Consider the following 57,671-nt stretch of genomic DNA (forward strand, 5'->3'; position numbering starts at 1 on the left):
CGCCAGTCCCAGCAAGGCGCGCCAGTAGTCCGTCGCGCGGATCGCCATGTCCTGCAGCACCGTGTAGGCGGCGGCGCCGGCCAGCGGGCCGGCCAGGGTCTGCACGCCGCCCAGCAGCACCATCACCAGGGCGTCGACTGATTTGCCTATGCCTATCATGTCCGGCCCGATGCTGCCCTTGGAGAAGGCCGCCAGCGCGCCGGCCAGGCCGGCGTAGACGCCGGCCACCACGAAGGCCGCCCATTGCACGCGCTTGACCGCGATGCCGGCGGCTTCGGCGCGCAGCGGCGAGTCGCGGCCCGCGCGCATGGCCAGGCCGAAGGGCGAGAACAGGACGCGCCGCAGCAGCACGGTGCCGCCGGCCGCCAGGGCCAGCGCCAGGTAGTAGTAGCGGTCGCCCGACAGGACGTCGGCGGGCCAGATGCCGACGATGCCGTTGGACCCGCCCGTGTAGCCGTCCCACTGGAATACCACGGACCAGACGATCTGCGCGAAGGCCAGCGTCAGCATGGCCAGGTAGACGCCCGTCAGGCGCACGCAGAACCAGCCGCACAGCAGCGCCCCCACTCCGCCGGCCAGGGGCGCAAGGGCGAGCGCCAGCGGCATGGGCAGGGCAGCCGACTTCAGGAGCAGCGCCGCGCCATAGGCGCCCAGGCCGAAATAGGCGGCATGACCGAAGGAGTGCATTCCCGCCGGCCCCATGATGAAGTGCAGGCTCAGCGCGTAAAGGGCCGCGATCAGGACGTCCAGGGCCAGCACCGGCGCGTAGGGAAACCAGGGCGTGAGCCGCGGCAGCAGCGCCAAGGCCAGCAGGACGCCCAGGCCCAGCGCTTTAAGGGCGGGCGTGGCGGGTCGCAGGGGCGCCTCCGGCGGCGCCAGGTTGCGCGTGGCGGCCTGGGGACGGCCCAGCAGGCCCCAGGGCCGGAAGACGAGCACCAGCGCCATGACCGCGAACTCGGCAACCAGCGTCATCTTGGGAAAGGCCAGCTCCATGCCCGCCACCGTGACGGTGCCCAGGCCGATGCACATGGCCTTGATTTCCGCGATCAGGAGGGCCGCCGCGTAAGCGCCGGGTATCGAGCCCATGCCCCCGACCACCACGATGACGAAGGCCTCGCCGATCGCGCGCAGGTCCAGCCCCAGGCTGGCGGCCTCGCGCGGCAACTGCACCGCGCCGCCCAGTCCCGCCAGCATCGCGCCCAGCGCGAAAACGCCCGTGAAAAGCCAGGCCTGGTTGACGCCGAGCGCGCCCAGCATCTCGCGGTCCTGCGTAGCGGCGCGCACCAGCGTGCCCCAGCGCGTGCGGGTCAGCAACAGCCACATCAGCAGCAGGACCAGCGGACCCAGCGCGATCAGCACCAGGTTGTAGACGGGATAAAGGCGGCCCAGCAGCATGACCGCGCCCGTCAGGCCCGGCGCGCGGCGGCCCAGCAGGTCTTCCGGCCCCCATAGCCAGAGCGTGGCGTCGTTGATGATCAGCACCAGGGCGAAGGTGGCCAGCAGCTGGAACAACTCGGGCGCGCGGTAGATCCGCCGCAGCAGGACGATCTCCAGCAGTGCGCCCAGCGCCCCCACGGCCAGCGCGGCCAGCAGCACGCCGGCCCAGAAGCCGAGCGGCGTCGCGCCGATGCGTTCGACGATGGAATAGGCCACGTACAGGCCCAGCATATACAGCGAGCCATGCGCGAAGTTGACGATGCGCGTGACACCGAAGATCAACGAGAGTCCGGCGGCGACCAGGAAGAGCGATGAGGCTTCGGCCAGGCCGTTGAGCAGCTGTGCCAGGAATCCCGTCAGGTCCATGACCGGGCGATGAACATGATTTCCCCTTGCTTCTTATCGGCCACGAGTATACGGCCCCGGTCGCGGACAACCATGCCGTCAATCTGGTTAGTAATAGAAGTGATTATCGTTTGTATTAATATTTTTTGGCGATTCCCTTCCGCCACCCTATCGGAGATTTGCCATGTCGTACACCCTGCCCAAGCTGCCCTATGCCTACGACGCGCTGGAACCGAATATCGACGCGCAGACCATGGAGATCCACTACACCAGGCATCACCAGGCCTATATCAACAACGTGAATGCCGCGCTGGAGGGCGCGGGCCTGCCCTTTCCGCCGATCGACGAGTTGGTGGCCCGCCTCGATGAACTGCCCGAGGCCGTGCGCGGCGCGGTGCGCAACAACGGCGGCGGCCACGCCAATCACAGCCTGTTCTGGACGGTGATGTCGCCCCAGGGCGGCGGCCAGCCCGCCGGCAGGCTGGCCGCCGCCATCGCTGCCGACCTGGGCGGTTTCGACGCATTCAAGGAAGCCTTCACCAAGGCCGCCGTTTCCCGCTTCGGCAGCGGGTGGGCGTGGCTCAGCGTGACGCCGGCGCAAAAGCTGGCGGTCGAAAGCACGGGCAACCAGGACAGTCCCTTGATGACCGGCAACACGCCCATCCTGGGACTGGACGTGTGGGAGCATGCCTACTACCTGAAGTACCAGAACCGCCGTCCCGAATACATCGCCGCGTTCTACAACGTGGTGGATTGGAACGAGGTGGCGCGCCGCTACGAGGCGGCCCTTGCCTGACCGCCGCGCAATGAAAAACGCACCCTGGTGAGGGTGCGTTATCCGTTTCAGGCCGGCCGGGTCGTCAGAGCAGGGCCTGCAAGGCGCTCAACGCGTCGCCGGTCTGGGCGCTGGCCGCCGAGGCCTGCACGGGCGTGGCCGCCGCTGCCTGGCCCAAGCCCGCCGCCCCAGGCAGCTGGCCGGCGGCAGCGGCCTGCTTGAGGCGTTCCTGCAACTGCTGCGTGATCTGGGCCTGCTGTTGCGGCGTCATGGCCTCGAACTGCTCCTTGGTGATGCCCATGCTGGAAAGCATGGTGTAGAACATCTGCTGCGGCAGCGAGGACGACGTGTACTGGCGCAGCGCCTCCTCGGGCGTGCTGGCCGCCAGGCTGGAATCGCCCAGCGAGGACGCGTCGGCCGCGCCTGCCGAGAGGGTGCCGATACGGCCTGTCGAGGTCGAGGTGGCCACGCTGGCATCGGTGCCGGACGTGCTGTCGGCGCCGGACGTGGATTGCGACAGCGCGCTGACGCCCAGTGCCTGGGACAGCTGCTGCTGGAAGCTGTCGCTGCCCTGTGCATCGTCGGCGGCGGTAATGCCGTGCTTGTGGTTCGAGAACAGGTTGGTTTTGGGAATGATCAGGCCGAGATCGCTCATGGTGCCGCCTTGCGTGTCGCACCCCTGCGGGGGCTGGTTTGCCGTCAACGCGGGAATTATAGGGAGGGACGCCGCAAAAGTGGATGAGATTCGACAGCGCGTAAATTTTCGCTGGCTCACATTTCTGTAACGGCGATTTCTGTAACGGCGCACGCCTGGACTATTCTTGCAGCCAGTCCCACCTTTTCCCGTCGATCGCCATGCGCCTGCAACTGCTGTCCGACCTGCACCTCGAACACAACCACGACTTCGTGGCCACGCCCGCGCCCGACGCCGACCTGCTGGTGCTGGCCGGCGACATCGGTTCCTGTCGGGGCAATACGGCGGCGGACCTGGCCACGCACGATTTCGCGCTGCGCCGGTTTTCGCCCCGCCACGGCTGGCCCACGCCGGTCCTCTACCTGCCTGGCAACCACGAATACGACCGCGCCGACTTCGACGCGGTGCATGCGCGCCTGCGTGAACTCTGCGAGGCGCTGGACATCCAGTGGCTGGAGCGCGCCAGCCTCGTGATCGGCGGCGTGCGTTTCATCGGCACCACGTTATGGGCGGATTTCGACGCGCTGGCCACGCCGCGCGACAGCATGAAGCAGGTGCTGGACAAGCGCGGCAAGGCCTATCGGGCGGCCGACTTCTACCTGGCCAAGGCCGCCACCGTGCGCGACGGCCAGCCTTTCATGGCCGAGCAGATGCGCGCGCAGTCCCTGGCCTGCCAGGAATGGCTGCGCGCCGCGCTGGCCCAGCCGTACGACGGCCCCACCGTGGCCGTGACCCACTTCGCGCCCACGCTGGCCAGCGCGGACCCGCGCTACGGCGTGACGCCGGGCACCGCCGGCTTCTGCAACAGCCTGGATGAGCTGCTGCCCATGGCCGATTACTGGCTGCATGGCCATCTGCATTGCGCGTTCGACTATGTGAAGGACGGTTGCCGCGTAATCGCCAATCCGCTGGGTTACGAGGACAAGGGCGAACAGGTGGACTTCCAGCCGCATCGCCTGGTCGAGATCGCCAGCCAGGCGGGGGCTTAGCCCCGGGACCAGAAATTCGCAAGCATTGCCGTGGGCTTCGTGAGTTTTCCTGATGATGTGGTCAGAAGAACTCGTCCCCTCTCGTCGCGCGCTGCCGTTACGATATGCGGACTATTCGATTATCAGGAGACAAGAGCATGCGATCGTTCCTGCTCAACGGCGGCCGCGCCCTGCTGGCCGCCGTGGCGTTGACCACGGCCCACTCCGCGCTGGCGGAATTTCCCGACAAGCCCATCACGCTGATCGTCGGCAGCGCGCCGGGCGGCTCGAACGATGTGTTCGCGCGCATGCTGGCCAGGCGCCTGGGCGACTCCATGAAGGCCACCATCGTGGTCGAGAACAAGCCTTCCGGCGGCGGCATCCTGGCCAATGTGCTGGTGGCCAAGGCGCCGGCCGACGGCTACACGCTTGCGGTGGTCTCCTCGACCTTCACCACCGGCGCGGCCGTGCGCGACAACCTCAGCTACGATCCCGTCAAGAGCTTCACCCACGTCGCCATGCTCGCCAAGGGGCCGCTGCTGGTGACGGTGGGCAAGGACTCGCAGTTCAAGGACATCCAGTCGCTGGTCGCGTACGCCAAGCAGCACCCGGACCGGCTGAACTATGGCTCGTCGGGCACCGGCAGCATCAACCAGTTCGCCTCGGAAATTTTCTGCGAGGCGGCCGGCATCAAGATGACGCACGTGCCGTACAAGGGCATGGGACCGGCCACCAATGACCTGATGGGCGGCCAGATCCAGATGCTGATCGCCAGCGCGCCTTCCATCCTGGGCCAGGTCAAGGGCGGCGCGGTGCGCGCGCTGGGCGTGACGGCCGCCGAGAAGTCGGCCATCGCGCCGGACCTGCCCGCGCTGGAGCAGGTCGGCTACAAGGGCAGCGCCGTCGACCTGTGGTGGGGCGTGATCGGACCGGCCAACATGCCCAAGGCGGTGACCGAGAAGCTCAATACCGCGATCAACGACGCGCTCAAGTCCGAGGACATGAAGGCCTTCTTCCTCAAGGAGGGCGCCGAGCCCGCACCGGAGTCGCCCGCGCGGTTCGGGACCTTCGTCGCCGAGGAGTTGACGCGCTGGAAGCACATCGCCCAGGCCAAGAACATCAAGGCCGATTGATAGCGCCGCGCCTGACATGGACACCTCCCCGCCGCCCGCCGCCGCGGCCGTGACACCCAAGCCGGCGGCGCCGGCCGCGACACCGCGCCGCCTGCGCCGCATTCTTTCGCTGGATGACCTGGAGCGCGCGGCGCGCCGCCACCTGCCGCCGCCCATCTTCGCCTATGTGTCGGGGGGCTGCGAGACCAATCTCGCGCGCCATGACAACCGCGCGGTCTTCGACGAGTACCGTTTCGTCACCCGCATTCTCACCAGCACGTCCAAGCGCAGCCTGCGGACGCGATTGCTGGGGCAGGACTGGGCCGCGCCCTTCGGCATCGCGCCCATGGGGATGAGCGCCCTGTCCGCCTACCAGGGCGACCTGGTGCAGGCGCGCGCGGCGGCGCAGGCCGGCATCCCGATGATCATGAGCGGATCGTCGCTGATCCCGCTGGAGCAGATCGTCCAGGCGTACCCGCAAGCCTGGTTCCAGGCCTATGTGCCGGGTGAGCCGGCGCGCATCCTGGCGCTGCTGGACCGGGTGGAACGCGCCGGCTACGGCACGCTGGTCGTGACCGTCGATACGCCCGTCAGCGGCAACCGCGAAAACAATACCCGGGCCGGATTCTCGTCCCCGCTGCGGCCCAGCCTGCGCCTGGCCTGGGACGGCGTGACCCACCCGCGCTGGCTTTTCGGCACGGCGCTGAAAACGCTGTGGCGCCACGGCATGCCGCATTTCGAGAACTCGCAGGCCACGCGCGGCGCGCCCATTTTGTCGCGCAATGTCATGCGCGACTTCGGCGCGCGCGACCATCTCGACTGGAGCCACTTCGACCTGATACGCAATCGCTGGCGCGGCCGCCTGGTGCTCAAGGGCGTCCTGCACCCCCGCGACGCGGTGCTGGCGCGCGAGCATGGCGCCGACGCCATCATCGTGTCCAACCATGGTGGACGCCAGCTCGATGGCGCGGCGTCGCCCATGCGCGTGCTCCCCGCCATCGTCCAGGCGCTCGGGCCCGACTATCCGGTCATGCTGGACAGCGGCATCCGCCGCGGCACCGACGTGCTGAAGGCGCTGGCCCTGGGCGCCCACTTCGTCTTCGTCGGACGGCCCTTCAACTATGCGGGCGCCATCGCCGGGCAGGCGGGCGTCGCGCACGCCATCGACATCCTGCGCCAGGAAGTGCACCGGAACATGGCCTTGTTGGGGATGAACGCGCCGCGCGACCTGGACGCCGGTGAATTGCTGAAGGTGGCGCCGGCCGGCTCGCCCGCGAGCGGGCTTGAGTAGTTATTGCTCATGTCGCGGGTCGCTGGCGGCTCGCCGTTCTTGGCCTGCGGCCCGTGGCCGGCAATAATCCGCATTAATTTGCGTCATTACTACTTAATTTTTGCCCTTCCCGTGTCGTAATCGAAGCCGACCCCTTGGGAGTGCAAAATGTTCAAGAAACTCAGTGTCCGGGCCATCCTGACTTCGGCCCTGGCCATTTTTTTCGTGCTGTTCGTGGTGCTCGGCCTGGGCGCCTACCAACAGCTCAGCAGCAACCGGCAAGCCATCCGCGTGCTGCTCGATACCAACGTAGTACGGGCGGACGCGGCACGCCAGGTCGCTTCGGAACTGTTGCGCGGGCGCCTGGCGGTGACCATCGCGCTGACCCAGCTGAAGGACGGCGACAAGGCGGGCGCGCAGCAGACGGCGGGACGCAGCCAGGGCTATTCCAGGAATGCCGACAAATTGGCGGCAACGCTGCAGGGGCGGCCGGATACGTCCGAACAGGGCGGCCCGCTGTACCAGCAGATGATGTCGTCGTACCAGGCATACCGTACCCAGGCCTATGAGCCGCTGGTGGCCGCGGTCCTGGCGGGCGACCAGGACGCCGCGCTGCGCCTGACCGAGCAAAAGGTGACGCCCATGGGCACCACCTTCACGCAGGCCATCAATGCCTATGCGGACTATGCCGCCCAGGTGGGTTCGGCCATAGCCGGCGATGCTTCCGACCACATCGCCACCGCGCTGATGGTGGCCAGCATCGCCGGCGTTTTCGTGGTGCTGCTGATCGCCGCGCTGTTCGTCATCTTCACGCGCACCGTCTTCGACCCGCTGCGCGAGGCCGGGCTACTGTGCCATCGCATCGCCGAGGGCGACCTCACCAACCGCATCGACGTCGGCGCCGACACCGAGATCGGCGCCTTGCGGCGCGCCCTCAAGCACATGCAGGACAGTTTGTCGCGCACCGTGTCGACGGTGCGCCAGAGCGTCAACGAGATCCACGGCGGCGCGCGCGAGATCTCCGCGGGCAACCATGACCTGTCGGCCCGCACGGAAGAGCAGGCGGCGTCGCTCGAAGAAACCGCGGCCAGCATGGAGGAGCTGTCTTCCACCGTGCGCCAGAATGCCGATAACGCGCGCCAGGCCAACCAGATGGCGGTCGATGCCTCGGACGTGGCGCGGCGCGGCGGCGAGGCAGTCGGCCAGGTGGTGCACACCATGCGCGATATCTCCGAGAGCTCGCGACGCATCGCCGAGATCGTCAGCGTGATCGACGGCATCGCCTTCCAGACCAATATCCTGGCGTTGAACGCGGCGGTGGAAGCGGCTCGCGCCGGCGAGCAGGGCAAGGGCTTCGCCGTGGTGGCGAGCGAAGTGCGTTCGCTGGCCCAGCGCAGCGGCCAGGCGGCCAAGGAGATCAAGACCCTGATCGACGACTCCAGTCACAAGGTGTCGGTGGGATCGAGCCAGGTCGAGCACGCGGGCGCCACCATGCAGGAAATCGTCGGGTCCGTGCGACGTGTCAGCGATATCGTCGGCGAGATCTCGGCGGCGTCGGAGGAGCAGTCGGGCGGCATCCAGCAGGTCAACCAGGCCGTGACGCAGATGGACAGCACCACGCAGCAGAACGCGGCCCTGGTCGAGCAGGCGGCCGCCGCCGCCAATTCGCTGGAGGACCAGGCGCGCCGGCTGCAGGACGCGGTGGCCGTGTTCAAGCTGGCCACGCACGAGGTGATCGAGGTCTCGGCCGGCGTCCTGTCGGCCACCAGGACCGCGGCCCTGCCGGCCTGAGCGAGCCCCTGCGGTCCGAGCGAGTCTTGCATCCTTGCGGCCGCGGCCTGGAGCGCCTTGCGGCCGGGGCCGCGTCTTGGGTTGTTTTCATCACGCCCCACGGCGCCCGGCGAACGGCAGCGGATATGATGCGCAGTGCGCGACCGGCCGCGGGGCCGGCATGGGCCTGCGCCACCGTCCGGGGCGGCCCGCAGCATCAAACGAGGAGCCTTGCATGAAAAAAACCTTCCAACGCATCGCCGCCGGCATCGCCTTGCTGGCCGGGGCCTGCACGGCCGCTGGCGCAGCGCCGGCGAGCGACACGGGCGACTGGCCCTCGCGTCCGGTCACCATCGTGGTGCCCTACGCGCCCGGCGGTTTCGCGGATACGCGCGTGCGCGTCATCGCCCGCAAGCTGGAGCAGAAGCTGGGCCAGCCGGTGGTGGTGGAAAACAAGGCGGGCGCGGGGGGCGTGGTGGGGACCACCTTCATCGCGCGCGCCAAGCCCGACGGCTATACCCTGGGCACCGGCAACCTGGCGCCGCTCTCGGTCAATCCCAGCCTGATGCAGGACATTCCCTACGACGTCGCCAAGGACCTGGCGCCTGTCATCCTCATAGAAAACAGCCCGCTGGTCCTCAGCGTCGGCCCCACGGTCAAGGTTGACAGCGTGCAGCAGCTGATCGCGCTGGCGAAAAAAGAGCCGGGCAAGCTGACCTTCGGTTCTTCCGGCGTCGGCGGCGCGCATCACCTGTCCGGGGAAATGTTCCGCGAAGCCGCGCATATCGATATCGTCCACGTACCCTACAAGGGCGGCAGCCTGGCGGCCACCGACCTCATGGGCGGCCACATCACCATGATGTTCGAAATGGGCTATTCCGCGCTGCCGGCCATCCAGGGCAAGAAAATCCATCCGCTGGCGGTGACCTCGGCCAAGCGCCTGGCGGTCCTGCCGAACGTGCCTACGATGGCGGAAGCCGGCCTGCCCGGCTTCGAGTCCTATAACTGGCAAGGCATCATCGCGCCGGCCGGCACGCCCGCGCCCATCGTCGCGCGCCTGAACCGCGATCTCAATGACATCCTGCGCGACCCGGATATCGTCAAGGCCATCAATGACACCGGCAGCCAGGCCGGCGGCGGCACGCCGGAAGAATTCGGCGCCTTCATCCGCAGCGAAACCGCCAAGTGGGCCAAGGTGATCAAGGAAGGCAATATCACCTTGCAATGATGCGCCAGGGCTTTCCGGGCCGGCGCCGCCCAGGCACGAGGCGGATGGCCCGGCCGCTCGTCCGACCGGTCCTGCCGCGCCCGCAGCCTGGACGGGGATTGAGGGTTGGTAAACATTTTTCGCAATACGCTTACCCGATTTTTCCGGCTTCCCCTCGTATACTCGCCGCAGTCCGCGATTGCGCAAAGGAGGCGGCATGAATTCGACATGGATACGGGACTGCGACGGCACGGCCGCCAGGCGGCCGGCAGCCCGCGTTCGGGGCGGCCTGGGGGCGTGCGCGGCCGCGCTGGCCCTGTCCCTGCTGGCGGCGTGTTCCTCGACGGAGAACGTCAAGGACTCCTATGTGCCGCTGTATAGCGCATCGGCTGGTGCCCAAATACGGATCCATCGGCCCCTGTCCTATGACGTCGAAAAGGTGGGCAAGGTGCAGATCGGCGCCGATTCGGTGTGGCGCCAGGTCGGCGCGATTCCGCAGGGCGACGTGTTCCGCCAGACCGGGACGTCCCTGCTGGTGAACGGCACGCGGGAAGCCATGATGGTCGTCTCCGCCGACCGCATCCAGGGCTTTTTCTTCGATAACGGCATGTTCGTGCCGGTCGAGAAAGGCGCCGGCGTCACCGTGGTCCGTCGCTGACGGGTCTCGTCGCGGCGCGGCCGCCGGGAAGCGGCCGCATTCCAGGTTATCGTTGCATCAAGTCCCGTCTTCCGCATCGCCGGCGCCATTGCCGGCGATAGCCCTTTCCGATCGCGCATGACCCTATCGTCGCTGCCATCGCTGCCATCTGGCCTGATCGTCATCCACAGCAACTTGTCCGAGTCGCTGCGCGACGTGCTGGTCGGGTGGCTGGACCGCCACCCGCTGGGTCCGCTGGAACAGGAAGTGGTGCTGGTGCAAAGCAGCGGCATCGCCCAGTGGTTGAAGCTCGCCTTGGCGGCGGACGTGGCGGACGGCGGCAGTGGCATCGCGGCGGGCCTGGATTTCCTGCTGCCCTCGCGCTTTCTCTGGCGCGCCTACCGTATCGTGCTGGGCACGCAGGCCGTGCCCGAGGTCTCCCCTTACGACAAGTCGCGCCTGATGTGGCGCCTGCTGCGCCTGCTGCCGCAGGTGATGACACAGCCGGTCTATGCGCCCTTGCAGCGCTTCCTGCATCGCGACGACGATTGCCGCAAGCGCTATCAGCTGGCCGAGCGCCTGGCCGACCTGTTCGACCAGTACCAGGTCTACCGCGCGGACTGGTTGGATGCATGGGCGCGGGGACAGGATGTGTTGCCGCGAGACAGCGGTCCCGCGCGGCCGCTGCCGGATGCGCAGCGCTGGCAGGCCGCCCTGTGGCGGGCATTGCTGGACGACGTGGCGGCACAGGCCGAAGCGGGAACGGCATCGGGGCCCGCCGCGGCCGCCGCCTATGTCGCGCCTTCGTCCGACGGCCGTGCCGCCGTGCATGCGGCCTTCATGCGGCGCGCCGAGCAGCTGGGCGACGCGCCGCCGCCCGATCTCCCGCGCCGCATCGTGGTGTTCGGTATATCGACGCTGCCGCGCCAATCGTTGGAAGTCCTGGCGGTGCTGGCGCGCTGGACCCAGGTCCTGATGTGCGTGCACAACCCTTGCGAGCATTATTGGGCGGACATCATCGAAGGCAAGGACTTGCTGCGCGCCAGCCACGCGCGGCAGGCGCGGCGCGCGGGCGCGCCCGCCGTCATCGGCGAGGATGCCCTGCACCTGCACGCCCATCCGCTGCTGGCGGCCTGGGGCAAGCAGGGGCGCGATTTCATCGGCCTGCTGGACGAGCACGATGACCGCGATACGCGCGAGGCCTTCCTCGCCCGCTACGGCGACCATACCCAGCGGCTGGACCTGTTCCAGTCGCCGGTGGCCGCCGGCCCCACGCTGTTGCGGCAATTGCAGGACGACATCCTTGACCTGCGCCCCTTGCACGAGAGCCGTGCGCTGTGGCCGGCGGTCGACGCGGCGCGCGATACGTCCATCCGTTTCCACGTCGCGCACAGCCGCCAGCGCGAAGTGGAAATCCTGCACGACCAGCTGCTGGCCGCGTTCGACGACGACCCGGGCCTGCGGGCACGCGACGTCATCGTGATGGTGCCCGATATCGAGGCCTACGCGCCGCACGTGCAGGCCGTCTTCGGGCTGTATGCCGCCGACGACAAGCGCGCCATTCCCTATACCCTGGCAGACCGCGGCAAGCGCCATGTCGATCCGCTGCTGCATGCGCTGGAGCACCTGCTGCAGCTGCCGTATGCCCGCTTCGCCGTCAGCGACCTGATGGACCTGCTGGAGGTGCCGGCGCTGCGCCGCCGCTACGGCATCGCGGAGGACCAGCTGCCGCTGCTGCACAACTGGATGCGCGGCGCCAATATCCGTTGGGGCCTGCACGATGAACAGCGCCGGTCGCTGGGCTTGCCCGCGGCCGACACGGCGGCGGCGCCCAACACCTGGCTGTTCGGCATGCGCCGCGTGCTGCTGGGATATGCGGTGGGCGCGCGCGGCGGCGATTGGCAGGGCATCGAGCCGTATGGCGACGTGGGCGGCCTGGACGCCGCCTTGCTGGGCAACCTGGCGGAATTGGTGGCGGCGCTGGAGCACTGGTGGCGTGAACTGGCGGAACCCACGGCGCCGGAGCGCTGGGGCGAGCGCTTGCGCGGCCTGCTGGAGGCCTTCTTCGAGGAAGAGGCCAGCACCGACGGCCTGGTGCTGCGCCAATTGCGAGGGCAGTTGCAGGCCTGGCTGGAGATCTGCGCGCAAGCCAATGTGACCGAGCCCCTGCCGCTGGCGGTGGTCGGCGAGCACTGGTTGTCGGCGCTGGACGAAGGCGGATTGACGCAGCGCTTCTTCGGTGGCGCGGTGACGTTCGCCACGTTGATGCCGATGCGCGCGATACCGTTTCGTCACGTGTGCCTGCTGGGCATGAACGACGGCGATTATCCGCGTGTGCGCATTCCCATGGACTTCGACCTGATGGGCCGCGACTATCGGCCGGGCGACCGCTCGCGCCGCGAGGATGACCGCTATCTGTTCCTCGAGGCGCTGCTGTCGGCGCGCGACCGCCTGTACGTTTCGTGGATAGGCCGCAGCGTGCGTGACAATACGCCGCGGCCGCCGTCCGTCCTGGTGAGCCAGCTGCGCGATCATCTGGATGCGGGATGGCGACTGGCCGGCGCCGAAGCGAGCGTTGCGGGTACCTCGAACGGTGTGGCGGCGGCCTTGACCGTGGAGCATCGCTTGCAGCCGTTCAGCCCCGATTACTTCACCGCCGATCCCCGACGCTCGCCCCTGTTCACGTACGCGCGGGAATGGGCGCGCGCGCCGGGCACGGCGGCGGACGCCGCGCCACGCCCGGCGCCCTTGCCGCCTGTTGCGCGTGAGGAGCCGCTGTCCTTGCGCGAGCTGGCCGACTTCCTGAAGGCGCCCGTGGAAGCGTTCTTCCGCCAGCGCCTGCAGGTCAGTTTCTCCGCCGAGGATGTGGTGGCCGAGGACATCGAGCCCTTCGCGCCCGACGCGTTGGAGCAATGGCAGTTGCAGGACCGATTGATCAAGGCCCAGGCGCGTGCCTTGCAAGCGGGGGACGGGCCGGCGCCGGCGCGCGACGATGTCCTGGCCGCCTGCATGCGGGCCGGCGAGTTGCCGGCCGGGGCCTTCGGCGAACTGGCGGCGGCCGACCTTGCCGCGCCGCTCGACGAAATGATGGCGCGCTATGCCGCCGCCCTGGAGCGCTGGCCCACGCCGGTGGAGGGCGAACTGGCGGTGCGCTTTACTGTCGACCGCCATACCCTTGACGGCGTCGCCCCTGAGCGTTTTTCTCCTTCCCGCTTTTCTGCCGACACTACGCCGACCGATGCGGCAGCCTTGCGCGCGCCGGCCTGGACGGCGGGAGATGCGCCGGGGGGTGTCCTGGACTTGACCTCGGCGCCGACCCGGTTGGCGCTGGAAGACTACCTCGGCGGCCTGCGGCTGAGTGACGACGGCCAGCGGTGCCGGCTGGTCCTGGAAAGCAGCAGCCTGGTCCCCAAGGGTCGCTATCGCGCGGACAAGGTGGTGGGGCATTGGGTCGCGCACGTCGCGGCGCAATTGGGCGGCCAACCGGTCACCACGCTGGTGATCAGCAAGGCCGGCGATATCGAATTCGCCCCCGTGCCGCTTGAGCGCGCGCGGGCATGGCTGGGCCTCTGGCTGGCGGCGTGGGAAGCGGGGATGCGCCGTCCGCTGCCCCTTGCCGTGGGCGCGGCCTTCGAATGGTTGACCCGCCTGCCGGAGGACGCCGATCAGGGCGCCGTGGAAGCGGCAGGCGCCGAGCCTGGGGCGGGCATGATTCCAGGCATCGCGCGCGATGCGGACGACAGCCTGCCGCCGGGCGCGCTCACCGGCGCGCGCGCCGTCGCCTGGCAGCAGGCGCGCAAGGTGTATGAAGGCGCGCCCATGATGGAAGGGGAAGTCGACCGCAGCGCGTATCTGCGGGCGGTCTATCCGGATTTCACCGCGCTGACGCGCGGCGGCGAATTCCAGGCGCTGGCGCGGGCCCTGCTGCGTCCCATGCGGGCCGCGCTCTACGCGGACGCCAAGCCGGACAAGACTGCCTCGCGCGGCGACGCGCGGCCCGCCCGTTCCGGCAAGACCGACAAGGACGCAGGCAGGCAAGGCGCGGACGGCAAGGATGCCGCGGGCAATCCCACGGCGAAGCATTGCGCGGGAGCCAATGATGACCCCGTCTGACCGCGACGCTCCCGTCGACCTCGACGTCCTGCGCTTTCCGTTGCGCGGCAGCCGCCTGATCGAGGCCAGCGCCGGCACCGGCAAGACGTATACCATCGCCACGCTGTATGTGCGCCTGGTGCTGGGGCATGGAGACGACGCGGGACTGGGCCGGCCCCTGGTGCCGCCCGAAATCCTGGTGGTCACGTTCACCGATGCCGCCACGCAGGAGCTGCGCGACCGCATCCGCGCCCGCCTGGCCGACGCGGCGCGCGTCTTCCTGGCCGATCCGGCGGATGCCGATGCGGACCCGGTCGGCGGCGATGTCCTGCGCGACCTGCGCGCCGCGTATCCGCCCGATACGTGGGGAGCCTGCGCGCGCAAGTTGCAGCTGGCGGTGGAGTGGATGGACGAGGCCGCCGTGTCCACCATCCACGGCTGGTGCAACCGCATGCTGCGTGAGCACGCCTTCGATAGCGACAGCCTGTTCCAGCAGACGCTGGAGCAGAACAGCGCGCCCTTGCTGGCCGAAGCGGCGCGCGACTACTGGCGCGTCTTCATTGCGGGCCTGGACAGCGCCGGCGCGCGCGAACTGCGCGCCTGGTGGGCCAGTCCGGACGCCTTGCGGGAAGACGCCGCGCGCCTGTTCAGGTATGCGCCGCAGCTGGACGGCGGGCTGGACGGCGGCCTGGCCGCGCCGCGCGAGCTGCTGGCCACGGCGCGCGACGCGCGCACCCGCGAGCTGGCCGCGCTGAAAGACCCCTGGCCCGCGTGGCTGACCGCGCTACGGGAAATCTTCGACGCGGGTGTTGCCGCGAAGCGGGTGGACGGACGCAAGTTCCAGGCGCGCTACTACAACGGCTGGCTGGATGCCTTGCAGGCGTGGTGCGAGGCGCCGGACAGCCTGCTGCCCGAACTGTCCGACACCGCCTGGCAGCGCCTGTCGCCGGCTGGCATGGAAGAGGCGTGGAAAGGCGAGCCGCCCGACCATCCCGCCTGCGCGGCCCTGGCGGCGCTGCGCGAGCGGGTGCTGGCCCTGCCGGCCGCGCGCAACGATATCCTGAAGCACGCCGCCGCCTGGATGCGGCGCCGCTACGCGCAGGAGCAGGCACGGCGCGCGCAGATGGATTTCGACGACCTGCTGGGGCAGCTCGACCGCGCGCTGGCGGGCCCCAACGGCGCGGTGCTGGCGGCGGCCATGCGCCAGCAATTCCCGGTCGCGCTCATCGACGAATTCCAGGATACCGATCCCGTGCAGTACCGCATCTTCGATGCGGTCTACCGCCTGGCCGAGGATCCCGAGGATTGCGCCCTGATCCTGATCGGCGATCCCAAGCAGGCCATCTATGGTTTCCGTGGCGCGGATATCTACACGTACCTGCGTGCACGCGCGGCGGTGGACGGGCGGCTGTACGCGCTGAAGACCAATTACCGCTCGACCCAGGCGATGGTGTCGGCGGCCAACCATTGCTTCGAGGTGGCGGAGCGTCATCCGGAAGGCGACGGCGCTTTCCTGTTTCGCACGCCGCGCGGCAATCCCGTGCCCTTCACCGGCGCGTTGGCGCATGGTCGCGCGGACCGCCTGGTGATCGAGGACGAGGACGCACCGGCGCTGACAGCCTGGTGGCTGTCCGGGGGCGAGGACGGCGCGCCGGTGGGCATCGGCGCCTACCGCGAACAGATGGCCGCCGCCTGCGCGGGCGAGATCGCGCGCCTGATGGCCCTGGGCCGGCAAGGCCGCGCCGGCTTCGTCAGCGCGCATTTGCATGCGCCGGCCGGTACCGATGCCGATGCGGACGCGGACACGGATACGGACGCCGATACGGCTGCCGGGGCCCATGCCGCGCCGCGGCCGCTGCGCCCGGCGGACATGGCCGTGCTGGTCAACAGCGGCCGCGAGGCGCGCATCATCCGCCAGGCCCTGGCGCAGCGGGGCGTGCGCAGCGTTTACCTGTCGGAAAACCAGTCCGTCTACCTGAGTCCGCAGGCCGCCGACATCGAGCACTGGCTGCGCGCATGCGCCGAACCGGACGACCCGCGCCTGCTGCGCGCGGCGCTGGCCACGCCGACGCTGGGCCTGTCGTGGGAGGCGCTGGACAGCCTCAACAGCAACGAGTGGGAATGGGACCGCCGTGTGGACCAGTTCCGCGGCTATGGCCGCGACTGGCGCGTGCTGGGCGTGTTGCCCATGCTGCGACGCCTGCTGGACGACTTCGACGTGCCGGCGCGCCAACGCGCGGGCGGCGTGGCCGACGCCACCGCCGGCGAGCGCAGGCTGACGGACCTGCTGCACATCGCGGAACTGCTGCAACAGGCCAGCGTGCGGATCGAGGGCGAGCATGCATTGCTGCGTCACCTCGCGGAAATGCGCGCGGCCGCCGCGGAAGGCGAAGAGAATGATGCCCTGACCATAAGGCTGGAGAGCGATGCCGACCTACTGCGCATCGTGACGGTGCACAAATCCAAGGGCCTGGAATATCCCCTGGTGTTCCTGCCTTTCGCCATGGCCTTCCGGCCGGTGGACGTGGACGACCTGCCCCTTGCCTGGCATGACGCCGATGGCGACTTGCACGTGACGCTGGAACCGGACGAGGGCGCCCAGGCGCGCGCCGATCGCGAGCGCCTGGGCGAGGACCTGCGCAAGCTCTACGTCGCGCTCACCCGGGCGCGCTATGCCACCTGGCTGGGTTGCGCGCCCATCGCGAATGCGCAGGCCAGCGCGCTCGGCTATCTGCTGGGGCAGGGCCGGCCGCTGGATGCGACAGCATTCGACGCCGTGCTGGATCGCTGGCGCGGCGATCATCCGCATATCGCCGTGCGGCCCGCGCCGGTCACGTCCGATGCCGTCTATCGCGCCGCCGTCTCGACCGCGCGGGACGGGCGGGCCCGCGAGATGTCGCGCGGCGTGCGCGAGCATTGGTGGGTGGCCAGCTATTCGGCGCTGCGCACCGTCGAGGACGGCCCGTCGGAGGCGCCCGACACCGCGGCCGAGGACGTCTATGTGGAAGCCTCGGCCGGCCCCATGGCGGCGGACGGCGAGGCGTCGCCGGCCATCGCGATAGCGGTGGCGAACGCCGCGCCCGCGGCTTCCGCCATGCAGCTGAGCCTGGGCAATGCCGGTCCGCTGCATGCGTTCCCCGCGGGCGCCGAGGCCGGCACCTTCTTCCACGAATTGCTTGAATGGGCCGCGGCCCAGGGCTTCGGCCAGGCGGCCGCCGATGCCGGCGCGTTGCGGGACGCGGTGGCGCGCCGGTGCCAGGAACGCGGCTGGGACGACTGGGCCGGCCCGCTGTCCGATTGGCTGCGACATTTCCTCGGCTTGCCCCTTGCGCTGCCGGCCCAGCCCGCGGACGGCGCGGACGGCGCGGACGGGAGACACGCGTCTGCCGAGGCCACCGCGCCGGACCGCCGCGTCGCCGCGCCCGGGCCCGTGGCGCTGGCCGACCTCGATCCGCGCGCCTGCGTGTCGGAAATGGAATTCTGGTTTGCCGCGCATGATGTCGCGGCGACCCGTATCGACGGGCTGGTATGCGCGCATGTGCATCCGGGCCATCGACGCGCGGCGCTGGCGCCCGCCCGCTTGAACGGAATGCTCAAGGGCTTCATCGACTTGGTGTTCGAATACCAGGGGCGCTACTACGTGGCCGACTACAAATCCAACCGGCTTGGGCCGGACGATGCGGCGTACGACGCGCGCGCCATGCTGGGCGCCATCCTCGACCATCGCTATGAGTTGCAATACGTGCTTTATCTGCTGGCGCTGCATCGCCTGCTACGCGCGCGCCTGCCGGACTATGACTACGATCGCCATATCGGCGGCGCCGTCTATCTATTCCTGCGCGGCAGCCATGCGCCGGGCGGCGGCGTCTACATCGATCGCCCGTCCCGCGCGCTGATCGAGGCGCTGGACGCGCTCTTCGCCGGCCACGGCGACAGCGGATCGCAACCCGCCAGGGAGGCTGCATGAGTCGGCCGGGCCGCCCCAAGGGCGAATCCTCCCTCGGGGAGGGTGCCGCGCAGCGACAGGAGGGCTCCCGTCCGCCGGTCCATCGGCGCAGCGCGTCCGCGCCGCTGGACGATGCGGCCAGGTTGCGTTCGACCCTGGATGACTGGGTCGAACGGCGCTGGCTGCGCCGCCTGGATGTGGTGTTCGCCGATTTCCTCTGGCGCGAAATACCCGATGCTTCACCGCGCCTGATCCTGGCCGCCGTGCTGGCCAGCCATCAGCTGGGCCACGGGCATGCCTGCCTGGACCTGGCGGCGGCGCTGGACGATCCCGCCGTCACCCTGGCCCTGCCGCCGGAAGACGCGCCGGCGGCTTCGCGCGAGTCGCCGCCCGCTTTCTACCCGGCCCAGCTGCTGGAGCAACTGACGCTGCGGGACTGGCTGGCGGCGCTGGACGACCCGCGCCTGGTGGGCGCGGGACCCGGCCGCACGCCGCTGGTGCTCGCCGGTGGCGCGCGGCCGCGCCTCTACCTGCGGCGTTGCTGGCAGTACGAGCAGGACATCAAGCAGGGCATCACCCAGCGCCTGCAACGCAATGCCGCGCTACAGGCGGCATTGCCCACGGCGCGCCTGCGCGAATACCTGGACGCGCTGTTCGCCGGCGCGGACGCGGGCGATGACGGCGTCGACTGGCAGAAGGTGGCTTGCGCGATTGCCGCCGGCAGCGCCCTCACCATCATCACGGGCGGACCAGGGACGGGCAAGACCACGACCGTGGTCAAGGTGCTGGCCGTCCTGCAGGCGCTCGCGCTCGATGGCGCGGACGGTCCCCTGCGCATCCGCCTGGCCGCGCCGACCGGCAAGGCCGCGGCCCGGCTGAGCGAATCGATTTCCGGCGCCGTGCAGCGCCTGGCCGCTCTGGACGGTTTGCCGCGGGCCCAGGCGGTGCGCGCCGCCATCCCGACCAAGGTGGGCACGCTGCATCGGTTACTGGGCAGCCGTCCCGGCACGCGACGTTTTCGCCATGACCGCGACAACCGCCTGGCGCTGGACGTACTGGTCGTCGACGAGGCCTCCATGGTGGACCTGGAGACCATGGCCGCGGTGCTGGATGCCTTGCCGCCCGCGGGCCGCCTGATCCTGCTGGGCGACCAGGACCAGCTGGCCTCGGTGGAGGCCGGCGCGGTGCTGGCCGATCTTTGCGTGCATGCGCGCGAGGGCCGCTATACGCCGGCCACGCGCGATTGGCTGGCGCGGGTCAGCGGGCAGCGGTTGCCGCCGTCGCGCCTCGATGACCAGGGTGCGGCCCTGGACCAGGCCGTGATCATGCTGCGGCACAGCCACCGCTTCGCCGCCGACAGCGGCATCGGCCGTCTGGCCGCCGCGGTGAACGACGGCGATGTCGCCGCCGCGCGGATGTTCTGGCAAGTGCCGGCCGATGGCGTGCGCAAGCTGGTCGGCGCGGCATGCGAACGCGCGTTCGCGGCGCTGGTGCTGCACGGCCGCGACGAGCAGCCGCCGGCAGGGGCGGCGGAAGTGCTGACCGGCATGGCGATGCAGGACCTGGCGCCGTCGCAGGCCGCGCCCGGCGCACGAGCTTCCGAAGGCTATGCCGATTATCTGGCCATCCTGCGCCAGGGGCCCGCCGATACGGATCCAGGCACCCTGGACGCATGGGCGGCCGCCGTCCTCAGGCAGCACCAGCGCTTCCAGCTGCTGGCGACCCTGCGCAACGGCGAGTGGGGCGTCGAGGGCCTGAACCGGCGCGTGGCCCGCCTGCTGTTCGAACAAGGGCTGATCGCGCAAGCCGACGGCTGGTACGCCGGCAGGCCGGTCCTTGTCACGCACAACGACTACGCGCTGGGCCTGATGAACGGCGACATCGGCATTACCTTGCCGGTGCCCGGCGCGCAAGCAGAGGCCCTGGCCGCCATCGGACACGGCGAAGGCCTGCGGGAGCCCGCCACGACCTTGCGCGTGGCCTTCACCAGCAGCGATGGCAGCGGCCGCATCAAGTGGGTGCCTCCCAGCCGGCTGCAAGCGGTGGAGACCGTCTACGCGTTGACGGTGCACAAGTCCCAGGGGTCTGAATTCGAGCATGCCGTGGTGGTGTTGCCGGAGCGCCTTGGTCCCATCCTCACGCGCGAATTGCTCTACACCGGCATCACGCGCGCGCGGCGCCGCCTGACCCTGCTCAGTCCGGGCGGCGAGGCGGTTCTGGAACAGGGCATGGTGCGCCAGGTGCGGCGCGCCAGCGGCCTGTTCCCGGAACGCCTGGACGGCGCGGCCGATACGTAGCGCGGCCCGTCCGCCGCCAGCGTCACCGATCCGGCGCCAGGTACAGGCTTTCCTTGATTTCTTCCATCACCACGTAGCTGCGCGATTCGGCGGAATTGGGCAGGCGCCGCAGCATCTCCCCCAGCAGGTGGCGATACGCGGTCATTTCGCTAAGGCGCGCCTTGACCAGGTAATCGAAGTCGCCCGAGACCAGGTGGCACTCCATGACCTCGGGAATGTGCAGCAACTCCTCGCGCACTTTCTCGAAGACGTCGCCGGACTTGGCCGACAGCTTGATCTCCAGGAAAACCAGCAGACCCTTGCCCAGCGCTTGCGGACTGACCCGTGCGTAGTAGCCGGTGATCACGCCTTCGCGCTCCAGCCGCCGCACCCGCTCGGTGCAGGGCGTGGCCGACAGCCCCACCTGTTCGGCCAGTTCGGTCATGGACAGGCGGCCTGACCGCTGCAGGAGGTCGAGGATTTTGAGGTCGGTGCGGTCAAGCTCGCGCATTTCACTATCCCTGGCGTGAAAGTCGGGGTGGCATTCCGGATCTTACCTATTCGGCGGCCCAATTTCAGTGAAATTCACTCCCTGTCTGTGCTTAGACTATCTATTTCTCCCTGTCCCTTTTCCTCTTTTCATAACGGTTATCCGCGATGCGTGTCCTGGTCCTTGGTGGCGGTGTCATTGGCATTTCCACGGCTTACTATCTGTCGCGCCAGGGGGCGTCCGTGACCCTGGTCGACCGCCAGCCCGGGCCGGCCCGGGAAACCAGCTACGGCAACGCCGGCCAGGTCTCGCCCGGCTATTCGACCCCGTGGGCCGCGCCCGGCATCCCGCTCAAGGCCCTGAAGTGGATGTTCCAGCGCCACGCGCCGCTGGCCATCCGCCCTGACTGGACGCTGGACCAGCTGCGCTGGATGGGCGCCATGCTTTCCAATTGCTCGCCGGCGCGCTACGCCGTCAACAAGGAACGCATGCTGCGCTTGGCCGAATACAGCCGCGACTGCCTGCGCGCGCTGCGCCAGGACACCGGCGTCCAGTACGAACAGCGCACCGGCGGCACCTTGCAGCTATTCCGCGACCAGGCGCAGATGCAAGCCGCGCGGCGCGACATCGCCGTGCTGGAGGAAAACCGGGTGCCCTATGAACTGCTGACCGCGGCCGACCTGCATCGCGTCGAGCCGGCGCTGGCGGGCGCGGCATCCCGCCTGACGGGCGGCCTGCGCCTGCCCAACGACGAGACCGGCGATTGCCGCTTGTTCACGGTCCGGCTGGCGGAAATCGCCGCCCGCCAGGGCGTCCGGTTCCTCTACGACACCGAGATCCGCGCCATCGAGGCCCGGGACGGCCGCATCGTCGGTGTCCGGGCCGGCGGCGAAATGCTCGATGCGGACCGGTACGTGGTCGCCCTGGGCAGCTACAGCCCGCGCCTGCTCCAGCCGCTGGGCCTGCGCCTGCCCGTCTACCCGGTCAAGGGCTATTCGCTGACCGTTCCCATCACCGACCCCGGCAAGGCGCCGGTATCCACCGTGCTGGACGAAACCTACAAGGTGGCCGTGACGCGCTTCGACGACCGTATCCGGGTGGGCGGCATGGCCGAAATCGGCGGTTTCGACCTGCGTCTGAATCCCCGCCGGCGCGAGACCCTGGAATTGGTGGTCAACGACCTCTATCCAGGCAGCGGCGACGTGGCGCGCGCCGAATTCTGGACCGGCCTGCGGCCGATGACGCCCGACAGCACGCCCGTGGTCGGCGCCACCCCGTTCCATAACCTTTTCCTGAACACCGGGCACGGCACCCTTGGCTGGACCATGTCTTGCGGGTCGGGCAAGCTGTTGGCCGACCTGATTACCGGCCGGCCGCCGGAGATTTCCTTGTCGGGCCTGGATATCTCGCGCTACGGTGTCGACCGTCACGCCCCGGTGTCCGAAGCCTTGGCCTGATTCGCCGCCACCGGCAGGCCCTGCAGCATGGCCAGCAGGGCGGACGCGGAATAGGGCTTTTCGAGCAGCTCGAAGTCGTGCACGCCTTCCTCGGCCAGCACATGGCTGTAGCCGCTGGTCAGCACCACCCGCAGCGTGGGCCAGCGCTGGCGGATGATGGCGCCCAGCTCCAGGCCGTTCATGCCGGGCATCACCACGTCCGAGAACACCAGGTCGAAGGCGCCGTCCCGCTGGGCCAGGGTGCGCAGCGCGTCCTGGCCGTCCGTGGCCCAGGTCACTTCCACGCCCAGCTCGGCCAGCAGGTTGCTGGCGAAGCTGCCCACGGCCTCGTTGTCTTCCACCAGCAGGACCTTGTGCGCCACCAGGGGCGGCTCGGCGGTGTGCGCGCGCGTCGAAATGCCCAGGGGGGTGGTCCCCTGGGCGCGGGGGAAATACAAGGTGAAAGTCGTTCCCACGCCCACCTCGGTCTGGACGGCGAGTTCGCCGCCGGATTGCTTGGCGAAGCCATAGGCCTGGCTGAGTCCCAGGCCGGTGCCCCGGTTCACCGTCTTGGTGGTGAAGAACGGTTCGAAGATGCGCGACAGCACCTCCGGTGCGATGCCGCTGCCGGTATCGGTGACCGACACCGCGACGAATGCTCCTTGCGCGCCGGCATGGTTGCGCACCGCCGGCAGCCTGTCGGTATTGCGCGCGGCGATGCGCAGCAGGCCGCCGCGCGGCATGGCGTCGCGGGCGTTGATGACCAGGTTCAGCACGGCGGTCTCGAACTGGCTGGGATCGGCGTGGACGGGGTCCAGGCCCTCCGGCAGCTCGAACTCCACGCGTACCGGCGACCCCACGGACGTCAGGATGATGTGCTCCATGCCGCGCAGGCGTTCGGCAACGTCGAAGGTCTCCGGCCGTAGCGGTTGCTTGCGCGCGAAAGCCAGCAATTGGCGGGTCAGTTCAGCGGCCCGCGTGGCGGTGTCGACGATGGCCGCGAGAAAGCGGTCGCGCTTTTCGGGCGCCAGGTCCGGGCGGCGCAGCAATTCGGCCGACGAGCGGATGACCGTCAGCAAGTTGTTGAAATCGTGCGCCACGCCGCCGGTGAGGCGGCCGATGGCCTCCATCTTCTGTGCCTGGTTGAGCGCCTCGCGGCTGCGCTCCAGCGCCCGCTGCACCTCGCGCTGTTCCGTGACGTCACGGGTGATCTTGGCATAGCCCAGGAAACTGCCGTTTTCGTCGCGGATGGGATGGATGGCCACCGTGGCCCAGAAGCGATGTCCGTCCTTGCGTACGCGCCAGCCCTCATGCTGGTACTTGCCTTGCGTGCGGGCGGCTTCCAGCGCCTCTGAGGGTTCACCGCGCGCCCTGTCCTCTTCCGTATAGAACATGGAAAAGTGGCGGCCGATCACCTCTTCCTCGGTATAGCCCTTGATCGCCTGCGCGCCGGAATTCCAGTTGGTGATGTAGCCGTCCGGATCGAGCATGTAGATCGCGTAGTCGCGCACGCCCTGCACCAGCAGGCGGAAGCGCTGCTCGCTGGCGTAGAGGGCATCCCGCGCGGCCTTCTTGTCGCTGATGTCGCGCGTGACCTTGGCGTAGCCGATGATGGCGCCGTCGGGCCCGCGCACCGGATCGATGACCACGCTGCACCAGAAGCGGCTGCCATCCTTGCGCACGCGCCAGCCCTCGGCCTCGAAGCTGCCATTTTCGGCGGCCGTGCGCAGGGCCTTCGCGGGTACGCCGTTGGCGCGGTCTTCCTCGGTGTAGAAGCGCGAGAAATGCTGGCCGATGATCTCGCTGGCCGTATAGCCCTTGAAGCGCTGCGCGCCCGGGTTCCAGCTGCTGACGTAGCCGTTCGCGTCGAGCATGTAGATCGCGTAGTCGCGTATGGCGTCGACCAGCAGGCTGATGCGCCGGTCGTCGCCGATCTGCGCTGGGGGAGTGGCCGTCGCGGGGACGTTGGAGGTCATGTCGGTAGTCTGGATGCGGAATTCTGCGCTGAAAAGTCTAGCGCAAACCGGGGGTGCTGCCTTGCTCATCCGGAAGAAACGAGCATCGCAAGTGCAACATATTATGGAAAAATCCTCAGGGTTGCGCGACCTTGGCCGCGATGTATTGCCGCAGCCATGCGTGGCCGCTGTCATCCTGGTAGCGCTCGTGCCAGTACAGGGATACCGACAGGGGCGGCAATTTCAGCGGCGGGTCAAGCAGCACCAGCCCGTTCTGGCGCGCCGAGGCCCGGGCGATGCTCAGCGGCATGGTGGCGATCAGGTCCGATGCCGCCACCACATACGGGCAGACCATGTAGCTGGACAAGGTCGCGGCCACCGTGCGCTTGCGATTATTGCTTTGCAGCAGGCGGTCGATGGCGCTGCTGAAGTAGCCGGTGTGCGCGGCCAGGTCGACATGGCCATAGCGCAAGTACGCGTCCAGGTTCCAGCGCCGCCCCAGGCAGGGATGCTGCTCGCGTACGATGCAGACGGCCGGCTCCTCATAGAGGAAACGCGCGCGCAGATTGGGTGAGGGATCGGGAAAGTAGCCGGCCAGCAATTCGACGTGGTTGGTGTCCAGCATGCTCATGCCATGCAGCAACCTTGCCGGCATCACGCGCAGGTGGACGTGCGGCGCGTCCTGCGCCAGTCCGGGCAGCACGCGCGGCAGCAGGGTGAACTGCATATAGTCGGTGGCGTACAGGGACACCGTGCGCGTGGAGCGGCGGGGCTCGAACGCCTCGTGTTCGCCCGTGGCGCGCCGCCAGCGGGCCAGCAGGGGCTGGAATTCCTGCTGCAATGCCAGCCCCTGCGGCGTCGGTTGCCAGGACGTGTTCTCGCGCACCAGCAAGGGATCGTTGAACAGCTTGCGCAGCCGGCCCAGCGCCGCGCTCATGGCGGGCTGGCTGATGCTGACCTGGTCGGCGGCGCGCGATACGCTGCGACAGGTCATCAAGGCATCGAAATGGATCAGCAGGTTGAGGTCGGGATGCTTCATGCGTGGCGCGAGGGGAAGGAAGCGGGAAGGCGGGCCTGCGCGCCGGATCCAGGGTCGATCCGTTCCGGGGGAGGCGGCCAGGCATAAATGACGTTGATGTGACTATAAATGCAAAACGGAGACGGCCGGTGGGTCCCGATCCTAGGATGTTCCCGTAGCAAGCGTCGCGGGGCCATGGGGCCACCGCAAGGCGACAAAAAGGGGAATATCGATGAATGCAGGCCTTATCCGAAGGTGCGGCGCATGGGCCGCGGGCGCCATCGTGGCGCTATCCGCCGTTTCCGCCCAGGCTTCCTGGCCCAATGACAAGATCATCCGCCTGGTGGTGCCTTTCGCCGCCGGCGGGTCGACCGACCTGATCGCCCGCAAGCTGGCCGACGGCCTGGGCAAGCAGCTGGGCGCCAATGTGATCGTGGAAAACCGCCCGGGCGCGGGCGGCACGGTGGGCACCGACTACGTCGCGCGCCAGCCGGCCGACGGCTACACCATCCTGATGGGTTCCGTCAGCACGCACGGCAGCGCGCCCTGCATCTATCCCAAGCTGCCCTACGACGCCGCCAGGGACTTCACGCCGCTGGCGGTGGTGGCGACCATCCCCAACGTCATCGTGATCAACAAGGACGTGCCGGCGCGCAACCTGCAGGAATTCGTACAGTTGCTGAAGCAGGATCCGGAAAAGTACACCTACGCGTCCAACGGCCCGGGCACCTCCAACCACCTGGCGTCGGCGCTGTTCACCAGCACCGCCGGCGTGAAGATGACGCATGTTCCCTACCGCGGGTCCGGCCCGGCGCTGATCGACCTGCTCGGCGGCCAGGTCAACATGATGATGGACGTGGTGATGACATCCTATCCCTACATCAAGGAAGGCAAGATCCGCGCCCTGGCGGTGACCTCCTCGCAACGCAGCAAGCTGCTGCCCGATGTCCCCACGGTGGCCGAATCGGGCTATCCGGGCTTCGAGGCCATCGTCTGGTTCGGCATGCTGGCGCCGCCGCATCTGCCCACCGATATCCGCGACCGCCTGAGCAAGGCCATCGTGGACGTGCAGAACGGTCCGTCGCTAAAGCCCTATCTGGAAGAACAGGGCGCCGAAGTGTCCAGCATCGCCAACGACGCTTTCGCCAGTCTGATCAAGAACGAAACCGCGAAGTGGTGCAAGGTCGTCAAGCAGGCCAACATCCGTCTCGATTGAACCACGCTTGAACCCCGCCGCGCCGGCGCCGGCGCGGCGCGCTACTCCCAAACACCGATATCCAACCCAGGATGAAAAACGATATGTACCGTATCGGCATAGACGTCGGAGGCACGTTTACCGACTTCACCATGATCGACGAAAGCGCCGGCGTGGTGCACTTTCACAAGGTTCCTTCCACGCCCCACGATCCGTCGCAAGCCATTGCCTCCGGCATCGAGGGCATGTTGCGCGAACATGGCGTGCGAGCCTCGCAGGTGTCGCATGTGGGCCACGGCACCACGGTGGCGACCAACCTGATCATCGAACGCAAGGGCGCCGCCGTCGGCCTGATCACCACGCGCGGTTTCCGCGACGTGCTGGAGATCGGCCGCCAGACCCGGCCGCATCTCTACGACTACAGCGTGGGCAAGCCGCCGGTGGCGGTGCCGCGCCAGTTCCGCATCGAAGTCGGCGAGCGCGTCGAGGCCAGCGGCCGCGTGCGCGAGGCGCTGGACGAACAGGCGGTGCGGCAGGCGGCGCGCTACTTCGCCGAGCAGGGCATAGGCGCGGTCACCATCTGCTTCCTGCACTCCTACCGCAACCCCGCGCATGAACTGCGCGCGCGCGAGATCGTCGCCGAGGAAATGCCGGATGCCTACATCAGCCTGTCCAGCGAAGTCCTGCCCGAATTCCGCGAGTACGAGCGCCTGTCGACCACGGTGCTGAACGCCGCGGTGGGGCCGCGCATGGCGCGCTACCTGGAGTTGTTCCTGCAGCGCGTGCGCGAGCTGGGCATTGCCCATGAGCCGCATACGGTGCATTCGAATGGCGGCCTCATGTCCATCGCCAGCGTGCGCCAGTTCCCCGTGCGCACCTGCCTGTCCGGCCCGGCCGCGGGCGTGGTCGGCGCGGCAGCCGTGGGGCGGGTGATCGGCAGCCCCAACCTGGTGACCTTCGACGTCGGCGGCACCAGCACCGACGTATCGCTGATCTGCGAAGGCAAGCCGCTGTTCACCTCGCACCGCCAGGTGGCGGGCTATCCGGTGAAGACCCCCATGGTCGACATCCACGTCATCGGCGCGGGCGGCGGCAGCATCGCATGGATGGACGATGCCGGTGCGCTGAAGGTCGGGCCGCACAGCGCCGGGGCCGTGCCGGGACCAGTGGGTTATGGCCGGGGCGGCGTCGAGCCGACCATCACGGATGCCGAGATCGCCTTGCAGCGCTTGAATCCGGTGGCCTTGCTCAATGGCCGCATGCCGGTCCACGCGAAGGAAGCGCGCGCGGTGATCGAGGAAAAAGTCGGCAAGCCGCTGGGCCTGGGCGTGGAAGCCGCGGCGGAAGGCATCCTGCGTATCGCCACCGCCAACATGAGCCGCGCCATCCGGGCCGTATCGACCGAACGCGGGCACGACCTGTCGCGCTTTGCCCTGTTCGCCTTCGGCGGCGCCGGCCCCCTGCACGCGGTGGAAGTCGCCGAGGAGTGCGGCATCCCGCGCGTCATCGTGCCGCAGGAGCCGGGCACCATGTGCGCGCGCGGCATCCTGCTCAGTGACATTTCCTTCGATTTCGTACGCAGCGAGATCACGCTGGCGCGGCCCGAGGGATGGGCCAAGGTCGCCGCCATCTTCAACGCGCTGCGCGACCAGGCGCAGACCTGGCTGGCGACCGAGGGCGTGGCCGAACCGCTGCGCGCGGCGCACTGCGCCATCGACGCGCGCTACGAAGGCCAGAACTTCGAGGTGCAGGTGCCGCTGGACGATACCGGCCCGGACGGCCTGGCCGCGTTCATCGACGCGTTCGGCCAGGCGCACGAGCGCGAGTATGGCTATAACGTGGACGACCGCGCCATCCAGATCATCAACTGCCGCGTACAGGCGGTAGGCCAGGTCATCAAGGCGCCGCTGGCGCCGCGCCGCGTGGAGGGCACGGTGGACGGCGCCCGGATCGGCACGCGCGCCAGCTATTTCGGCGCGGCGCACGGATGGGTCGAGACGCCGGTCTACGATCGCAACCGCCTGCCCACCGGCGCGGCATTCCAGGGTCCTGCCCTGGTCGAGGAAATGAGTTCCACCACCATCATCGGCGTCGGCCATCGCGCCATCGTCGATGACTACGGCAACCTGATCATCACCCTGCGAGGCTAGGACCATGACCGAGATCCAACGCACTGACGACGATCTGGCCGATCCTATCGGCATGGAGGTCTTCTGCAATCGGCTGCTGTCGATCACGGAAGACATGAACAACACCCTGGTGCGGGCATCGTTCTCCACCAACATCAAGGAACGCAAGGACTGCTCGGTGGCGTTGTTCGATGCCGCCGGCCGCCTGGTGGCGCAGGGCACGCAGATCCCGCTGCACCTGGGGTCGCTGGATGGCGCCATGCAGGCCATCCTGGCGCGCTTCCCGGTGGCGAAGATCGCCGATGGCGATGTCTTCATCTGCAACGATCCCTACCTGGCCAACGGCAGCCACCTGCCGGACATCAATATCGTCACGCCGGTGTTCTGGGAGGGCACGCTGCGGTTCTTCGCGGCCAACATCGCTCACCATTCCGACGTCGGCGGCCCCGTGCCGGGCTCGATCGCCGGCGGCCTGGGCTCGATCTTCGCCGAGGGCATCCGCATCCCGGTCAGCCGCATCGCGCGGGCGGGCGAGATCGACGAGGACCTGCTCAACCTGATCTGCGCCAACACCCGCGATCCGGAAGAGCGCCTGCTCGACCTGCGCGTGCAGATGGCCACCAATCGCCGTGGCGCCGCGGCCGTGCAGGGCCTGGTGCGCCAGATGGGCCTTGACGCCGTGCTGCGGTCGGTGGAGGACGTCATCCGCTATACGCGCCGCCGCCTGCTCAACCGCATCGCCGAACTGAAGCAGGGCAGCTACACCTTCCACAGCGACCTCGATGATGACGGCATGGGCGGGGACCCCGTGCGCATCCAGGTCACGTTGACCGTGCGCCCGCAGGGACTGCATTTCGATTTCGCCGGATCGGGCAAGCAGGCGCGCGGCGCCATGAACCTGCCGGTCAACGCCTTGCGGGCGTCCGTGTACTACGCGGTCAAGGCCTTGCTGGACCCGGATATCGCGCCCAACGCGGGCCTGTTCGAGCCCATCACGGTGGAGGCGCCCCTGGGCACCATCACCAATCCGGAGCACCCCGCCGCCGTCGGCGCGCGTTCGATCACCGCGCAGAAGGTCGCCGGCGCCATCTTCGGCGCGTTCCGCGGCCTGCTGCCGCCCGAGAAGATCATGGCGTCCGGCAATGACTGCTGCCCCGCCATCGTGTTCTCCGGCAAATGGGGCACCCGGGCCGGCGAGTTCGTCTACCTGGAGACCTTGGGCGGCGGCGCCGGCGCGCGCTACGACAGTGATGGCATGGATGCCATCCACGTCCACATGACGAATACCTCCAACCTCCCGGTGGAGGCGCTGGAAAACGAATATCCCCTGTTGATGGACGAGTACGCGATGATTCCCGATTCCGGCGGCGCGGGCCGGACCCGCGGCGGCATGTCCATCGCCAAGCAGATCCGCGCGCTGGTGCCGGGCATCGTCTTCTCGGCCCGTTCCGACAGCCACACCGTGGGCGTGGCGACCGGCGTGGATGGCGGCGCGGACGGACGGCGCGCGCGCCTGTTGCGCAACTTCGGCACCGCGCGCCAGGAAGAACTCTTTTCCAAGACCGCCAACATCACCTTGCAGGCCGACGAAAGCGTGCGCATCGAAACGCCCGGGGGCGGCGGCTACGGCGCGCCCGCGGCGCGTGCGCAAAAGGCGCTGCAACGCGACCTGCTCGACGGCAAGGTCACGCTGGCGGCCGCGCAGTCGGCCTATGGCGCCAGCGCGGACGCCTTGGTGACGCTGGCCGGGCCGCTGGCCAGGCCCGCCGGCGGAAACGGCTGAGCGACACCGGGGACGGCGCCCCGCGCGGCGACGTCGTTCGCGGGGGCGGCCATGGTGGGCCCGCAGGAATGCACGGCGGCCCATCGCCGGGAGGCGCGGCCCCGGCCGGTGCACCGCCTCGTCAGTCGACGATGAACAGCTTGGCGCCGATATCGGTGGACGACCGGTGCGCCTCCGCCTGGTCGGCCACCTGGTAGCTCATGCCCGGCAGCAGCGTGAAGCGGCGGCCATCTTCCAGTTCCGTATCCAGGCGCCCTTCCAGGCACAGCAGGATATGGCCCTTGCTGCACCAGTGGTCGGCCAGGTAGCCGGGCGTGTACTCCACCATGCGCACGCGGATGTCGCCGAACTGGCGGGTACGCCACAGCGCATGGCCGGTGTCGCCGGCATGATGGGTGGGTTCGATGGTGGACCAGTCCGTGGTGCCGAAGGGGATGTTGCTGATCTGCATGTTTGCGTCTCTGTAGTGTGGCCGCCGATATGTCTCAATCGCGGAAATTGTCGAACTGCAGCGGCAGGTCCACGTCCGTCTTCTTCAACAGCTGGATGGCGGCTTGCAGGTCGTCGCGCTTCTTGCCGGTCACGCGCAGCTTGTCGCCATTGATCTGGGTGTCCACCTTGAGCTTGGCAGCCTTGATGGCGGCGATCAGCTTCTTGGAAACGGCCTGCTCTATGCCCTGCTTGAGCGTGATCTTCTGGCGCGCGCCGCCCAGGTTGACGTTGGCGTCGGCGGCGTCGATGCAGCGGGGGTCGATGCCGCGCGCGGTCAGGCGGCCGCGCAGGATATCCAGCATCTGCTTGAGCTGGAACTCGGACGGCGCGACCTGGGTGATGACGAACTCCTCGAGTTCGTATTTGGCGTCGGTGCCCTTGAAATCGAAGCGGGTCGACAGTTCACGGTTGGCCTGGTCGACGGCATTGCTCAATTCGTGTTTGTTGACTTCGGAAACGACGTCAAAAGAAGGCATGATGGTGTCCTGTGCAATGATTGAATCCGCGGTCCGGCCCGGCCGGCGCCCGATCAGGCGCGCTGGCCGGCGCCAGCAGGCGTGATTTTCCCACGCCCTGGCGGCCGCGCGATCGCGTTATGCTAACTCGCTGTCCCCGCAGGAGGAACACCATGCATCCTGGCCATCCGCCCCAGCCGAAAGAGGTGACCATCCGGCAGCGCGCGCAACGCACCATCGCCCTGTTCGAGGCGCTCAAGGGCGTGGCGGCGCTTGGGGCCAGCATCGGCCTGTTGAGCCTGCTGCACCATGACCTGCGCAAAATGGTGGTCGATCTCATCGGCCATTTCGGGCTGGACCCGGGCGGCCGCTATCCGCGGACCCTGCTTCATTATGCCGACGTGTTGCAGGACACCAGCGTGCGCGTGCTGGTCAGCCTGGCCGTCGCCTATGTGGCGCTGCGCCTGGTGGAGGCCTATGGCCTCTGGCATGACCGGATCTGGGGAGAGTGGCTGGGCGCCTTGTCCGGCGCCATCTATATCCCCTTCGAAGTGCGCCATCTGCTGCACGCCCCGTCCGCGTTCGCGGCGCTGGTGGTTGCGGCCAACGCGCTGATCGTGATTTTCCTGGCCGCGCAATTGTGGCGCCGCCGTGCCGTGCCGGCGCGCGTCTGAGGCCGGGTGCCCCCCGGGCCCCGGGGCGGCGGCCATCCGCCGTGGTCGCCCAGGCGTGCACAGCCGCGCGTAATGGTTGCGAGCGGCTTGCCAGGTGCCCGCTCAGTGCGTGCGTCCGCGCACTTCCACCCGCTGCGTCCACTCCATGGCGGTCTTCACCACCAGCGTCACCAGGGCCATGCAGGCCAGCAAGGCGGCGGCGGTGAAGGCGCCCACGGTCTTGTAGTCGTCATTGAGCTGCTCGATCAGCAGCGGCAAGGTCACCGTCTTGCCGCGGATGGCCCCCGACACGACCGACACGGCGCCGAATTCGCCCACCGCGCGGGCATTGGTGATAACGGTGCCGTACAGCAGGGCCCACTTGATGTTGGGCAGCGTGATGTGGCGGAAGATCTGCCAGCCGTGGGCCCCCAGTGTCAGCGCGGCGTATTCTTCGTCGCTGCCCTGCGTCTGCATCAGGGGAATGAGTATGCGAGCCACGAAGGGCGACGTTACGAAGACCGTCACCATCACGATGCCCGGCCAGGCGAACATCAGCTGGATATCGTTTCGGCCCAGCCAGCCGCCGATGGCGCTTTCCGCGCCGTAGACAACCAGGTAGCACAGGCCCGCCACCACTGGCGAGGTGGCGTAGGGAATGTCGATCAGCGTGGTCAGGACGGCGCGTCCACGGAACTCGTAGTGCGTGACGCACCATGCCAGCAGGATGCCGAAGACAATGTTGATCGGCACCGTCAGCAGGGCGGCCAGCAGGGTCAGCAGGATGGCGTGCTGCATATCGCTGTCCACCAGGTTCTCGACCAGCATGGACCAGCCGCCCGACAGGGCACGCGCGAAGATCAGCAGCAGCGGCAGCAAAAGCAGCAGGGCCGCGCCCGCCACGCCGATGGCGATGAGCGTCCACTGACGCCAGTTCTTGGGTTTGCGCATCTGGGTGTCCTCAGCGGCCCGGTCGCTGCCACGGCAGCAGGCGGCCTTGCAAGACCTGCAGGGTGAACAGCAGCAGCAGCGACGCCGCCAGCACCACGGTGGCGATGGCGGACGCGGCCGGATAGTCGAATTCGGACAGGCGGACGAAAATCATCAGCGACGTAATCTCCGTCTTCAGCGGGATGTTGCCGGCGATCATCACCACCGCGCCGAACTCGCCCAGGCTGCGGATGAAGGCTTGCGAAGCGCCGGTGAACAGCGCCGGCACCAGGGCCGGCAGCAGGACGCGCCAGAAGGTCTGGCGATCGTTGGCGCCCAGGGTGTGGGCGGCTTCCTCGTATTCGGGACCGATCTCGGCCAGCACCGGCTGCACCGAACGCACCACGAAGGGCAGGCTGGTGAAGATCATGGCGATGGTCAGGCCGGGAAAGGCGTAGCTGATCTTGTAGGGGGCGAACCACTGGCCGACCCAGCCGCCCGGCGCCAGCAGCACCGACAGCGTCAAGCCCGCCACGGCGGTCGGCAGGGCGAAGGGCAGGTCCACCAGCGCGTCGAGGAAGAGCCGGCCGGGAAAGCGGTAGCGTTCCAGGATCCAGGCCAGCAGCAGGCCGAACACCAGGACCACCACGGTGGAAATGGCCGCGCCTTCCAGGGTGACGCGGTAGCTGGCCAGCACACGCGGGTCGGTGATGGCGCGCCAGTACTGCGCCAGGCTCATCTCGCCGGTGTAGGCGAAGAGCGCGGCGATGGGAAAGAGAATCACCAGCGAGATATACAGGCTGCTCACGCCGAAGCTCAGGCCGAAGCCGGGCAGCGTGGGTTTTTGCAGGAAGAATTTCGGCATGGGCCTGGTTGTGGATTAAAGCCGAACGGCCGCCAATAAGGCGGCCGGCGCGGGCGGCAGGGGGCGGCGGTCAGGGGCTTGCAGTTCCAGACAAGCGGTCCGGGACACAGGTCCCTGACCGCGCCAGCCGGCGATCTTACTTGCCCGCCAGCAACTGATCCAGCACGCCGTTGGCCGAGAAGTGTACCTTCGTGATGTTGTCCCAGGTGCCCAGCACGTCCGTCGGGTTGATCAGGCGGACTTCGGGGAATTGCGCGGCGTTGGCCTTCACGACCTGCGGATCCCGCACGCGGTAGTAGAACGTCGCCAGCAGCGCCTGGATTTCCGGGGTGTACTGGAACTTCAGGTAGGTCTCCGCCAGTTTTTCCGTGCCCTTTTCCTTGGCGACCTTGGAGACGACGGCGACGGGGAACTCGGCCAGCACGCTGACGGGCGGGACCACGACCTCGAAACCCTGGGCCTTGAATTCATCGCTCTTGGCGATATTGTTGACCTCGGACTCGAAAGTCAGCACGGCATCGCCCTGGTTGTTCTGGGCAAAAGCCACCGTTGCGCCGCGGCCACCGGTGGGGAAGCTTTCCACGTTGTGCAGCAGTTTGCCCACGAAGGCGCGCGTCTTGGCGTCATCGCCCTTGAATTTCTCGTTGGCGTAGAGCCAGGCGGCCAGGTACGTATAGCGCGCGTTGCCCGAGGTCTTGGGGTTGGGGAACACCACCTTCACGTCGTCGCGCACCAGGTCGTCCCAGGTCTTGATGTGCTTGGGATTGCCCTTGCGCACCAGGAAGGCGATGGTGCTGTAGTACGGCGAGCTGTTGTTGGGAAAGTGCTGCTGCCAGTTCTTCTCGACCAGGCCGCGCTGGGCGAGGATATCGACGTCCGGCACCTGGTTGAACGTCACCACGTCGGCCTTCAGGCCCTGGATGATGGACTGGGCCTGGCGCGACGTGCCGCCGAACGATTGCTCGATCTTGACCTTGGTGTCGTTGGTCTTGTTCCAGCTTTCCTCGAACTTGGGATTGATGGCGGAGAACAATTCGCGCGCGACATCGTAGGACGAGTTCAGCAGGACTTGCGACTGCTGGGCCTGGGCGGCGGCGCCGGCCAGCAGGGAGGCAGCGGTGAAAGAGGCGGCGAAAAGACGGCTGATCAAGGAAGGCTCCGCGAAGACGGGGTGGTCCGGCAGCGCGAAGAGAAGGGGCCGGCTGTTAAGGCCATATCTTGCGTATGCGTATCGCGCTGTAACTGACCCCGATGATGCCGGGGAGTCTAACTAACGTAAAAGAATAAATATTCGTTTATATATTTCTTATGGAAATAATGCGGGATGTCGGGCCTATGCGCGACCTGGCCGGCGCCTATGGCTGCGGCAGGTTGGCGCGGATCAGCAGGCCGGCCACCGAGTCGGTCGGCGGGATATTGGGCAGGGCATCCCCCGGCCCGAACCACCGGGCATCGATGATTTCCGTACCGTCGACCTGGATCTCGCCGTCCAGGTATTCGGCGGTGAAGGCCAGCATCAGCGAATGCGGGAACGGCCAGGATTGGCTCTGGAAATACCGCAGCTGGTGCACGCGCAGGCCCACTTCCTCCAGGACCTCGCGGTGCACGGTTTCCTCCAGGGACTCACCGGCCTCGACGAAACCGGCCAGCGCGCTGTAGCGCGCCGCGGCGAAATTGGCGTTGCGCGCGAGCAGGATGCTGTCGCCTTTCTTGATCAGCACCATCATGGCCGGGGAAATGCGTGGGTAGTTGCTGTGGCCGCACTTGGGGCACTTCAGGCAGAACTCGTGCGCCACCCGCTCGGTCGGCGTTGCGCAGACGCCGCAATAGCGATGCGTGCGCGCCCATTCGGCCACCTGGAAGGCGCGGCCTGCGAGGACGCCGGCCGGCGCCTCCAGTTCGCCCATCACCTCACGCAGGCGGCGGAAGACGTAGCCGGGGGGCGGCGTACTGTCCCGGCCAAGCGCCAGGGCCAGACAGGCTTGCCCGCGGTGCGTGCCTATCGCGTTCCAGGCCGCGTCGGGGCTGGCCAGGTGATGACGGATTTCGTCCAGGGGCAGCACCGGTCCTTCTTCCCGCACCAGCAGCTCGCCGCCGCGAAAGGCGAAAAGATAAGCCCCCGAGGGAGCAGGCGAGGTGCTGGGAGCGAGCGGCGGGAGCGACATGGGTAAATCCTGGGCGTTCGATGAGGGGCCGGGTCGGGCTGACACAGCCGCGATCATCCGGAAAAAAAGGGTCCTGACGTGCAAAGCCCCTTGCACGGCAAGGGGCTTGGGGGCGGCTGCGGGGTTACCCTCTCAGGGCTTTCTCGATTTCCGCGTGAAAAGCGGCGGGATCGTAGTCGCCCAGATAGCGCTTGATGATGCGCCCCTGCTTGTCGATGAGGAAGGCCGTCGGGGTCAGCCGCACGTCGCCGAACGCGCGCGCGACATCGCCCTTGGTGTCCAGCGCCACCGTGAAAGGCAGCTTGCGGGTCTGCGCATAATTCAGCACGTAGTTGGGCGGGTCGTAGTTCATCGCCACCGCCACGGTCTGGAAGCCTTGCGCCGAGTACTTGTTGTAGTCGGCGATGGTGTCCGGCATCTGCTTGATGCAGGTCACGCAGTCGGTTGCCCAGAACTTGACCAGGACCACCTTGCCGCGCAGGTCCTTCAGGGCCAGTTTCTGGCCATCGATGGCGGCGAAGGCGACATCGGGAGCGGCCTGCGCGGGCCGCCAGACGAACCAGGAGGCGATGCCCGCCGCCACTACCAGCGCGAAGACGAAGACGAGTTTTTTCATTTGATCGGTAGCGATTCAACGGCGCCGCCGCCTGCCCCGCCCGCGGTGCTGTCCGCGCCGGGGGCGTTCTCGACGGGCGCCGAGCCGGGCGCCTTGGTGCTCGTGCCGGTGGGATCGCTATAGGAACCCGACAGGTGCACCGCCTCTTCCCGGCTGATGGTCTTGAAGAGTTTTACCACTTTGTGCACGCCGCTGACTTCGGCGGCCGCATTGGCTGCATAGTCTCCCTCGGTTTGGGTGACTTTTCCCTGAAGGAACACGACGCTGCGGTCGGTCGTGACGGAAATCGAGCCGGAAGGCACGAATTTGGTGTTGAGCAGGCTGGTGCGCACCTTGGAACTGAGCCAGGTGTCGTTGGAGCGGGTGCCGAAGCTGGCCGGCTGGCCCACGACCATTTCGTTGTAGATCGTCTTGACGCCGTCCTGCGCTTTCGCGATGGCCGTGGCCTGGGTCTTGGCGGCCTCGGTCGGCGCGTCGCCGGTCAGCAGGACCTGCCCTTCATAGACGTTGGCGTCGACGCGTACGGTGTCGCCGAGCTTCTGGGAAATGGCGTGCTGGACCTTGAAGCCCAGGTTCTGGTCATCCAGCTGCACGCCGGAGGACCGGCGGTCGGTCACCACCACGGCGGTGCCGGCGGCGGCGCCGCCCACCACCACAGGCGCGATGCAGGCTGACAGCGTCAGGGTGGCGCCGGCCAGGACTAGGGCCAGCAGGGCGGTACGGGTGCGGTTTCGGGTCATTATTCGGGGTCTCCCAGCAGCAAGGCATCGATACCGTCGCAAAGTGCATGCAACATCAGGCCGTGGACTTCCTGGATGCGCATGGTGCGGTCGTGTGGCACGCAGATATGGATGTCGTGATCCGTCATGAGTTCCCCAACCGTGCCGCCGCCCTTGCCGGTAAGGGCGATGACGTGGACCTCGCGTTCGTGCGCGGCTTCGATGGCGCGCACGACATTGGGCGAATTCCCGCTCGTCGAAATGGCCACCAGCACGTCGCCGGGCTGGCCCAGGGCGCTGACCTGGCGTTCGTAGATCTCCTCGAAGCCGTAGTCGTTGCCCACGGCGGTGAGGATGGCGGTGTCGGTACTCAGCGCCACGGCGGCCAGCGGCAGGCGCTCGCGCTCGAAGCGGCCCACCAGTTCGGCGACCAGGTGCTGGGCGTCGGCGGCGGAGCCGCCATTGCCGCAGGCCAGGATCTTGCCGTTATTGGCGATGGCGCTGAATAGCATGTCGGCCGCGGCCGCCAGCAAGGGCGCCAGGGCGTCGCGGCTCTGTTCATGCACGGCTACCGCGTCGTCGAAGTGCGCGGTCATGCGGGCGGTCATATCCATCATGGCGGCGATTATCTCACGGGGACGGGGACCTTTTTTCGGTCCCGGGATGAGGATTTGCATCCCCCTCATGGCCATCGCCATCCGGGCTGGCGGCGGCTATCGCGGAGTATCGGCCGCCCGGCCGATGGCGCCGCCGGCCACCCCGTGCCCTCGGGCGCTCGAAGCAGGGGAACATAGGTCCGCTATTTGGCGCTTTTAAACGTCTGCTTTCGTCTAGAATACGACACCGTAAGGTTTTGTAACTACATCGTGACTATTTCGTAAAATTGCGCGCAAGGACTTCACGAGATCGCTTCCGGTGATCCTGCGCCTCACTCCTCCCCGGCGTCATGGATTCATCCCAAACAAAAGCATCGAGCCCGCGTCGCAAGCCCGCCTTTCTCAATCGCGTCATCCTGTTTGCCGCCCCCTTCATCCTGGCGGGCTGCGGCACGGTGAACCTGCACCCTCTCACACAGGATGAACTGGCCCGCGGGACGGCGGCCGACCTGGCCGCCGCTCGCCAGGACGTCGAGCCTATCGTGGGGCCGCTGTCGCTGGACGAAGCCATCGCGCGGGCCTTGAAGTACAACCTGGACCGTCGCGTCAAGATGATGGAAGAGGCGCTGGCGCTCGACCAGCTGGACACCGCCAGCTGGGACATGCTGCCGCGCCTGATGGCGCAGGCCGGCTACAGCCACCGCAACAAGGACCTGATCACCGACAGCACCGACTCGGTGACCGGCGAACCGTCGCTGAGCCACCCGTATATCTCCACCGCGCGCACGCACAAGACCTATGACCTGGGCCTGACCTGGAACCTGCTCGACTTCGGCCTGAGCTACATCGAGGCGAAGCAGCAGGCGGACCGCGTCCTGATTGCCGGCGAACGCCGCCGCAAGGCGATGCACGTGCTGGTGCAGGACGTCCGCACGGCGTTCTGGCGCACGGTCAGCGCCCAGAAACTGCATGACCAGGTCGCGCGCACCATCGCGGTGGCCGAAGGCGCCTTGCAGGATTCGGAAAAAGTGCAGGCCGAGCGCCTGCGCGCGCCTATCGATGCCTTGCGCTATCAGCGCCAGTTGCTGGAAAGCCTGAACCTGCTGGAAGGCATCCAGCTGGAACTGGACGCCGGCCATATCGAGCTCGCCCAGTTGATCAACGCGCCGCTCGACCAGGACTTCCGGGTCGAGGAGCCCAGCGACAAGGTGGATACCGTGCTGCGCGACATGCCGGTCAAGCGCATGGAGGAGCTGGCCCTGACCCAGAATGCCGATATTCGCGAACAGCACTATGCCAGCCGCATCGCGTCGGAAGAGACATGGCGCACGATGTTGAAGCTGTTCCCGAACCTGTCGGTCAACTTCGGCGTGCGGCACGACACCGACAGCTACCTGATCAACAAGACCTGGAACGAGACGGGGATGCAGCTGTCGTGGAATGTATTCAACCTGCTGTCCGCGTCGTCCCGGAAGAAACTGGCCGACGCGGGCGTCAAGCTGGCCGACCAGCGGCGCATCGCCACGCAGATGGCCGTGCTGGCGAAGGTCCATTTATCGCGCCTGGCGTACGAGGCTGCCCTGAATCAATACCAGCGCGCCGACCAGATCTCGCGGGCCGATGCGCAGATCGCCGAGCAGACCAGGAACCGCGCCGCCGCCGAGACGCAAAGCAAGCTGCAGGAGGTGTCGGAACACACCGTTGCGATTCTCAGCCTGCTGCGCCGTTACCAATCGCTGTCGCAGTTGCAGAACGCCAGTGGCAAGCTGCAAGCCACCATGGGCATGGAGCCCGCCATCGGCAGCGTCAGCGAATTGTCCTTGCAGGCGTTGACGCGCGAAGTTGCCACGTCCATGGAGAATTGGCGCAAGGGCGTGGCGGACGAGGTCGCGCCGCAGGTGGCGGTGTCGGCCGCCGCGCATTGAAAGGGAGAACGGCATGCCGAATCGGCTCTCCGCGCGTCGCGGCCATTTCGCGGCAGCAGCGGCCTCGGTGTTCGCCTCGACGTTCGTCCCGCTGCTGGCGGGCGGCATGGCCCACGCCCAGGAAACCGGAACCTCGCCGCTGCAGCCGCCGGGCGCGGCGGCCCTCATGGTCCCCGCGGCCGGGGGCTCGGCCATGGAAAGGCAGGATATCCGTGCCGAGTTGGTGCCGCGCCGCTACACCACCATCGCCGCCGAAATAGGGGCCAAGATCAGCCGCATCGATGTCCCGGAAGGCGGGCGTTTCAAGGCCGGCCAGACGCTGGTCACACTGGATTGCGGCTTGCAGCAGGCGCAGTCGCAGAAAGCCCGGGCGGCGTTGGCGGCGGCCGACCGCACCTACGCGGCCAACAAACGGCTGGCCCAATTGAACTCGGTGGGCAAGGTCGAGCTGGAAGTCTCCGAAGCGGAGGCGAACAAGGCGCGCGCCGAAGTGTCGCTGGCCGCCATCGTGCTGGACAAGTGCCGGATCGAGGCGCCTTTCAACGGCCGCGTCGCGGAGCAGCGGGTGCGCCCCCAGCAATACGTGCAGCCCGGCCAGGCCATGCTGGAGATCCTGGACGATTCCGCCCTGGAATTGAGTTTCATCGTTCCCAGCAAATGGCTGATCTGGCTCAAGCCTGACCAGCACTTCCAGGTCGTTATCGACGAAACCGGCAAAACCTATCCGGCCAAGGTGCAGCGTATCGGCGCCCGGGTGGACCCGGTCAGCCAATCCATCAAGCTGACCGCGGTCATCGACGGCAATTTCAGCGAGCTCATGGCCGGCATGAGCGGCAAGGTGCTGATGGCACCCCCCAGCGGATCGTAATCCATGAGCGACCTCCTTCCAGCCTTCCCTTCTACCCTCCTTCCAGGTACTGGCCTGGCTTTCCGGCTGCTCCAGCAATTCCGTGCCCCCGCGGCCGCCGTTTCCGGGCGGCGGCCCTTGCGGCGGGCATCCCGCCTGTTGTCCCTGGAACCGCGCTTCATGTTCGATGGCGCGGCGGTGGCCACGGCGGCGCACGGCGCGGACGCGAAAGCCGATGCCGCCCATGCGGCGGCGCTGGCCGCCGAAGCGGCCGCGGCGGCGTCCGTGCATCAGGTGCGCGATGCCGACGCCAGCACGAACAACGGCAGGAAGGAAGTGGCTTTCGTCGATACGTCGGTCGCCGATTACCGCACCCTGGAGGCCGGCGTGCGCGCTGGCGTGGCCATCGTCGAGTACGACGGCAGCAAGGACGGCCTCGCGCAGATCGCCGCCTGGGCCCAGAACAACAGCGGGTACGACGCCATACACATCCTGTCGCATGGTTCGGAAGGTACCCTGAACCTGGGCGCGGACATCCTCAACGACGCCACGCTGTCTTCCGCCACCGTGCAGGCCGAATTGGCCGACATCGGGCATGCGCTCAACGCCGGCGGCGACATCCTGCTTTACGGTTGCGACGTGGCGGCGGGAAGCGACGGCCAGCAGTTCCTGGACGACCTGGCGCGCATCACCGGCGCCGATGTCGCCGCGTCGACCAATGCGACGGGGGACGCGGAGCTGGGCGGCGACTGGACGCTGGAGGCCCATGCCGGAAAAATCGACGCGCAGGCCTTGGGCATCGCGGACTACCACGGCCTGCTTACCGTGGTCACGCTCACCGACGCGGACGCGGACTACTCGTCCATGACCGTGAGCAAGACGGTGGACGGCGCGACGGTCACGTTTACAGGGGGGACGGGTTTTGGCGGCATGGGCATGGACACCTCCTATGGCAGCGAGGGCCTCTACGCCTATGAAGGGACCGCCGGCGGCAACGATATCAAGCTGACCATCTCGATACAGCCTGGCTACGAGTTCGACCTGAAGTCATTCAACACGGGCGTCACTTCAGGAAGCCTGGCCATCTCATTGACGTATGCGAATGGCAATACGGCGAGCTTCACCATCAATTCCCTGTCAGACGCGTGGCAGACCCTGTCCAGCTTCAGCACATCGCTGGACCATGTCACCCAGGTGGTCCTGAGTTCCAGCGACTTCGGCTTGTTCCAGAATTTCGACATCGCCAATGTCAAGCTCATCCCGGCTATCCCGACGGTGACGGACGGACATGTCGCCATCACTTCCTCCGGCACGGGACTCGGCGGCGCCTACAAGATAGGCGATATCGTCACGGCCGTGTGGGACAACACCGCTGTCGGCGACAATAATGCGGAAGTGACCACCGTGACGATGGACTTCTCGCAGTTCGGCGGCCCGGCGGCCGTCTTGGCGACCAATACCGGCGGCGTCTGGACGGCGAGCTACACGATCACGGCGGCGGCGCTGGACGCCGTCAATCGACACGTGGCGGTCAGCGCCAGCAACGATGCCGGCACCACCACCCGGGCCGACAGCACCAACCTGACCGTCGATGCGGCGGCGCCGACCGTCACCGATGCAAACATCTCCATCAGCGGCGCGACCGGCAGCGGGGGCGCCTTCAAGATAGGCGACACCGTTACCGTCACCTGGAACAATACGGCCGGCGGCGACAACAATTCCGACACCCTCTCCGGAGTCACCGTCAACTTCACCCAATTCGGCGGCGGCGCCGCCGTGGCGGCCACCAATTCGGGCGGCACCTGGATCGCCACCTATACGATTACCAGCGGCGCCATCCAGGCCACGAACCGCAACGTCTCGGTTACGGTGACGGATAACGCCGGAAACTCCCGGACGACGGCCGACACCACCAACGCCACGGTCGACAATATCGCGCCGTCCGTGACTTTCGGCAGCTTGTCCTTCACCCCTGATACAGGCGCCAGCGCTCACGACTTCATCACCAGGATCGCCGCCACCGACGTCACCGCCACGCTTGGCAGCGCGCTCGCGCCAGGGGACGTGGTCTACGGATCGCTGGACAACGGCGCCAGCTGGACCAACCTCACCAGCAAGGTCTCGGGCACCCAACTGGTGTGGGACGTGACGCTGGCGCAAAGCGGTACGCTCCTGCTCAAGGTGGCGGACGCGGCCGGCAATGAGGGCGCCACCTTCAGCCAGGCGTACGTGCTCGATATGGTCGCGCCCGCCACGCCCTCCACGCCGGTCATGGACAGCGCTTCGGATACGGGCTACTCGCCCAGCGATGGCCTTACCAGCAACACGACGCCGACCTTCCGGGGCACGGCGGAGACAGGCAGCACCGTCACGCTCTACGATAGCGATGGCATCACCGTGCTCGGATCGACCACTGCGGCGGGGGGCGTCTGGTCCATTACGACGACCACGCTGGCGCAAGGAACCCACAGCATCACCGCCAAGGCCACCGATGTGGCGGGTAACGTGTCAGCCGCATCCTCGGCGAACTCGATTACGGTCGACACTGCCGCGCCGGCCAACGTCACGCTATCCTCGTCTACCGTGCTTGCCAGCGCCGCCAACGCCGGTGCGAACATAGCCACGTTGTCGTCGAGCGATGGTCTCCCCGTGACATATAGCCTGGCCGCGGGCAACGGTGCCAATGATGCCGACAACGTGAGGTTCAACATCGCCGGATCGACATTGCAGGTGGTGGGGGCCTCCCTTTCCGTAGGCTCCTACAAGGTTTATGTCGCCGCGACCGACGCGGCGGGCAATGTCAGCCAACAGGCTTTCACCATTACCGTGACGGATCCGCCGCCGACAGTCGCTTCCATCGTACGTGCCGGCGGAGCGGGTCAGGCAGTCACTGCATCGACGTCCTCCCTTTCCTACACCGTTACGTTCTCGGAGGCCGTGGCGGGCGTGGATGCAAGCGACTTCGCATTGTCCACGACAGGCACCGCGGCAGGCCGTATCGTTTCGGTCTCGGGCAGCGGCACCACCTATACCATCTTCGTCGACAGTCTCTCGGGCGACGGGACGCTGCGCCTGGACCTGAACGGCAGCGGCACCGGTATCCGCAACGGCGGCGGCGTCGATATCGCTGCCGGATATAGTGGCGGCCAGACCTACACGCTGGACCACACCGCGCCGTCCGTCACCATCAGCAGCAGCGCTTCCTCGCTGAAGGCCGGCGAACAGGCGACGATCACGTTCACGTTCAGCGAAGATCCAGGTACGACGTTCGATATCAACGACGTCCGCGTCAACGGCGGCACCCTCGGCTTCCTGAGCGGTACAGGGTACGTCCGTACGACGATTTTCACGCCGACACGAGACATGAATGGCGGCACCGCCAGCATTGGCATCGTGGCGGGCGCGTATACCGATGCCGCGGGCAATCCGGGTAATTCTTCCAACCTGTCCATCGCTTTCGATACCGCCGCGCCGACCACTACGGTATCGAGCATCGCGTTTTCCGACGACACAGGCAGTTCGGCTACCGATTTCATCACCAACGCTTCCGGGCAAGTGGTATCCGGCACGCTCAGCGCCAATCTCCAAAGCGGTGAGGTAGTCATGGTGTCGCTGGACGGTGGCCAGACATGGACCGGCGCCACGGCTGCCGTCGGCAGCAACACCTGGTCGATCATGGCCACGCTCACCGGTTCGGGCGTGCTCCGGGCGAGGGTACAGGACTTAGCAGGAAACGCTTCCGCGGAAACCGTCCAATCCTATGTGCTCGATACCACGGCTCCGGTGGTCGACAGCGTGGCGGTGCCTGCGAACGGCCTCCACACCTTCAATGACAACCTCGACTTCACGGTCAATTTCTCGGAGGCGGTGACGGTGGACGCCTCGGGCGGTACGCCCCGCATCGCGCTGACCATCGGGTCCACCACGGTCTACGCGTACTACCAGTCCGGTTCGGGAACCAGCGACCTCGTGTTTCGCTACACGGTGGCCAATGGCGACCTGGATCTCGACGGCATCACCGTCGGCGCTTTGAGCACCAATGGCGGAAGTATCAAGGATCTCGCCGGCAACAGTGCGATATCGACGCTGAACGGAATAGGCACTACGGCAGGCGTCACGGTCGACGGCGGAGTGCCGCAGATTACCAGTGTCACATCGGGGACGCCCAACGGGTTGTACAAGGCTGGCGACAGCGTGACCATCGTGCTGACCTTCAGCGAGGCGGTCACCGTGAGCCCGGTGGGCGCAGGGCCTACGCTGGCATTGAACAACGGCGGAGTGGCCACGTATGCCGGCGGTTCGGGTACCGACACGCTCACCTTCACCTACACCATAGGCGCGGGCCAGGACGTGGCTGACCTGGACTACAGCGGCGTCGGCGCGCTGTCCTTGCATGGCAGCACCATCGAGGGAACGAGTGGCGCGCACGCCAATGCCGTGCTGAGTCTGCCGTTCCCGGGCGCCGCCGGCTCGCTCGGCGCGAACAAGGACATCGCGATCGACGCGACCGCGCCTTCGGTTGCCTTCGGCGATCTCGCCTTGTCCGCGGACACCGGCGCGTCCGGATCCGATTTCATCACGTCGGCTGCGGGCCAGACCATCACGGCGACCCTGAACCACGCCCTGGACAGCGGCGACAGGGTCTATGGCTCGCTGGATAACGGCGCGACGTGGGTGGATATCACCGGCAAGGTCTCCGGCACGTCACTGGCCTGGGACGGCGTGACGCTGGCGGGCAGCGGAACGATCGTGCTACGCGTCGTCGATGCCGCGGGCAACGAGGGCGCCCCTCAGTCGCAGGCCTATGTGCTGGACATGACGCCACCGGCGGCGCCGACGGTGGACCCGGTGCAGTCTTCCAGCCTCACGCCGGTATTGAGCGGCGATGCCACGTTGGCGGCCGGGGATGTATTGACGGTGACCGTGGGCGGCGCAAGCTACGACGTCATTCCGGCCGGCGGCCACTGGTCTCTCGATCTGGCGTCGGCCATCCCGGCAAGCGGCAGCATCGCCTTGACGGCTGGCGCCAGCTACAACGTCACGGCCATCATCACGGACCTCGCGGGCAACCGCGGCAGCGCCAGCGGCGTGCTCAGCGTGATTGCGCCGCCGCCCAGCCAGGGCACCGAGCCGCCACCGCCCGCGGAGCCGTCGCCGCCGGCGGAGACGCCGCCTTCCGAGCCGCCGCCCGCCCCGCCCACCGCGATTGCGCCGCCGCCTCCGTTGCCGCGTCCGCCGGCGCCGATTTTTGCCGGCGTCGAACCCTTGCCGCACGACGGTCCATCGGCATCGATCCGGACCATGGCCGATGCTGGCCGGCCAACCGCGCCGCCGCCGGATGCCGCCGGCGCGTCGCCAGCGCTGGACGCATCCGTTCAATCGGTATTGGTGGCCGGAAACCTGAACGCGCTGGTTTATTCACAACCCCCGGTCGACCGTCTCACCTCGCTGATCGAAGCCATGCGCGACCAAGGCCGCGCGGAGCCGGGAGCCATGACCCATGGCGATGGCTTCCACGTCGTCATCGTGCCCGCGTCGCCGGGCTTCCAGGGCTTGATGTTGTACCAGGGCATCGCCGCCCGGTCGGTGCTGTTGTCCGGCCGCAGCGAATTCGATATCCCGGCCGATGCGTTCGCCCATACCGATCCCAATGCCACGGTTCGGCTGTCGGCGGGCCTGTCGGATGGCAGGCCCTTGCCGGCCTGGCTGCGTTTCGACGGCCGCCTCGGCCGGTTCGTCGTCCAGGCGCCCAGCGGGATGACCGGGGATATCGCGATCAGGGTGATCGCGCGCGACGGTGCCGGCAAGGAGGCGGCAACCGTCTTCCATCTGCGCCTGGGCGCGGCGCAAAGCCAGGTCGATTTCCACGGCGCCGCCGATGCGGGCAGCCGGTCGGACGCGCTGGCGGACGGACTCGCCCACGCAACGTCCGGAGAGGGACAGCGAGGGCAGGCAGGGCAGGCGGGACGCCTGGCGCTGAGCGAGCAGCTCCAGCAAGCCGCGCGGCAGCGTAGCGGCGCCGGCGCGCTGGAGCGCCTTGCGCATCTCGCGCGGGCCTTGCACGGTCCCAATAACGGTCCCAATACGTGAACGATGGCATGACCGACCGCACGCACGACGCCGCGGCAACGCATCCATTGCTGGTGCTGCTGGACTTGTCGCGCCGCGCGCGCGACGCCGGCAGCGCGGCGGAGCTGGCCTTCATGGTGGTCAATGACAGCCTTGCGCTCGCGCCGTACAGGCAAGGCGCATTGTGGCTGGCTGACCAGGGCTTGCAAGCCCTGTCGGGCGTCATCGAACCGGAGGCCAATGCGCCCTATGCGCAATGGTTGACGAAGGTATGCCGTGTCCTGCACGAGACCCGGCCTGCCCCGGCGGCCGTCCTCGCCGCGGACCTGCCCACGGCGCTGACCGCGGAATGGGCTGAATGGCTGCCGCCCCACGGCCTCTGGCTGCCCTTCGGCGCGCAAGCCGGGGAGCGGGAAGGCGGCGTCCTGCTCGCGGCGGATCGCGCCTGGTCGCAGGACGGCATCGCCTTGCTGGCGGAGTGGATCGCCGCATGGAGCTACGCCTGGTCTCATCTCGGCGGCAAGGCCGGATGGTCCTGGCGGCGCCTGCGTCAGGCCGCGGGCAGCGTCGTGGCGCGCAGGGCCGGCAAACCATGGTGGCGCCAACGCCGCACCTGGGCGGCGGTGCTGGTGCTTGCGCTGCTTTTTTGCCCCGTGCGCCTGTCGGTGCTGGCGCCCGGTGAGCTGGTGCCCGCGAATCCCGCCGTCATCCGCGCGCCGGTGGATGGCGTCGTGGCGCAGTTCCAGGTCCAGCCCAACGAGGTCGTCAAGGCGGGCCAATTGCTGTTCAGCTTCGACCAGGCGCCCATCGCCACGCGGCTGGAAGTCGCCAACCAGGCGCTGGCGACGGCGCAGGCCGAATACCGCCAGTATGCGCAGCAAGCCCTGACCGATCCGAAGTCCAAGGCGCAACTGACTGTCCTCAGCGGCCGGATCGAGGAAAAGCAGGCGGAAGCGGTCTATGCGCGCGGCCAGTTCGAGCGTTCCCGCGTCACCGCGCCGCGTGGCGGCATCGCGCTTTTCGACGACCCGAGCGAATGGATAGGCAAGCCCGTGCAGACGGGCGAAGGCATAATGCGCATCGCCGCGCCCGACGATGTCGAGGTGGAAGCCTGGCTGCCCATCGGCGACGCGATTCCCCTGGAGGCGGGCGCGCAAGTCGACCTCTACCTGGCCGCGGCGCCACTATCGGCGGTGCCGGCCCGCGTGCGCTATGTTGCCCACGACGCCGTGCCGCGTCCCGACGGCAGCTACGCCTACCGCGTCCGCGCCCGGCTGGAAGGCCGGACCGACCAGCGCGTGGGCCTGAAGGGTACGGCCAAGCTCGCCGGGGACCGCGTGCCCTTGATCTACTGGATGCTGCGCAGGCCGCTCGCGACCCTACGCCAGCATCTGGGGCTTTAAGGTCGACCGGAACCGTCGCCGATGAAGACCGTCCTGCCGACCCTGCGCGAGGAGCTCGCCTTGCTGCCTGGCCCGGTGCTGGCCGACGGCCAGCCCAGCCACACCCTGCATGACCCGGTGCGCAACAAATTCTTCCAGATCGACTGGCCCACCTTCGAGATCCTCAGCCGCTGGCATCTGGGCGACGCGGCCGCCATCGCCGCCGCCGTCTGCAATGAAACGACGCTGCGGATGGAAGCCGACGATATCGCGGACGTGGCCGGTTTCCTGCGCGACAACCAGCTGGTGCGCGCGCAACAGGGCGCCGCCGCGGACTACGCCCGGCGCCGGCAGGCGCAGCGGGGCGGCGCGATGAGGTGGCTGCTGCACAACTATCTTTTCTTCCGCATCCCGCTGGTCAAGCCGGACGCCTGGCTGGCCCGTTGGGCGCCGCGGCTGGCTTTCCTTTATTCCCGGTCGTTCCTGTTCCTGACCCTGGGCGCGCTCGGCTGGGGCGCGGTGGAGGTCTATCGCCAATGGGACCGCTTCGCGGCAACCCTGGTGGACACCATTTCCTGGTCGGGCTTCGCCAGTTACGCCGTCACGCTGGTGGCGGTCAAGACCTTGCATGAACTGGGGCATGCCGTCACCGCGAAGCGCCTGGGGTGCAAGGTGCCGGCCATGGGCGTGGCCTTCCTGGTCATGTGGCCGGTCGCCTACACCGATACCAACGACGTCTGGCGGCTGACCCGGCGGCGCGAGCGCCTGGCGGTCGTGGGCGCCGGCGTGCTGACCGAGCTGGCCGTGGCCGCATGGGCGACTTTCGCGTGGGCCGTCCTGCCTGGCGGCACGGCCCGGTCGCTGGCCTTCCTGCTGGCGACCACCACGTGGGTCGCCACCGTCGCCATCAACATGAGTCCCTTCATGCGGTTCGACGGCTACTTCCTGCTGTCGGATTGGCTGCGGATGCCCAACCTGCATGCCCGCGCATTCGCCCTGGCGCGCTGGGACCTGCGTGAACGGCTGTTCGGGCTGGGCGAACCGCCCCCGGAGCACTTCCCCCGCCATCGGCGTATCGGGCTGGTCCTGTTTGCCTATGCGACCTGGACGTACCGCCTGGTGGTGTTCCTGGGCATTGCGGCGCTGGTGTATGCCTTCTTCATCAAGGCGGTCGGCATCCTGCTGTTCGCGGTGGAAATCGGCTGGTTCCTGCTGCTGCCGATCTATCGCGAGCTGCAAGCCTGGCGCCGGCTCTGGCCGGCTATCCGGCGCCGCGCCAGGACCCGCCGCAGCGCGCTCATCGCCTGCGCGCTCGTGCTGGCGACATGCTTGCCGTGGCCCGCGCATGTCGCCGTCAGCGCGCTGCTGCGTCCCGCCGAGCAATGGGTCATCTATGCGCCCCCGCATGCGCAGGTGGTGGCCATGCCCGTCGCCGAAGGCGAGCGCGTGGATGCCGGCGCCGTCCTGCTGCAATTGTCCTCGCCCGACCTCGCGGCCCGCGGGCATGCCGCGCAGGCCCGTATCGACAGCCTGCGGCGGCAGACCGCCGCGGCGCCCTTCGACGACGAACAGCGCGCGCAGCTGCCCATGGCGCGGGAACAGCTGAGCGCCGCCCAGGCCGAGGGCGCCGCCGTGGCGGCCGACGCCGTTCGTTATGCGCCCGTGGCGCCGTTCGCCGGCGTGTTGAGGGACCTGAACCCCGAGTTGCGTCCCGGCGTCTGGCTGGCCAAGCAGGAACCGCTGGCGCGCCTGGTTTCCGATCGGGAGCAGATCGTGGTGGCTTATCTGGACGAGGAGGAGGTGGGGCTTGTCGCCGTGGGAGACACGGGCAACTTCTACGCGGATGCGCCCGAAGGCCCCACGGTCCGCTTCGCCGTCGACCGTATCGACCGCGACACCAGCCGGACCCTGCCTGAGCCGGAATTGTCCAATCTGTTTGGCGGCACGGTCGTGGCTCGCGAAAAGAACGGCCAGTTCTATCCTGAGCGGCCCGTGTACCGGGTCACCCTCAAGGTCCTGTCCACCGATGCCGCCACCCCGCAGCACGCCTGGCGCGGCAAGGCGGTCATCTTCGGCGGCTGGACGGTGCCCGGCTGGCGCTATGTCCGCAACGCGGTGGCGGTGTTGCGCCGGGAAACGGGGTTCTGAGTCCTTGCTGGGTCCGGGCGCCAAACGCCCAGGGCCCAGCGCCACGCTACGCCAGCCCTCCACGGCGAAGGTGCCGTGCAGCCAGTCTCTCCAGTACTTTCTCCGGTACTGTCAGAGGCCCCAGTCCTCTACGCTGAAGGCGCCGCGCAGCCAGGTTTCGCCGGCAGGTCCGTAGGCCACCACATCGAAGCGAACCGGCGGCAGGGCGCCGTTCCAGTGTTGTCGCGCCAGCACCGGCAGCAGCTGGGCGGCGGCCCGGCGCAGGCGCTCGCGCTTGGGGCGGTCGACGCTGGCGGCGGCGCCGCCATAGCCCGAGTGCGTACGGGCCCGTACCTCGACCAGCACCAGCGTGTCGCCATCGGCCATGGCCAGGTCGATTTCGCCGACGCCGCAGCGCAGGTTGCGCGCGAGCGGCCGCAGCCCCGCCTTCGTCAGGAACGCCAGTGCCCGGTCTTCATAACGGTCGCCGTGACGCTGGCTGGGCGATCGCCGTCCGGGGCCGCGGTCCTGATCAGCCGCCTGGCCACCCAGCGCCGCCTGCCGTTCCCGCCGCCGTTGGCGCTGGCGGCGCAGGCGGCAAGCCTTCCGCTGGGCCGCGTGCGCCAGTTCGAATGCGATATCCGACGCCGGCGCCGGCTGCGGCACCGCTGCGGGCCCTGCGGCCCGCTTGCGCGCCGATGCCGGTCTCGGCACCGGTGCCGGCGGTGTTTTTTGGCCATTGCTCATAGGGAAGATGATCGGTCGTTCCGGAAGGACTAAACTGTGGCGAAATCCTGGAGACAAGTTCCCCACCATGAACGCATCCCCCGCAAACGTGCCGGGCCAGGAAGCCTGGGCGCGTATCGCCGATCGAGTCGCCGGCCAGCAGTGGCCGGCATCCACCTTGTACGTCGTCGCCACGCCCATCGGCAACCTGGGCGACCTGAGCCTGCGCGCCTGGCAGGCCCTGGCGCGCGCCGACGTGATCGCCGCCGAAGACACCCGCGAAAGCCGCGTCCTGCTGGACGCCTGGGGCATCGCCACCCCCATGATGGCGGCGCATCGCCACAACGAGGCCGAAGCCGCCGCCGCCATCGTCGCCCGTCTGGAACAGGGGCAGCGCGTGGCCCTGATCTCCGATGCCGGCGCGCCGGCGGTCAGCGATCCCGGAGCGCGCATCGTGCGCGCCGCCCGCGCCGCGGGCTTTGCCGTGGTTCCGGTGCCCGGTCCCAGCGCCGTCATTACGGCGCTCATGGGCAGCGGCGTGACCACCGATGAAAACCCGGCCTATGCCTTCGCCGGCTTCCCGCCGACCAAGGCAATGGCGCGCGTGCGCTGGCTGGAGCGGTGGTCGGCCCTGCCCGCGCCGGTCCTGCTGTTCGAGTCGCCGCACCGCGTGGTCGCCACGCTGCAGGACATGCTGGCGGTTTGCGGTCCTGCCCGCGAAGTCACCGTGGCGCGCGAATTGACCAAGCGTTTCGAAGAAATCGCATCCATGCCCTTGCGCGACGCGGCGGACTGGATGGCGGCGCAGCCGCATCGCACCCAGGGCGAGTTCGTGTTGATCCTGCATTCGACCGGTGTCGACGCGGACACCGACGAGTCCGACGCCGCCACGGATGCCTTGCTCGACGCGCTGCTCGATGCCCTGTCGGTGCGCGACGCCGCTCGCGTCGCGGCGCGCATCACGGGCCTGCCGCGGGATGTCCTGTACAACCGCGCGCTGGGTCGCAAACAGCGGGAAGAGCAGACGGTCTGACGTCGGCGGCCGCTGCTGGCCGTTATTGACCGTTATTGACAGTTACTGGCCGCTGTTGCCGCTAACCGCCGCGCCTGCACCGTCCGTGCTTCCAGGGAAGCAAGCATGTCTTCAGCCATCGATACCGACATCTACGCCATCGTCCCCACGCTGGTGGGACCGATGCGCCTGGTCGCCCGTGATTCCCAGCTCGTTGGGGCATGGTTCATGAACCCCGACGACACGGTCGCCGCGGGTTATGGGCCGGCCTATCACCCGGAGACGGAAGTGCGGGCGCCCGACCATCCCTTCCTGCAGGCCGCTGCCATGCAGCTGACCGACTGGTTCGCGGGCCGCCGGCGCGATTTCGACCTGGCGCTGGCGCCGCGCGGGACGTCGTTCCAGCAGGCCGTCTGGCAGGCCTTGTGCGAACTGCCTTTCGGCACGCTGGAAAGCTATGGCGACCTGGCGCGCCGCATCGGCCGTCCGGCGGCCGTGCGGGCGGTGGCGCAGGCGGTGGGGCGCAATCCCATCTCGGTCATCATTCCCTGCCACCGCATCGTCGGCAGCGACACTTCCCTGACCGGTTTCGGCGGCGGCCTGGCCCGCAAGCGCACGCTGCTGTCGCACGAAGGCCATACCTACGGCCAACTGACGCCACGCACGCGGCGCCAGAACACCGATCCGGCGCAAGGCACCCTGGCCTGGTAGCGGCCCGGTAGCGGTCCGGTAGCGGCTTGGTGGCGGCCCAGTAGTGGCCAAGTAGTGCCCCAGTCGTGGCCCAGTCGTGGCTTGGTCCTGCCTGGTAGTGGCGTGGCCACAGCCCACCTCGGCAAGCCATATTCTCCGTTGCACGCCGCGCACTTCGCGCCGGCCGAGACGCTTCAACGCGTGATGATGCTGGGCTGGATGCCCGTGCGATCGGCCACCGAGGGCAGCGCGGCCTCGGCGGCGTTGCGGTCGCTGTACGGGCCCACATGGACGCGATAAAGATTGCCCGTCTGCGCCACCTGGGCCTGCGGCAAGCCGGCCGCCGCCAGCGGTCCATTGACGCGCGATGCCAGCGATTGCGCATTGCCGGCCTGGCTGAACGCGCCCAGCTGCAGGAATACGTTGCCCGCCATCGTCGTCGCGCCGCGCGTGAGAGCGGGCGCGGGCGTGATGGTCGCCGGCCCCGGGACGCCGGCCGTGGTGCCGCTTGTCATGCCGCCCGTTGCCGTGCCGCCGACCGGCCCCGTGGGCGCCAAGGGCACCGGAATGGCGGCCGACGGCTCCAGCACCGGCGTGTCGCCTTCCGCGGACACCGCTGGCGCGCTGGCGGCCGAAGCCGTGCCGCGTGCCGCCGCTGCGGCGGCCAGGCGTCGCGCTTCCTCCGGCAGGATGCGTTCCACCGTCACCTCGCCGCTGCCCGGTCCGATGATGCCCAGCTTGTAGGCCGCCACATAGGACAAATCCATGATGCGGTTGTCGTGGAAGGGGCCGCGATCGTTGACCCGCACGATGACGCTGCGGCCGTTGAGGGCGCTGGTCACGCGCGCGTAGCTGGGGATGGGCAGCGTGGGGTGCGCGGCCGTCATGGCGTACATGTCGTAGGGTTCGCCGATGGACGTCGAGTTGCCGTGGAATTTCTTGCCGTACCAGGACGCGATGCCGCGTTGCCTGAACGGCTGGTCCGTGGTGTCCGGCACATAGCGCTTGCCGAATACCACGTAGGGGCGGTTGGCGCCGCTGGCGTAGGGTTCGACGCGCGGCACGGCGTCGGGAATGGCGTCGAGGTTGGCCGGAATTTGGTCGCCCGGGCCATCATCCTTGTAATAACCGCCGCCCCGCTTGTGTCCCGTGCTGGAACATCCCGCGACCACCAGCGCCACCAGCACCATGCCAAGCAGCGCGGCGAGGCGTCGCGGCGTCCTCGCTGGCCGCGCCAGGTCGGGATGGATCTTGTCCCGGACAGGGACGGTGGCGGAACCAAGGCGCGGAAAGCGAAAAATCATGCGTGTTCTTCGGGGAGTTGTGTGCGGTGTCTCACAAGTAGAGGGGAGTAATTGCTGAAACGTTCCTTCAGCTGCTCGACAATATAAACCGAACGGTGCTGTCCGCCGGTGCAACCGATGGCAACGGTTAGATAGCTGCGCGTATCCTGCGCATAGCGCGGCAGCCATTTTTCGATGAAGCCGCTGATGTCGTCGATCATCTGGCCGACGGCCTCGAAACTGGCCAGGTAGGCCGCCACCGGCGCGTCGCGTCCGGTCAAGGGGCGCAGCGCGGGGTCGTAATAGGGATTGGGCAAGCAGCGCACGTCGAAGACCAGGTCGGCGTCGCGCGGCACGCCGCGCTTGAAGGCGAATGATTCGAACGTCAGCAGGATGGCCTGCCGGTCCGCCTGCACCAGGTCGCGGATCCAGGCCCGCAACTGGCCTGGCGTCAACGACGACGTATCGATGACATGTTCCTGGTCGCGCAAGGGCGCCAGCAATTCGCGTTCGAGCTCGATGCAGTCCAGCAGGGACGGCGTCTTGCCATTGCGTTGCAGGCGCTCGGTCAGCGGATGGCGGCGGCGCGATTCCGAATAGCGCTGCACCAGCGTGTCCGTATTGGCGTCGAGGAACACCACCCGCAGGCTGGTCCCCACATTGCGCAGCGTGTTGATGGCGGCCGGTAGTTCCGCCAATTCGCCGGGCGAGCGCACATCGATGGCGATGGCCACGCGCTCCATGCGGTCCGCGCGCGCACTGGCGATGAAGTCCGCCAGGAAACGCACGGGCAGGTTGTCGACGCAAGTGTATCCGGAGTCCTCCAGCAGGCGCAGGGCGACCGATTTGCCGGATCCGGAAATACCGGTGATTAGAACGACTCTCAACATAGTGCGTACGATTGTTGCATGAAACCGCCCGGGAAATTATGGCTGGTCTTATGAGATGTCCGGGAAGTGCGGTGTCTTGCGGCCCCTTGCGTCGCCTGGGCCCCTCTTCCTGCGTCAATGTCGTGCATCTGCTATGGTCTCGCCTGGGGTGGGCCGTCGAGGCGGACCACCGGGTTGTTGCATCGCACTGCTTTTTCCTATAACGAACAGGTGCGTGACCGTGTCGTCCAATTGCTTCACACCATGCATGGCGCGCTTGCGCCGTCTTGCTTCCCCTTGGCGCGGCGTCACCGCGCGCGCGTTGCCGGCGCGGGGTCCAGCCAGCCTTTGTTCGATCGTTGCCGCGATCGCCCTTGCCGGCGCCGCGCCCTGCCTGGCGCAGACCGGGATTCCCACGCAGACCGGTGTTGCCACCGCCGGGACAGTGCAAGGAGGCGCCTCGCTGGAACCGGGCACCATGCAGGCGCGCCTGGCGGCCTGTACGGCCTGCCACGGGGAGCAGGGGCGCGCGGGCGCCGACGGCTACTACCCGCGCCTGGCCGGCAAGCCGCAGGACTATCTGTACCACCAGTTGCAGAACTTCCGCGACGGCCGGCGCCAGTACCGGCCCATGGCGCACCTGCTGCGGGACCTGCCGGACGCCTACCTGCGAGACATCGCCGCCTGGTTTTCGGGCCAGCATCCCCCTTATCCCGCGCCCGCCCCGACCACGGCCGACGCCGCGCAGATGGCGCGCGGCAGCCAACTGGTGCGCCAGGGCGACAAGGCACGCGGCCTGCCGGCGTGCAGCGCCTGCCACGGCGCCGCGTTGAGCGGCGTGCTGCCGGCCATCCCCGGCCTGCTGGGCTTGCCGCGCGATTACATCGGGGCGCAGGTCGGCAGCTGGCAAAGCGGCTTGCGCCGCGCCGCCGCCCCGGACTGCATGGCCGATGTCGCGCGGCGGCTGGAACCCGCCGATATCGCGGCGGTGGCCGCATGGTTGTCAGCGCAACCTGTCCCGCAGGGAAGTCCGCCGCCTGGCGCGCCTGGCGGTGGCGACGGCGGGGGCTACGTTCCGGCGCCGGCCGGCAGCGTGACCTTGCCCGTCCAATGCGGCAGCCAGGAGGACGCACGATGAGCCGGAGAACTTGGCGACGCATGGCCGCTCGCGGCTTGACGATCCTGCTGCTCCTGCTGGTTGCGGCCGTGGGCATGTTGTATTGGCTGGGAACGCGAGAGGCCGGCGGCGAGGCGCCGGCGCGGGCAGTCGCTGCGCCGATCGCCGACCCGGCCCAGCGGGTGGCCTATGGCGCCTACCTGGCCCGCGTGGGCGACTGCGCGGCCTGCCATACCGTGCGCGGCGGGGCGCCCTACGCCGGCGGCGCGGCGATCCCGACACCGTTCGGCACTTTGTACGGCCCCAACATCACGCCGGATACGCAAACCGGCATCGGAGCCTGGACCGCCGATGATTTCTGGCGCGCCTTGCATCATGGCAAGGGGCCCGACGGCCAGTTGCTTTATCCCGCCTTCCCTTATACGGAGTACACCCGCGTCACGCGCGCCGATGCCGATGCGCTGTACGCCTATTTGCGCAGCCTGCCCGCTGTGCGCCAGGAAAGCCGCCCGCACGAGCTCGACTTCCCCTATGACCAGCGCTACCTGCTGGCGTTCTGGCGTGCGCTGTATTTCCGGTCGGCCACGGAGCCGGCTGGCGGCGCGCCGGCAGCCACGGATGCCGGCATCGCGCGCGGCCGTTACCTGGTCGAGGGGCTGGGCCATTGCGTGGCCTGCCATGCGTCGCGCAATGGCTGGGGCGCGACCTCGGGCGCCGGCCTGCCTGGCGGCGAAATCCTGGGGCTGGGTTGGTATGGGCCGTCCTTGCACGCCGGTCCCGCCCCGGACGGCTCGGCGCCGGGGCTGGCGCAATGGACGGCCGCCGATATCGCAGCCCTGTTGCGCGACGGCGTGTCCGTGCATGGCAGCGCCAGCGGGCCCATGGCTGAAGTCGTCACGGGCGGCACGCAGTACCTGAGCCCGACGGACGCGCTGGCCATGGCCAATTACCTGAAGTCCCTGCCCGCCGCGTCCGTCGCCGGCACGATTTCCCCGCCGGGCAAGGCCGTCCTGCAACGGGGGGAGAAGCTATATGGAACATATTGCGTGGCGTGCCACCAGAGCCAGGGCGAAGGCCGGCCGCCGGCCTGGCCCGCGCTGGCGGGCAACATCAGCGTTACCGCGCCGTCGCCGCAAAACGCGATACGCGTGGTGCTGGATGGCGGGTTCGCGCCTGCCACGGCGGCGAATCCGCAGCCGCATGGCATGCCGCCTTTCGGCCAGGTGCTCAACGATGACGATGTCGCGGCGGTGGTCAGCTACATCCGCAACCAATGGGGCAACCAGGCCGGCGGGGTGACGGCCTTGCAGGTCAAGCGCGCCCGCTAGGCGCCCGCGGTTGCCCGTGGGCTTCATGCAGCGTTCCATGGGGTACCTGCCACGGGTACCTGCCACGGGTACCTGCTACCGGTACCTGCTACCGGTACCTGCTACCGGTACCTGCTACGGGCACCTGCTACGTGGGCCTTATTTGCTGCTTTGCAGGATCGCCATTGCCTGGCGTTCCATGAACTCGCCCAGCGTATCGATGCCGCGCAGCTTGAGTATGGTGTTGCGCACGGCCGCTTCCACCAACACCGCCAGGTTGCGTCCCGCCGC

The 57,671-nt window shown here is 68.1% G+C and carries 42 protein-coding genes (2 of these 42 running past the window's edge); 24 read left to right on the top strand and 18 right to left on the bottom strand.

Annotation, left to right across the window (positions count from 1 at the left end):
- On the bottom strand, positions 1–1,803 hold the 5' portion of the coding sequence (locus C7R54_RS12370; RefSeq protein WP_129150738.1) for an ABC transporter permease. Its footprint begins 111 nt before the window's first position; only the first 1,803 of its 1,914 coding nucleotides appear in the window; its start codon is at positions 1,801–1,803; its stop codon lies beyond the left edge, outside the window.
- Between the two features lie 163 nt (positions 1,804–1,966).
- On the opposite strand from C7R54_RS12370, the gene C7R54_RS12375 reads away from it, so the two are divergent.
- Entirely contained in the window at positions 1,967–2,578 is a 612-nt protein-coding gene (locus tag C7R54_RS12375; protein ID WP_129150739.1) for a superoxide dismutase, read from the top strand.
- Positions 2,579–2,642: 64 nt separating this feature from the next.
- Here the strand turns inward: C7R54_RS12375 and C7R54_RS12380 are convergent, their stop codons facing one another.
- Positions 2,643–3,212, bottom strand: coding sequence for a hypothetical protein (locus tag C7R54_RS12380; protein ID WP_129150740.1), 570 nt, complete (start codon positions 3,210–3,212; stop codon positions 2,643–2,645).
- A gap of 200 nt (positions 3,213–3,412) precedes the next feature.
- Here C7R54_RS12380 and C7R54_RS12385 point away from each other — a divergent pair, with 200 nt between their 5' ends.
- The 9 genes from C7R54_RS12385 (at position 3,413) to recD (ending at position 20,550) form a co-directional block, all read left to right on the top strand.
- Positions 3,413–4,240, top strand: coding sequence for a metallophosphoesterase (locus C7R54_RS12385; protein WP_129150741.1), 828 nt, complete (start codon positions 3,413–3,415; stop codon positions 4,238–4,240).
- Between the two features lie 137 nt (positions 4,241–4,377).
- Entirely contained in the window at positions 4,378–5,352 is a 975-nt protein-coding gene (locus tag C7R54_RS12390; RefSeq protein ID WP_129150742.1) for a Bug family tripartite tricarboxylate transporter substrate binding protein, read from the top strand.
- Between the two features lie 16 nt (positions 5,353–5,368).
- On the top strand, positions 5,369–6,622 hold the full coding sequence (locus C7R54_RS12395) for an alpha-hydroxy acid oxidase (protein WP_129150743.1): 1,254 nt from the start codon (positions 5,369–5,371) through the stop codon (positions 6,620–6,622).
- 147 nt (positions 6,623–6,769) lie between these two features.
- Positions 6,770–8,392, top strand: coding sequence for a methyl-accepting chemotaxis protein (locus tag C7R54_RS12400; RefSeq protein WP_129150744.1), 1,623 nt, complete (start codon positions 6,770–6,772; stop codon positions 8,390–8,392).
- A 214-nt stretch (positions 8,393–8,606) separates the two neighbouring features.
- Complete coding sequence (locus C7R54_RS12405) at positions 8,607–9,599, top strand: Bug family tripartite tricarboxylate transporter substrate binding protein (protein WP_129150745.1); 993 nt, start codon at positions 8,607–8,609, stop codon at positions 9,597–9,599.
- A 196-nt stretch (positions 9,600–9,795) separates the two neighbouring features.
- The gene (locus C7R54_RS12410) at positions 9,796–10,236 is read left to right on the top strand and encodes a hypothetical protein (RefSeq protein ID WP_129150746.1); all 441 of its coding nucleotides are present in this window, start codon (positions 9,796–9,798) and stop codon (positions 10,234–10,236) included.
- Between the two features lie 117 nt (positions 10,237–10,353).
- A complete protein-coding gene (gene recC / locus C7R54_RS12415; RefSeq protein ID WP_129150747.1) occupies positions 10,354–14,328 on the top strand; it encodes an exodeoxyribonuclease V subunit gamma in 3,975 nt (1,324 codons plus the stop codon).
- Positions 14,312–18,274 (top strand): exodeoxyribonuclease V subunit beta, encoded by a 3,963-nt coding sequence (recB, locus tag C7R54_RS12420; RefSeq protein ID WP_204524327.1) that lies wholly within the window; start codon positions 14,312–14,314, stop codon positions 18,272–18,274. The genes recC and recB overlap by 17 nt, the downstream gene beginning before the upstream one ends.
- Positions 18,271–20,550 carry an exodeoxyribonuclease V subunit alpha gene (gene recD, locus C7R54_RS12425; RefSeq protein ID WP_129150748.1) on the top strand — a complete coding sequence of 760 codons (2,280 nt, stop codon included), beginning with the start codon at positions 18,271–18,273 and terminating at the stop codon, positions 20,548–20,550. Before recB ends, recD begins: the two co-directional genes overlap by 4 nt.
- Positions 20,551–20,572: 22 nt before the next feature.
- On the opposite strand, the gene C7R54_RS12430 is transcribed toward recD, so the two are convergent.
- Positions 20,573–21,040 carry a winged helix-turn-helix transcriptional regulator gene (locus C7R54_RS12430; RefSeq protein ID WP_129150749.1) on the bottom strand — a complete coding sequence of 156 codons (468 nt, stop codon included), beginning with the start codon at positions 21,038–21,040 and terminating at the stop codon, positions 20,573–20,575.
- Between the two features lie 146 nt (positions 21,041–21,186).
- Between C7R54_RS12430 and C7R54_RS12435 the strand changes: the two genes are divergently transcribed.
- A complete protein-coding gene (locus tag C7R54_RS12435) occupies positions 21,187–22,476 on the top strand; it encodes a D-amino acid dehydrogenase (RefSeq protein ID WP_129150750.1) in 1,290 nt (429 codons plus the stop codon).
- On the opposite strand, the gene C7R54_RS12440 is transcribed toward C7R54_RS12435, so the two are convergent.
- Complete coding sequence (locus C7R54_RS12440) at positions 22,446–24,431, bottom strand: hybrid sensor histidine kinase/response regulator (protein ID WP_129150751.1); 1,986 nt, start codon at positions 24,429–24,431, stop codon at positions 22,446–22,448. The two genes, C7R54_RS12435 and C7R54_RS12440, sit on opposite strands and share 31 nt — an antisense overlap.
- Positions 24,432–24,546: 115 nt before the next feature.
- Positions 24,547–25,449, bottom strand: coding sequence for a LysR family transcriptional regulator (locus C7R54_RS12445; RefSeq protein ID WP_129150752.1), 903 nt, complete (start codon positions 25,447–25,449; stop codon positions 24,547–24,549).
- A 211-nt stretch (positions 25,450–25,660) separates the two neighbouring features.
- Between C7R54_RS12445 and C7R54_RS12450 the strand changes: the two genes are divergently transcribed.
- From C7R54_RS12450 to C7R54_RS12460, 3 genes are all read left to right on the top strand, one after another.
- Complete coding sequence (locus C7R54_RS12450) at positions 25,661–26,644, top strand: Bug family tripartite tricarboxylate transporter substrate binding protein (RefSeq protein ID WP_129150753.1); 984 nt, start codon at positions 25,661–25,663, stop codon at positions 26,642–26,644.
- Between the two features lie 83 nt (positions 26,645–26,727).
- A complete protein-coding gene (locus C7R54_RS12455; RefSeq protein ID WP_129151049.1) occupies positions 26,728–28,773 on the top strand; it encodes a hydantoinase/oxoprolinase family protein in 2,046 nt (681 codons plus the stop codon).
- Between the two features lie 4 nt (positions 28,774–28,777).
- Positions 28,778–30,535 (top strand): hydantoinase B/oxoprolinase family protein, encoded by a 1,758-nt coding sequence (locus C7R54_RS12460; protein ID WP_129150754.1) that lies wholly within the window; start codon positions 28,778–28,780, stop codon positions 30,533–30,535.
- Positions 30,536–30,656: 121 nt separating this feature from the next.
- On the opposite strand, the gene C7R54_RS12465 is transcribed toward C7R54_RS12460, so the two are convergent.
- Positions 30,657–30,986 carry a DHCW motif cupin fold protein gene (locus tag C7R54_RS12465; RefSeq protein WP_129150755.1) on the bottom strand — a complete coding sequence of 110 codons (330 nt, stop codon included), beginning with the start codon at positions 30,984–30,986 and terminating at the stop codon, positions 30,657–30,659.
- A gap of 34 nt (positions 30,987–31,020) precedes the next feature.
- Positions 31,021–31,503 (bottom strand): YajQ family cyclic di-GMP-binding protein, encoded by a 483-nt coding sequence (locus tag C7R54_RS12470; protein WP_094851123.1) that lies wholly within the window; start codon positions 31,501–31,503, stop codon positions 31,021–31,023.
- 152 nt (positions 31,504–31,655) lie between these two features.
- Here C7R54_RS12470 and C7R54_RS12475 point away from each other — a divergent pair, with 152 nt between their 5' ends.
- On the top strand, positions 31,656–32,156 hold the full coding sequence (locus C7R54_RS12475; protein WP_129150756.1) for a DUF2127 domain-containing protein: 501 nt from the start codon (positions 31,656–31,658) through the stop codon (positions 32,154–32,156).
- Between the two features lie 102 nt (positions 32,157–32,258).
- On the opposite strand, the gene cysW is transcribed toward C7R54_RS12475, so the two are convergent.
- From cysW to C7R54_RS12510, 7 genes are all read right to left on the bottom strand, one after another.
- Entirely contained in the window at positions 32,259–33,086 is an 828-nt protein-coding gene (gene cysW, locus C7R54_RS12480; RefSeq protein ID WP_129150757.1) for a sulfate ABC transporter permease subunit CysW, read from the bottom strand.
- Positions 33,087–33,096: 10 nt separating this feature from the next.
- Complete coding sequence (gene cysT, locus C7R54_RS12485; RefSeq protein ID WP_129150758.1) at positions 33,097–33,930, bottom strand: sulfate ABC transporter permease subunit CysT; 834 nt, start codon at positions 33,928–33,930, stop codon at positions 33,097–33,099.
- A 136-nt stretch (positions 33,931–34,066) separates the two neighbouring features.
- Positions 34,067–35,080, bottom strand: a complete 1,014-nt coding sequence (cysP, locus tag C7R54_RS12490) for a thiosulfate ABC transporter substrate-binding protein CysP (RefSeq protein WP_129150759.1) — start codon at positions 35,078–35,080, stop codon at positions 34,067–34,069.
- Between the two features lie 205 nt (positions 35,081–35,285).
- Positions 35,286–36,095, bottom strand: a complete 810-nt coding sequence (gene nudC, locus C7R54_RS12495; protein ID WP_129150760.1) for an NAD(+) diphosphatase — start codon at positions 36,093–36,095, stop codon at positions 35,286–35,288.
- Positions 36,096–36,219: 124 nt separating this feature from the next.
- Positions 36,220–36,711, bottom strand: coding sequence for a peroxiredoxin family protein (locus C7R54_RS12500; RefSeq protein ID WP_129150761.1), 492 nt, complete (start codon positions 36,709–36,711; stop codon positions 36,220–36,222).
- The gene (locus C7R54_RS12505; protein WP_129150762.1) at positions 36,708–37,451 is read right to left on the bottom strand and encodes a BON domain-containing protein; all 744 of its coding nucleotides are present in this window, start codon (positions 37,449–37,451) and stop codon (positions 36,708–36,710) included. The genes C7R54_RS12500 and C7R54_RS12505 overlap by 4 nt, the downstream gene beginning before the upstream one ends.
- A complete protein-coding gene (locus tag C7R54_RS12510) occupies positions 37,451–38,044 on the bottom strand; it encodes a phosphoheptose isomerase (protein WP_129151050.1) in 594 nt (197 codons plus the stop codon). The genes C7R54_RS12505 and C7R54_RS12510 overlap by 1 nt, the downstream gene beginning before the upstream one ends.
- Positions 38,045–38,376: 332 nt before the next feature.
- On the opposite strand from C7R54_RS12510, the gene C7R54_RS12515 reads away from it, so the two are divergent.
- The 5 genes from C7R54_RS12515 to C7R54_RS12535 are packed head-to-tail and all read left to right on the top strand — an operon-like array spanning position 38,377 to position 50,397.
- Entirely contained in the window at positions 38,377–39,951 is a 1,575-nt protein-coding gene (locus C7R54_RS12515; RefSeq protein ID WP_129150763.1) for a TolC family protein, read from the top strand.
- Positions 39,952–39,964: 13 nt separating this feature from the next.
- Complete coding sequence (locus C7R54_RS12520) at positions 39,965–40,819, top strand: efflux RND transporter periplasmic adaptor subunit (protein WP_240039497.1); 855 nt, start codon at positions 39,965–39,967, stop codon at positions 40,817–40,819.
- A gap of 3 nt (positions 40,820–40,822) precedes the next feature.
- Positions 40,823–46,888: a DUF4347 domain-containing protein gene (locus C7R54_RS12525; RefSeq protein ID WP_129150764.1), complete on the top strand. Its 6,066-nt coding sequence runs from the start codon at positions 40,823–40,825 to the stop codon at positions 46,886–46,888.
- Positions 46,889–46,896: 8 nt separating this feature from the next.
- Positions 46,897–48,270, top strand: a complete 1,374-nt coding sequence (locus C7R54_RS12530) for an efflux RND transporter periplasmic adaptor subunit (protein WP_129150765.1) — start codon at positions 46,897–46,899, stop codon at positions 48,268–48,270.
- Between the two features lie 21 nt (positions 48,271–48,291).
- The gene (locus C7R54_RS12535) at positions 48,292–50,397 is read left to right on the top strand and encodes a site-2 protease family protein (protein ID WP_129150766.1); all 2,106 of its coding nucleotides are present in this window, start codon (positions 48,292–48,294) and stop codon (positions 50,395–50,397) included.
- Between the two features lie 111 nt (positions 50,398–50,508).
- Here the strand turns inward: C7R54_RS12535 and C7R54_RS12540 are convergent, their stop codons facing one another.
- On the bottom strand, positions 50,509–51,123 hold the full coding sequence (locus tag C7R54_RS12540; RefSeq protein ID WP_129150767.1) for a YraN family protein: 615 nt from the start codon (positions 51,121–51,123) through the stop codon (positions 50,509–50,511).
- Positions 51,124–51,190: 67 nt separating this feature from the next.
- On the opposite strand from C7R54_RS12540, the gene rsmI reads away from it, so the two are divergent.
- Entirely contained in the window at positions 51,191–52,135 is a 945-nt protein-coding gene (gene rsmI / locus C7R54_RS12545; RefSeq protein WP_129150768.1) for a 16S rRNA (cytidine(1402)-2'-O)-methyltransferase, read from the top strand.
- Between the two features lie 105 nt (positions 52,136–52,240).
- Positions 52,241–52,825, top strand: a complete 585-nt coding sequence (locus tag C7R54_RS12550) for a methylated-DNA--[protein]-cysteine S-methyltransferase (RefSeq protein ID WP_129150769.1) — start codon at positions 52,241–52,243, stop codon at positions 52,823–52,825.
- 173 nt (positions 52,826–52,998) lie between these two features.
- Here the strand turns inward: C7R54_RS12550 and C7R54_RS12555 are convergent, their stop codons facing one another.
- Positions 52,999–53,994, bottom strand: coding sequence for a septal ring lytic transglycosylase RlpA family protein (locus C7R54_RS12555; RefSeq protein WP_240039522.1), 996 nt, complete (start codon positions 53,992–53,994; stop codon positions 52,999–53,001).
- A 110-nt stretch (positions 53,995–54,104) separates the two neighbouring features.
- The gene (rapZ, locus tag C7R54_RS12560) at positions 54,105–54,977 is read right to left on the bottom strand and encodes an RNase adapter RapZ (RefSeq protein WP_129150771.1); all 873 of its coding nucleotides are present in this window, start codon (positions 54,975–54,977) and stop codon (positions 54,105–54,107) included.
- A gap of 457 nt (positions 54,978–55,434) precedes the next feature.
- Between rapZ and C7R54_RS12565 the strand changes: the two genes are divergently transcribed.
- Positions 55,435–56,094, top strand: coding sequence for a c-type cytochrome (locus C7R54_RS12565; protein ID WP_240039523.1), 660 nt, complete (start codon positions 55,435–55,437; stop codon positions 56,092–56,094).
- Complete coding sequence (locus C7R54_RS12570; protein ID WP_129150772.1) at positions 56,091–57,401, top strand: c-type cytochrome; 1,311 nt, start codon at positions 56,091–56,093, stop codon at positions 57,399–57,401. The genes C7R54_RS12565 and C7R54_RS12570 overlap by 4 nt, the downstream gene beginning before the upstream one ends.
- 138 nt (positions 57,402–57,539) lie before the next feature.
- Here C7R54_RS12570 and hprK read toward each other — a convergent pair whose 3' ends face one another.
- Positions 57,540–57,671: the end of an HPr(Ser) kinase/phosphatase gene (gene hprK / locus C7R54_RS12575; RefSeq protein WP_129150773.1), read on the bottom strand. It continues 795 nt past the right edge of the window; the window shows 132 of its 927 coding nt (coding positions 796–927); the start codon falls outside the window, past its right edge; its stop codon occupies positions 57,540–57,542.

The sequence above is a fragment of the Achromobacter aloeverae genome, from assembly GCF_004121055.1.
GTDB lineage: Bacteria > Pseudomonadota > Gammaproteobacteria > Burkholderiales > Burkholderiaceae_B > Bordetella_C > Bordetella_C aloeverae.

Excerpts from the sequence above, each read along its gene's own strand:
- C7R54_RS12375 (WP_129150739.1), top strand. The coding sequence starts at position 1,967 with ATGTCGTACACCCTGCCCAAGCTGCCCTATGCCTACGACGCGCTGGAA.
- C7R54_RS12380 (WP_129150740.1), bottom strand. The coding sequence starts at position 3,212 with ATGAGCGATCTCGGCCTGATCATTCCCAAAACCAACCTGTTCTCGAAC.
- C7R54_RS12385 (WP_129150741.1), top strand. The coding sequence starts at position 3,413 with ATGCGCCTGCAACTGCTGTCCGACCTGCACCTCGAACACAACCACGAC.
- C7R54_RS12390 (WP_129150742.1), top strand. The coding sequence starts at position 4,378 with ATGCGATCGTTCCTGCTCAACGGCGGCCGCGCCCTGCTGGCCGCCGTG.
- C7R54_RS12395 (WP_129150743.1), top strand. The coding sequence starts at position 5,369 with ATGGACACCTCCCCGCCGCCCGCCGCCGCGGCCGTGACACCCAAGCCG.
- C7R54_RS12400 (WP_129150744.1), top strand. The coding sequence starts at position 6,770 with ATGTTCAAGAAACTCAGTGTCCGGGCCATCCTGACTTCGGCCCTGGCC.
- C7R54_RS12405 (WP_129150745.1), top strand. The coding sequence starts at position 8,607 with ATGAAAAAAACCTTCCAACGCATCGCCGCCGGCATCGCCTTGCTGGCC.
- C7R54_RS12410 (WP_129150746.1), top strand. The coding sequence starts at position 9,796 with ATGAATTCGACATGGATACGGGACTGCGACGGCACGGCCGCCAGGCGG.
- recC (WP_129150747.1), top strand. The coding sequence starts at position 10,354 with ATGACCCTATCGTCGCTGCCATCGCTGCCATCTGGCCTGATCGTCATC.
- recB (WP_204524327.1), top strand. The coding sequence starts at position 14,312 with ATGATGACCCCGTCTGACCGCGACGCTCCCGTCGACCTCGACGTCCTG.
- recD (WP_129150748.1), top strand. The coding sequence starts at position 18,271 with ATGAGTCGGCCGGGCCGCCCCAAGGGCGAATCCTCCCTCGGGGAGGGT.
- C7R54_RS12430 (WP_129150749.1), bottom strand. The coding sequence starts at position 21,040 with ATGCGCGAGCTTGACCGCACCGACCTCAAAATCCTCGACCTCCTGCAG.
- C7R54_RS12435 (WP_129150750.1), top strand. The coding sequence starts at position 21,187 with ATGCGTGTCCTGGTCCTTGGTGGCGGTGTCATTGGCATTTCCACGGCT.
- C7R54_RS12440 (WP_129150751.1), bottom strand. The coding sequence starts at position 24,431 with ATGACCTCCAACGTCCCCGCGACGGCCACTCCCCCAGCGCAGATCGGC.
- C7R54_RS12445 (WP_129150752.1), bottom strand. The coding sequence starts at position 25,449 with ATGAAGCATCCCGACCTCAACCTGCTGATCCATTTCGATGCCTTGATG.
- C7R54_RS12450 (WP_129150753.1), top strand. The coding sequence starts at position 25,661 with ATGAATGCAGGCCTTATCCGAAGGTGCGGCGCATGGGCCGCGGGCGCC.
- C7R54_RS12455 (WP_129151049.1), top strand. The coding sequence starts at position 26,728 with ATGTACCGTATCGGCATAGACGTCGGAGGCACGTTTACCGACTTCACC.
- C7R54_RS12460 (WP_129150754.1), top strand. The coding sequence starts at position 28,778 with ATGACCGAGATCCAACGCACTGACGACGATCTGGCCGATCCTATCGGC.
- C7R54_RS12465 (WP_129150755.1), bottom strand. The coding sequence starts at position 30,986 with ATGCAGATCAGCAACATCCCCTTCGGCACCACGGACTGGTCCACCATC.
- C7R54_RS12470 (WP_094851123.1), bottom strand. The coding sequence starts at position 31,503 with ATGCCTTCTTTTGACGTCGTTTCCGAAGTCAACAAACACGAATTGAGC.
- C7R54_RS12475 (WP_129150756.1), top strand. The coding sequence starts at position 31,656 with ATGCATCCTGGCCATCCGCCCCAGCCGAAAGAGGTGACCATCCGGCAG.
- cysW (WP_129150757.1), bottom strand. The coding sequence starts at position 33,086 with ATGCGCAAACCCAAGAACTGGCGTCAGTGGACGCTCATCGCCATCGGC.
- cysT (WP_129150758.1), bottom strand. The coding sequence starts at position 33,930 with ATGCCGAAATTCTTCCTGCAAAAACCCACGCTGCCCGGCTTCGGCCTG.
- nudC (WP_129150760.1), bottom strand. The coding sequence starts at position 36,095 with ATGTCGCTCCCGCCGCTCGCTCCCAGCACCTCGCCTGCTCCCTCGGGG.
- C7R54_RS12500 (WP_129150761.1), bottom strand. The coding sequence starts at position 36,711 with ATGAAAAAACTCGTCTTCGTCTTCGCGCTGGTAGTGGCGGCGGGCATC.
- C7R54_RS12505 (WP_129150762.1), bottom strand. The coding sequence starts at position 37,451 with ATGACCCGAAACCGCACCCGTACCGCCCTGCTGGCCCTAGTCCTGGCC.
- C7R54_RS12510 (WP_129151050.1), bottom strand. The coding sequence starts at position 38,044 with ATGGATATGACCGCCCGCATGACCGCGCACTTCGACGACGCGGTAGCC.
- C7R54_RS12515 (WP_129150763.1), top strand. The coding sequence starts at position 38,377 with ATGGATTCATCCCAAACAAAAGCATCGAGCCCGCGTCGCAAGCCCGCC.
- C7R54_RS12520 (WP_240039497.1), top strand. The coding sequence starts at position 39,965 with ATGCCGAATCGGCTCTCCGCGCGTCGCGGCCATTTCGCGGCAGCAGCG.
- C7R54_RS12525 (WP_129150764.1), top strand. The coding sequence starts at position 40,823 with ATGAGCGACCTCCTTCCAGCCTTCCCTTCTACCCTCCTTCCAGGTACT.
- C7R54_RS12530 (WP_129150765.1), top strand. The coding sequence starts at position 46,897 with ATGACCGACCGCACGCACGACGCCGCGGCAACGCATCCATTGCTGGTG.
- C7R54_RS12535 (WP_129150766.1), top strand. The coding sequence starts at position 48,292 with ATGAAGACCGTCCTGCCGACCCTGCGCGAGGAGCTCGCCTTGCTGCCT.
- C7R54_RS12540 (WP_129150767.1), bottom strand. The coding sequence starts at position 51,123 with ATGAGCAATGGCCAAAAAACACCGCCGGCACCGGTGCCGAGACCGGCA.
- rsmI (WP_129150768.1), top strand. The coding sequence starts at position 51,191 with ATGAACGCATCCCCCGCAAACGTGCCGGGCCAGGAAGCCTGGGCGCGT.
- C7R54_RS12550 (WP_129150769.1), top strand. The coding sequence starts at position 52,241 with ATGTCTTCAGCCATCGATACCGACATCTACGCCATCGTCCCCACGCTG.
- C7R54_RS12555 (WP_240039522.1), bottom strand. The coding sequence starts at position 53,994 with ATGGTGCTGGTGGCGCTGGTGGTCGCGGGATGTTCCAGCACGGGACAC.
- rapZ (WP_129150771.1), bottom strand. The coding sequence starts at position 54,977 with ATGTTGAGAGTCGTTCTAATCACCGGTATTTCCGGATCCGGCAAATCG.
- C7R54_RS12565 (WP_240039523.1), top strand. The coding sequence starts at position 55,435 with ATGCAGGCGCGCCTGGCGGCCTGTACGGCCTGCCACGGGGAGCAGGGG.
- C7R54_RS12570 (WP_129150772.1), top strand. The coding sequence starts at position 56,091 with ATGAGCCGGAGAACTTGGCGACGCATGGCCGCTCGCGGCTTGACGATC.